Source organism: Lichenicoccus roseus, from assembly GCF_005844085.1.
Lineage (GTDB): Bacteria > Pseudomonadota > Alphaproteobacteria > Acetobacterales > Acetobacteraceae > Lichenicoccus > Lichenicoccus roseus.
Window position 1 is genome coordinate 57672 of sequence record NZ_VCDI01000001.1, and the last position, 57171, is coordinate 114842.

52 protein-coding genes (2 of these 52 running past the window's edge) are annotated in these 57171 nt (G+C 69.6%); 23 read left to right on the top strand and 29 right to left on the bottom strand.

The annotated features are described in order from the left end of the window. From FE263_RS00235 to FE263_RS00250, 4 genes are all read right to left on the bottom strand, one after another. Positions 1 to 12, bottom strand: partial view of an ATP-binding protein gene (locus tag FE263_RS00235; RefSeq protein ID WP_138323959.1) — the 5' end (the start) only. It extends 1821 nt beyond the left edge of the window; only the first 12 of its 1833 coding nucleotides appear in the window; it begins with the start codon at positions 10 to 12; the stop codon falls past the left edge of the window. Between the two features lie 26 nt (positions 13 to 38). Continuing rightward, positions 39 to 1850: an adenine deaminase C-terminal domain-containing protein gene (locus tag FE263_RS00240; protein WP_138323960.1), complete on the bottom strand. Its 1812-nt coding sequence runs from the start codon at positions 1848 to 1850 to the stop codon at positions 39 to 41. Between the two features lie 74 nt (positions 1851 to 1924). After that, positions 1925 to 3424 (bottom strand): aromatic amino acid lyase, encoded by a 1500-nt coding sequence (locus tag FE263_RS00245; RefSeq protein WP_138323961.1) that lies wholly within the window; start codon positions 3422 to 3424, stop codon positions 1925 to 1927. Further along, entirely contained in the window at positions 3424 to 4425 is a 1002-nt protein-coding gene (locus FE263_RS00250) for an ornithine cyclodeaminase family protein (RefSeq protein WP_138323962.1), read from the bottom strand. The genes FE263_RS00245 and FE263_RS00250 overlap by 1 nt, the downstream gene beginning before the upstream one ends. 83 nt (positions 4426 to 4508) lie before the next feature. Between FE263_RS00250 and FE263_RS00255 the strand changes: the two genes are divergently transcribed. The 4 genes from FE263_RS00255 (at position 4509) to FE263_RS00270 (ending at position 9512) form a co-directional block, all read left to right on the top strand. Then, complete coding sequence (locus tag FE263_RS00255; protein WP_138323963.1) at positions 4509 to 5750, top strand: MFS transporter; 1242 nt, start codon at positions 4509 to 4511, stop codon at positions 5748 to 5750. Positions 5751 to 5924: 174 nt separating this feature from the next. After that, positions 5925 to 6296, top strand: coding sequence for a hypothetical protein (locus FE263_RS00260; protein WP_138323964.1), 372 nt, complete (start codon positions 5925 to 5927; stop codon positions 6294 to 6296). A gap of 85 nt (positions 6297 to 6381) precedes the next feature. Beyond that, positions 6382 to 7950 carry a murein biosynthesis integral membrane protein MurJ gene (gene murJ / locus FE263_RS00265; protein WP_138323965.1) on the top strand — a complete coding sequence of 523 codons (1569 nt, stop codon included), beginning with the start codon at positions 6382 to 6384 and terminating at the stop codon, positions 7948 to 7950. 212 nt (positions 7951 to 8162) lie between these two features. Then, positions 8163 to 9512 carry an outer membrane beta-barrel protein gene (locus FE263_RS00270; protein WP_138323966.1) on the top strand — a complete coding sequence of 450 codons (1350 nt, stop codon included), beginning with the start codon at positions 8163 to 8165 and terminating at the stop codon, positions 9510 to 9512. Positions 9513 to 9702: 190 nt separating this feature from the next. Here FE263_RS00270 and FE263_RS00275 read toward each other — a convergent pair whose 3' ends face one another. Then, the gene (locus tag FE263_RS00275) at positions 9703 to 10407 is read right to left on the bottom strand and encodes an SDR family NAD(P)-dependent oxidoreductase (protein WP_138323967.1); all 705 of its coding nucleotides are present in this window, start codon (positions 10405 to 10407) and stop codon (positions 9703 to 9705) included. Positions 10408 to 10523: 116 nt separating this feature from the next. Here FE263_RS00275 and FE263_RS00280 point away from each other — a divergent pair, with 116 nt between their 5' ends. The 4 genes from FE263_RS00280 to FE263_RS00295 all read left to right on the top strand — a co-directional run bounded on the left by FE263_RS00280 (position 10524) and on the right by FE263_RS00295 (position 18253). Next, a complete protein-coding gene (locus FE263_RS00280) occupies positions 10524 to 11456 on the top strand; it encodes a LysR family transcriptional regulator (protein WP_138323968.1) in 933 nt (310 codons plus the stop codon). An 11-nt stretch (positions 11457 to 11467) separates the two neighbouring features. Next, positions 11468 to 14104 (top strand): DNA mismatch repair protein MutS, encoded by a 2637-nt coding sequence (gene mutS / locus FE263_RS00285; RefSeq protein WP_138323969.1) that lies wholly within the window; start codon positions 11468 to 11470, stop codon positions 14102 to 14104. 129 nt (positions 14105 to 14233) lie between these two features. Further along, complete coding sequence (locus tag FE263_RS00290; RefSeq protein WP_138323970.1) at positions 14234 to 17158, top strand: [protein-PII] uridylyltransferase; 2925 nt, start codon at positions 14234 to 14236, stop codon at positions 17156 to 17158. 54 nt (positions 17159 to 17212) lie between these two features. Then, on the top strand, positions 17213 to 18253 hold the full coding sequence (locus FE263_RS00295) for an alpha/beta fold hydrolase (RefSeq protein WP_138323971.1): 1041 nt from the start codon (positions 17213 to 17215) through the stop codon (positions 18251 to 18253). A 49-nt stretch (positions 18254 to 18302) separates the two neighbouring features. On the opposite strand, the gene FE263_RS00300 is transcribed toward FE263_RS00295, so the two are convergent. Together FE263_RS00300 and FE263_RS00305 are read right to left on the bottom strand one after the other, a co-directional pair. Continuing rightward, positions 18303 to 19286 carry an alpha/beta hydrolase gene (locus FE263_RS00300; protein ID WP_138323972.1) on the bottom strand — a complete coding sequence of 328 codons (984 nt, stop codon included), beginning with the start codon at positions 19284 to 19286 and terminating at the stop codon, positions 18303 to 18305. Then, on the bottom strand, positions 19286 to 20218 hold the full coding sequence (locus tag FE263_RS00305; RefSeq protein ID WP_138323973.1) for an MBL fold metallo-hydrolase: 933 nt from the start codon (positions 20216 to 20218) through the stop codon (positions 19286 to 19288). The genes FE263_RS00300 and FE263_RS00305 overlap by 1 nt, the downstream gene beginning before the upstream one ends. A gap of 125 nt (positions 20219 to 20343) precedes the next feature. Between FE263_RS00305 and FE263_RS00310 the strand changes: the two genes are divergently transcribed. Next, positions 20344 to 21276: a LysR family transcriptional regulator gene (locus FE263_RS00310; RefSeq protein WP_240758914.1), complete on the top strand. Its 933-nt coding sequence runs from the start codon at positions 20344 to 20346 to the stop codon at positions 21274 to 21276. 22 nt (positions 21277 to 21298) lie between these two features. Here FE263_RS00310 and FE263_RS00315 read toward each other — a convergent pair whose 3' ends face one another. From FE263_RS00315 to FE263_RS00330, 4 genes are all read right to left on the bottom strand, one after another. Beyond that, positions 21299 to 22573 (bottom strand): MFS transporter, encoded by a 1275-nt coding sequence (locus FE263_RS00315; RefSeq protein WP_138323975.1) that lies wholly within the window; start codon positions 22571 to 22573, stop codon positions 21299 to 21301. A gap of 73 nt (positions 22574 to 22646) precedes the next feature. Further along, complete coding sequence (locus tag FE263_RS00320; protein WP_138323976.1) at positions 22647 to 23030, bottom strand: TIGR03067 domain-containing protein; 384 nt, start codon at positions 23028 to 23030, stop codon at positions 22647 to 22649. Between the two features lie 10 nt (positions 23031 to 23040). Beyond that, positions 23041 to 23865, bottom strand: a complete 825-nt coding sequence (locus FE263_RS00325) for a TIGR04325 family methyltransferase (protein ID WP_138323977.1) — start codon at positions 23863 to 23865, stop codon at positions 23041 to 23043. A gap of 9 nt (positions 23866 to 23874) precedes the next feature. Further along, positions 23875 to 25809: a tetratricopeptide repeat protein gene (locus FE263_RS00330; RefSeq protein ID WP_138323978.1), complete on the bottom strand. Its 1935-nt coding sequence runs from the start codon at positions 25807 to 25809 to the stop codon at positions 23875 to 23877. 124 nt (positions 25810 to 25933) lie between these two features. Here FE263_RS00330 and FE263_RS00335 point away from each other — a divergent pair, with 124 nt between their 5' ends. The 6 genes from FE263_RS00335 (at position 25934) to FE263_RS00360 (ending at position 34009) form a co-directional block, all read left to right on the top strand. Continuing rightward, the gene (locus FE263_RS00335) at positions 25934 to 27430 is read left to right on the top strand and encodes a carboxypeptidase M32 (RefSeq protein ID WP_138323979.1); all 1497 of its coding nucleotides are present in this window, start codon (positions 25934 to 25936) and stop codon (positions 27428 to 27430) included. A 209-nt stretch (positions 27431 to 27639) separates the two neighbouring features. Next, a complete protein-coding gene (locus FE263_RS00340) occupies positions 27640 to 28827 on the top strand; it encodes an L-dopachrome tautomerase-related protein (protein ID WP_171033857.1) in 1188 nt (395 codons plus the stop codon). A gap of 63 nt (positions 28828 to 28890) precedes the next feature. Then, complete coding sequence (thrC, locus tag FE263_RS00345; RefSeq protein WP_138324845.1) at positions 28891 to 30291, top strand: threonine synthase; 1401 nt, start codon at positions 28891 to 28893, stop codon at positions 30289 to 30291. Positions 30292 to 30327: 36 nt separating this feature from the next. After that, a complete protein-coding gene (locus FE263_RS00350) occupies positions 30328 to 31593 on the top strand; it encodes a M16 family metallopeptidase (protein ID WP_138323981.1) in 1266 nt (421 codons plus the stop codon). Continuing rightward, a complete protein-coding gene (locus FE263_RS00355; RefSeq protein WP_138323982.1) occupies positions 31590 to 32939 on the top strand; it encodes a TldD/PmbA family protein in 1350 nt (449 codons plus the stop codon). The genes FE263_RS00350 and FE263_RS00355 overlap by 4 nt, the downstream gene beginning before the upstream one ends. A 23-nt stretch (positions 32940 to 32962) precedes the next feature. After that, entirely contained in the window at positions 32963 to 34009 is a 1047-nt protein-coding gene (locus tag FE263_RS00360; RefSeq protein ID WP_171033858.1) for an alpha/beta fold hydrolase, read from the top strand. A gap of 41 nt (positions 34010 to 34050) precedes the next feature. On the opposite strand, the gene FE263_RS00365 is transcribed toward FE263_RS00360, so the two are convergent. Beyond that, positions 34051 to 35157, bottom strand: coding sequence for an aldo/keto reductase (locus FE263_RS00365; RefSeq protein ID WP_138323983.1), 1107 nt, complete (start codon positions 35155 to 35157; stop codon positions 34051 to 34053). A 100-nt stretch (positions 35158 to 35257) separates the two neighbouring features. Between FE263_RS00365 and FE263_RS00370 the strand changes: the two genes are divergently transcribed. Next, the gene (locus tag FE263_RS00370) at positions 35258 to 35854 is read left to right on the top strand and encodes a TetR/AcrR family transcriptional regulator (protein WP_205880222.1); all 597 of its coding nucleotides are present in this window, start codon (positions 35258 to 35260) and stop codon (positions 35852 to 35854) included. 61 nt (positions 35855 to 35915) lie between these two features. Beyond that, complete coding sequence (locus FE263_RS00375) at positions 35916 to 36899, top strand: Tim44 domain-containing protein (protein WP_138323984.1); 984 nt, start codon at positions 35916 to 35918, stop codon at positions 36897 to 36899. Between the two features lie 310 nt (positions 36900 to 37209). Here FE263_RS00375 and FE263_RS00380 read toward each other — a convergent pair whose 3' ends face one another. Beyond that, positions 37210 to 38103, bottom strand: a complete 894-nt coding sequence (locus tag FE263_RS00380; protein WP_138323985.1) for an SDR family oxidoreductase — start codon at positions 38101 to 38103, stop codon at positions 37210 to 37212. Positions 38104 to 38202: 99 nt separating this feature from the next. Between FE263_RS00380 and FE263_RS00385 the strand changes: the two genes are divergently transcribed. Further along, a complete protein-coding gene (locus FE263_RS00385; protein ID WP_408886123.1) occupies positions 38203 to 39027 on the top strand; it encodes a helix-turn-helix transcriptional regulator in 825 nt (274 codons plus the stop codon). Here the strand turns inward: FE263_RS00385 and FE263_RS00390 are convergent. The 7 genes from FE263_RS00390 to FE263_RS00415 all read right to left on the bottom strand — a co-directional run bounded on the left by FE263_RS00390 (position 38993) and on the right by FE263_RS00415 (position 45147). After that, entirely contained in the window at positions 38993 to 39739 is a 747-nt protein-coding gene (locus FE263_RS00390) for an SURF1 family protein (RefSeq protein ID WP_171033859.1), read from the bottom strand. The genes FE263_RS00385 and FE263_RS00390 overlap by 35 nt on opposite strands. Continuing rightward, complete coding sequence (locus FE263_RS00395) at positions 39709 to 40557, bottom strand: cytochrome c oxidase subunit 3 (RefSeq protein ID WP_138323987.1); 849 nt, start codon at positions 40555 to 40557, stop codon at positions 39709 to 39711. The genes FE263_RS00390 and FE263_RS00395 overlap by 31 nt, the downstream gene beginning before the upstream one ends. A 17-nt stretch (positions 40558 to 40574) precedes the next feature. Then, on the bottom strand, positions 40575 to 40745 hold the full coding sequence (locus FE263_RS21945; RefSeq protein WP_171033851.1) for a hypothetical protein: 171 nt from the start codon (positions 40743 to 40745) through the stop codon (positions 40575 to 40577). A gap of 3 nt (positions 40746 to 40748) precedes the next feature. Beyond that, positions 40749 to 41690 carry a heme o synthase gene (locus FE263_RS00400; protein WP_138323988.1) on the bottom strand — a complete coding sequence of 314 codons (942 nt, stop codon included), beginning with the start codon at positions 41688 to 41690 and terminating at the stop codon, positions 40749 to 40751. A gap of 15 nt (positions 41691 to 41705) precedes the next feature. Beyond that, complete coding sequence (ctaD, locus tag FE263_RS00405) at positions 41706 to 43364, bottom strand: cytochrome c oxidase subunit I (protein ID WP_138323989.1); 1659 nt, start codon at positions 43362 to 43364, stop codon at positions 41706 to 41708. Positions 43365 to 43447: 83 nt separating this feature from the next. Beyond that, positions 43448 to 44326, bottom strand: a complete 879-nt coding sequence (gene coxB / locus FE263_RS00410; protein WP_240758915.1) for a cytochrome c oxidase subunit II — start codon at positions 44324 to 44326, stop codon at positions 43448 to 43450. Between the two features lie 113 nt (positions 44327 to 44439). Continuing rightward, positions 44440 to 45147, bottom strand: a complete 708-nt coding sequence (locus tag FE263_RS00415) for a class I SAM-dependent methyltransferase (protein ID WP_138323990.1) — start codon at positions 45145 to 45147, stop codon at positions 44440 to 44442. 139 nt (positions 45148 to 45286) lie between these two features. Here FE263_RS00415 and FE263_RS21950 point away from each other — a divergent pair, with 139 nt between their 5' ends. Further along, positions 45287 to 45451: a hypothetical protein gene (locus tag FE263_RS21950; protein ID WP_171033860.1), complete on the top strand. Its 165-nt coding sequence runs from the start codon at positions 45287 to 45289 to the stop codon at positions 45449 to 45451. On the opposite strand, the gene gshB is transcribed toward FE263_RS21950, so the two are convergent. The 4 genes from gshB to FE263_RS00435 all read right to left on the bottom strand — a co-directional run bounded on the left by gshB (position 45432) and on the right by FE263_RS00435 (position 48779). Next, the gene (gene gshB / locus FE263_RS00420; protein WP_138323991.1) at positions 45432 to 46466 is read right to left on the bottom strand and encodes a glutathione synthase; all 1035 of its coding nucleotides are present in this window, start codon (positions 46464 to 46466) and stop codon (positions 45432 to 45434) included. The genes FE263_RS21950 and gshB overlap by 20 nt on opposite strands. An 11-nt stretch (positions 46467 to 46477) precedes the next feature. Next, positions 46478 to 47017: a transcription elongation factor GreB gene (gene greB / locus FE263_RS00425; protein ID WP_205880264.1), complete on the bottom strand. Its 540-nt coding sequence runs from the start codon at positions 47015 to 47017 to the stop codon at positions 46478 to 46480. Between the two features lie 5 nt (positions 47018 to 47022). Next, on the bottom strand, positions 47023 to 47898 hold the full coding sequence (locus FE263_RS00430; RefSeq protein ID WP_138323993.1) for an aldose 1-epimerase: 876 nt from the start codon (positions 47896 to 47898) through the stop codon (positions 47023 to 47025). 170 nt (positions 47899 to 48068) lie between these two features. Next, positions 48069 to 48779, bottom strand: a complete 711-nt coding sequence (locus FE263_RS00435; RefSeq protein ID WP_138323994.1) for an SDR family NAD(P)-dependent oxidoreductase — start codon at positions 48777 to 48779, stop codon at positions 48069 to 48071. A gap of 79 nt (positions 48780 to 48858) precedes the next feature. Here FE263_RS00435 and FE263_RS00440 point away from each other — a divergent pair, with 79 nt between their 5' ends. Then, positions 48859 to 49743 (top strand): LysR family transcriptional regulator, encoded by an 885-nt coding sequence (locus FE263_RS00440; RefSeq protein ID WP_138323995.1) that lies wholly within the window; start codon positions 48859 to 48861, stop codon positions 49741 to 49743. A 32-nt stretch (positions 49744 to 49775) separates the two neighbouring features. Here FE263_RS00440 and uvrB read toward each other — a convergent pair whose 3' ends face one another. Next, positions 49776 to 52007, bottom strand: a complete 2232-nt coding sequence (uvrB, locus tag FE263_RS00445; protein WP_138323996.1) for an excinuclease ABC subunit UvrB — start codon at positions 52005 to 52007, stop codon at positions 49776 to 49778. Positions 52008 to 52145: 138 nt separating this feature from the next. Between uvrB and FE263_RS00450 the strand changes: the two genes are divergently transcribed. Continuing rightward, a complete protein-coding gene (locus FE263_RS00450) occupies positions 52146 to 52628 on the top strand; it encodes a flavin reductase (RefSeq protein WP_138323997.1) in 483 nt (160 codons plus the stop codon). 145 nt (positions 52629 to 52773) lie between these two features. On the opposite strand, the gene FE263_RS00455 is transcribed toward FE263_RS00450, so the two are convergent. Further along, positions 52774 to 53388, bottom strand: coding sequence for a LacI family DNA-binding transcriptional regulator (locus FE263_RS00455; RefSeq protein WP_205880223.1), 615 nt, complete (start codon positions 53386 to 53388; stop codon positions 52774 to 52776). A gap of 81 nt (positions 53389 to 53469) precedes the next feature. On the opposite strand from FE263_RS00455, the gene FE263_RS00460 reads away from it, so the two are divergent. Further along, entirely contained in the window at positions 53470 to 53778 is a 309-nt protein-coding gene (locus FE263_RS00460; RefSeq protein ID WP_205880224.1) for an ABC transporter permease subunit, read from the top strand. Positions 53779 to 53791: 13 nt separating this feature from the next. Beyond that, positions 53792 to 54625, top strand: coding sequence for an MBL fold metallo-hydrolase (locus FE263_RS00465; protein ID WP_138323998.1), 834 nt, complete (start codon positions 53792 to 53794; stop codon positions 54623 to 54625). A 32-nt stretch (positions 54626 to 54657) separates the two neighbouring features. Here FE263_RS00465 and FE263_RS00470 read toward each other — a convergent pair whose 3' ends face one another. From FE263_RS00470 to FE263_RS00480, 3 genes are all read right to left on the bottom strand, one after another. After that, complete coding sequence (locus tag FE263_RS00470) at positions 54658 to 55671, bottom strand: fatty acid desaturase family protein (RefSeq protein ID WP_138323999.1); 1014 nt, start codon at positions 55669 to 55671, stop codon at positions 54658 to 54660. 84 nt (positions 55672 to 55755) lie between these two features. Further along, the gene (locus tag FE263_RS00475) at positions 55756 to 56514 is read right to left on the bottom strand and encodes an SDR family oxidoreductase (protein ID WP_138324000.1); all 759 of its coding nucleotides are present in this window, start codon (positions 56512 to 56514) and stop codon (positions 55756 to 55758) included. A 26-nt stretch (positions 56515 to 56540) separates the two neighbouring features. Next, positions 56541 to 57171: the 3' portion of an aldo/keto reductase gene (locus tag FE263_RS00480; protein ID WP_138324001.1), read on the bottom strand. The gene runs 362 nt beyond the window's last position; only the last 631 of its 993 coding nucleotides appear in the window; its start codon lies off the right edge, out of view — the gene reads right to left on this strand; the stop codon is at positions 56541 to 56543.

The window sequence follows — 57171 nt, forward strand, 5'->3', positions numbered from 1 at the left end:
CGCGTGCATCATGCTTCCCCAAGGTAAGGAGGCGGCCCTCAGACCGCCTCGAAGAGGGGAAGGCTCTGCATCTGCGGCACCGTCACCAGCCCCTTGTCGGTGATGCGTATAGCAGGGATCACCGACAGCGGGATCAGGTTGAACCCCATGTACGGCAGCCGGCAGCCGGCCGCGATCCAGGCCTGCTTGAGCACCGACGCCTGCGCCGCGACCTCGGTGGCGCGCAGGTCGGACAACAGCCCGGCCACCGGCAGCGCCACCATCGCCACCACCGCGCCCGCCTGCACCACCACCACGCCGCCATTGGCGGCACGGATCGCCTCGACCGCGATCCGCATGTCGGCCTCGCCGGTGCCGGCAACCACGAGGTTGTGCGCATCGTGGCCGACACTGCTGGCGACCGCGCCGTTGCTGAGCCCGAAGCCGCGCAGCAGCCCATGCGCCACCTCCCCGGAGCGGCCGTGCCGTTCCAGCACCGACACGAAGCACAGGTCGTGGCTGTCGAGATGCTCCTGCCAGCCGGCGGCGGCGTGCAGCTCCAGCACCTCGTGATGGAGCGCGATGTCGGTCGGATCGCGCACCGCGATGACGTTGACGCGGCAGGGTGCTTCGGGAAGTGCCGGTGTCAGCGCCGCCTGCGCGGGCAGATGCACGGTCCGGTAGGCCGCCTGCGGATAGCGGTAGCGCATGGTCGAGAGCTGACGGTCGAGCTCGGGGGTCACCCGGCCGTCCTCGACCGCCAGTGCGCCGCCATACCAGGTGTTGCGCACCCGCATGTCGTCGTCGAGCAGCACCAGGTCGGCGCGCCGGCCGCCGCCGAGGCCGCCGATCTCGCCGTCCATGCCGAAGCGCGTCGCCGCATGCAGCGAGCCCATCGTCCAGGCGGTCTCGCGCGCGATGCCGGCGCCGATCGCCTGGCGCAGCACCCAGTCCTGGCCGAACAGGAACAGGTCGTCGGCATCTCGGTCGTCGGTGCACAGGCACACCCGCTGCGCGCTCACTCCGAGCTCGGTCACCGCACGGATCGCCGCCGGCAGGCTGTGCCAGGGCGTGCCGGGCGGGCCGCCGCGCAGGAAGATCCACACCCCGGCCTCGATCAGGTCGGCGGCGATCTCGCGCGTCACCGCCTCGTGGGTGTCGGTGACGCCGCTCGCCGCATAGGCCGCCACGAACTCGCGCCCATACACATGTCCGCTGACCGGACGGCCGCGGCGCAGCGCCTCGGCGACGATGGCGTGGCTGCGCACGTCGCCGTCGCAGAGCTGCACGAAATCCATCTTCTCGCCGAGCGCCACCGCCTCCGGCCAGCGGTCGAACAGGGCGCCTATCTTGGCGGGCGTCAGGTCGCCGCCGGCGGTCTCGAACACCGGCGAGGTCGCCGGCACCGTGCTCGGCACGGTCAGGAAGATGCTGAGCGGTGCGGCGCGCGCGTCCTCCAGCATCCACTCGACGCCGTCCGCGTCGCACACGTTGCCGATCTCGTGGCTGTCGCAGAAGATCGTGGTGGTGCCGTTCAGCAGCGCCGCTTCCGCGTATGCGCAGGCGGTCATCATGCTGCTCTCGATATGCAGGTGCGGGTCGATCAGCCCCGGGGCGACGATGCCGCCCTGCGCGTCATGGATCCGTCCCGCCTCGCGCGCCGATCCCTGCGGCTGCATCGCGGCGATCCGGCCATGGCTGATCCATAGCTCGCGCCCCTCCAGCATCCGGCCGGAATAGGTCGAGAGCAGCCTTGCGCCGCGTATCACCAGCTCCGGCGCCTGCCGCCCGGAGGCAACGGCGGCGAGGCTGCGCGTCACCTCGTGCAGGGGTGGAACCGAGAAGCGCGTCAGGCCGGGTGCTGCTGTCATGGCGTGGATGCTAGTGGAAGCGGCGCCGGACGACATAGCTTTCCGACCGCCGGCCGGCGGTCGCGGCGACCGATCTACAGGTCGGCGGACCCCAGCGCGCGGTGCAGCTCCTGAAGCTCATGCGCCAGGCTGCGATCCTCGGCGAGAGCCGGGACCAGCCGCCGGATCGCGGCATGATGACGGGCCGTCCCGAGGCCCAGCCGGTGCCCCGGCCGCAGGTCGATGGCCTGCGCGGCGGTGATCATCTCGGCCGCGGCGAGCAGGCCTAGCATCCCGCCGATCGATGCGGTCTTGCGCACCACCGGGACAGCCATCGTCGCGTAATCCTCCATCCCGTCGGCGACCGGCAGGATCGTGGCCGGCATCGGCTGCGACCGGTGCGCGATGTCGGCGACCAGGGCGGCCACCGTCTTCTGCAACGGCGCCAGCCCGCTGCTGCCATCCTGGTCGGGCGCCAGGAAGCGGGGCAGCCCGGTGGTGCCGGCCGACATCAGCTGCAGGATCCGCGCGCCGGCCAGGCTCGCCGCGCGCGCCATCGCCTGGCCGAGCATCTCGAACGCCAGCACCAGGTGCGTGGTATCGAAGCCGGCGGTGCCGACGATCGCGTCCGCTCCGGGCAGCACCGCCGGATTGTCGTCCGGGGTCCGCAGCGCAAGCGCCACCGCCGCGTCGGCCAGATCGATCGCATGCAGAAGCGCGCCCAGCACCGGCGCCACGCACCGGAAGCTCAGCGGATCGTGCAGGCGCCGTCCGGCCGCGGCGGCGGCCAGGTCGCCGCCCTCGAGCAACTGCCGGATCTCGCCGGCGATCCGCGCGGTCCCGGGGGTCGGACGAAGCGCCACGGCATCCGCCCGCAGCGGCGACAGGTTGGCCAGCTGCGCCTCGAAGGCCAGCGCCGCGGAGGCCGTCAGCCGCGACAACGCCGTGCGCGCGGCATCCAGGGCCAGCGCCCCCAGCGCCACCGACACCGCGTTCGACGAGACCAGGGCAAGGCCGTCCTTGGGTCCGAGCGCGGCCGGCTGCAGCCCGGCGCGACGCAGCGCCTCCGCGCCGGGCATGGCCTGCGCCCCGATCCGCGCGCTGCCCTCCCCGATCAGCACCAGGGCGACATGGGCGAGCGGGGCGAGGTCGGCTTCGCCGAGCGATCCACGCAGCGGCATCACCGGATAGATGCCGGCGGCGAGCATGGCCGCGTATGCCCGGACGGTCGCAGCCGATGCTCCGGAGACGCCGCACGCGAAACCCGCAAGCCGCGCGATCATCACCGCGCGCACCTCGACATCCGTGGCCTCCGCCCCCACGCCGACCGCACGCGCCCGGATCACCCGACGCTGCAGCCCGGCATCGTCGAAAGCGATCGCGGTATCCACCACGGCGCCGAGACCGGTCGACACGCCGTAGATCGCGGCACCGCCCGCCGCCTGCCGCACGACCGTCCGGTGCGCCGCCTCGATCCGGCCCAGCGCGTCCGGATGCAGTCGCACGGTATGGCTTTGCCGTGCTGCCTCGACCAGGCGACGGGGCGTGAGGGTCTCGCTGCCGCCGAGCTCGAGCACCCGATCCGCCGGCGCCATCAGGCGAAGCGCAGCTTCTGGCCGATGCACAGGCGGGCCGCCTTGGCCAGCATCGCATGGCCGAGCGCGATGTCGGACAGGGAGAGCCCGCGATGCCACAGCAGGATGGTCTCCGCATCCGACTCGCGACCGGGCCTGAGCCCTGCGACGATCTGGCCGAGCTCGGCATGCAGCGTCGCCTCCGACAGCAGCCCGGCCTCGACATGGGCGCGCAGGCTGCCGAACCTGCCGGCCCGGCACTGGCCCCAGTCATCGACCACCATCTTGTCCATGATCCCGCACAACGACAGCTCGACCGCGCTCATGGTGCCGTACGGGATGACCAGCGCTCCGGGCTTGATCCAGTCCGTGCGCAGCAGCGGCTCCGGCTGCGACAGGCGCGACGCCTCGACCACGATGTCGGCGCCCTCGACGCAGGAGCGCCAGTCCGCGGTGGCGATCACCGGCTTGCCGAGGTCTTCGCTCAGCCTCGCCGCGAACGCCTCGCGACTCTCCGGCCGCCGGGAATGGATGCGTATCTCGTCGAAGCCGAACAGGCGGTCGAGCAGCCGGACGTTCCAGTACGCCGTGCCGCGCGCCCCGACATGGCCGAGCACCTTCGAGTTCCGCCGTGCGAGATGCCTGGCGCCGATGGCGGTGACCGCGCCGGTACGCATGTCGGTGATGCCGCTCGCATCCAGGATGGCGCGCGGGATCCCGGTGGCGGGATCCATCAGCAGCAGGGTGGCGAGTTCCGACGGCAGCCCGAGCCTGTAGTTGTCCACGAAGTCGCCGACGACCTTGACGCCGGCAAGATCGATCGGCGCCCGCAACGCCCCGCGCAGCACGTTGAAGTGCCCGTTCGCAACGCCCGGCTCCAGATGCATGCGCGGCTCGATCACCGCCTCGCCGCGCCCCTGCGTCGCCAGGCTGGTCTCGATCGCGTGGAGGATCTCGTCGTCGGTGATCGCCAGCGCCTCGATGTCGAACCGGTTGAGGAAGTCGATGTAGATCGGCTGCATCGTCGGCGTGCTCCTGTCCGATTGGGACGGCGAATCTAGCAGGCCGCTAGCCGGGGCGGGGTCGCGCTGCTACGCCGCACCCCATGACCGCGCGCCAGCTCCGACGCATCCGGATCGTGACGCTAGGCCTGCTGATGATCGCCGGCTGCGTCAACTATCTCGACCGGTCTGCGGTGGCGATCGCCAATGCGCCGATCCGCCAGAGCCTCGGCCTGTCGCGCGCCCAAATGGGCGTGCTGCTGTCCGCCTTCTCCTGGAGCTACGGGCTCTCGCAGATCCCGGTCGGCGTGCTGATCGACCGCTACGGCCCGCGATGGCTGCTGACCCTTGGATTATGCGTCTGGTCGTGCGCGCAGGCCGCCGCCGGCTTCGCGGGCGGGCTGGGCAGCTTCGTCACCGCACGGCTGGCGCTCGGCGTCGGCGAATCGCCGCTCTATCTGGCCGGAACCAAGGCCTGCACCGCCTGGTGGGGTCCGGGCAGCCGCGCGCTGCCGATCGGCATCTTCAACGCCTCCTCGGCGCTCGGCCCGGCGATCGCCCCGCCCATCCTGACCGTGCTGATCCTCGGCCTGGGCTGGCGGGCCGCCTTCGTGGTGATCGGCGCGCTCGGACTGCTCGTGGCAGTGGCCTGGCATGCGCTGTACCGCGATCCGCACGCGGACCACCAGCCGGACCAGCCGCAGGACCGCATGCCGGAACGGACGGTCGCGACCACCGGCCCGGGAGACGGCTGGCGCGCCCTGCTGCGCACCCGGACCAGCTGGAGCATGGCGACCGGCTTCTTCGGCGTGATCTACCTGACCTGGCTCTACGGCGCCTGGCTACCGGACTACCTGCACAGCGTGCTGCATCTGTCGCTGCATCAGGTCGGCATCTGGGCGGCGGTGCCGCAGCTCTGCGGCTTCGGCGGCGCGCTGCTCGGCGGCGCGGTGTCGCACGCGCTCGGACGCAGGGGGGTGGCGCCGGTCGCCGCCTGCGTCCGTCCGCTGGTCGCCGGATTGCTGCTCGCCGCGGCGGCGACCGCGGCGCTCGCCCTGTGCCGTTCGGCATGGCCGGCGATCCTGCTGTCCAGCCTCGCCCTGTTCTGCGCCAACCTCGCCTCCTCCTGCGGCTGGGCGCTGGCGGCGGTGGCGACCGGGCCTGCCTCGGTGGCGACGCTGGAGGCGATCCAGAATGTCGGCGGCTCGCTCGGCGGCGCGCTGGCGCCGATGCTCACCGGCCTGTTGATCGACGAGACGCAATCGTTCTCGGCCGCCCTGTTCACCGGTGCCGCCGTCGCCGTTGCATCCGCCCTGATCTACGCAACCGGAATGCGCGCACGCTGACGACGGGACGGTCCGGTCAGGCCCGAACGCGTTTCAGCCTGTCCCCGAGACGGACCGCGGCAAAGTCGGGGACACCCGCACCTCCAAGGGCAATCCACCCCGGCTGGCATCGATGAGATCCACCGGCACCGGTTCGGGCTCGGATTGCGTCAGGATCAGGCGGAGCGAGCCTCTGTGGAGGGCATCGTCGCACTGGTAGTGGAGCACCCTGGTCACCCCGGTACCCCGGGATGCGGACCCGACCGCGGCCTTGGCAACCTCTCGGGGAACGACCGGGCGGCGCTGATCCTGATGGACTACCCGAACCGCAGCAGGATGAAGCTGTACGCCCGCGTCGGGACACGCGGCCTCGCTGCCGATCCGGAGCCCGCCGCGCGGCTTGCCACCCCGGGCTGCAAGGGGAAGGTGGAGCGCGGATTCCTGCTTCCCCTGGAGCATCTCGACTGGAACTGCCCGCAGCACGTCGTGCCGCGTTTCGCCGGGCGCGAGATCGCGGCCGCACCCCAGCCGATGCGGGCCCGGGCTCGATGCGCTGGAAGCGGATGATGCCGTCTTGCAAGCCGAGCTGGCGGCGTCCGCAGGCCGCCGCCACGTGTGACACCGCCACCCCGCTTCCTGCATAAGGCGGCGCATGATCAAGGGCATCCTCACTGTCGGCGGCTGGACCATGGCGAGCCGCATCCTCGGGCTGGTGCGCGACCGCCTGCTCGCCACCTACATGGGCGTGGGTCCGGCCCAGGATGCCTTCCAGGTCGCGGTGCGGCTGCCCAACATGTTCCGCCGGCTGTTCGGCGAGGGCGCCTTCAACGCCGCCTTCGTGCCGCTGTTCTCGTCGCTGCTGGCACGCGAGGGGCACGATACCGCGCGACGCTTCGCCCGCGAGGCGATGGCGGTGCTCGGCTTCTGGCTGCTCGGCATCACCGTGCTCGGCGAGATCTTCATGCCGCAACTGATGTACGTGATCGGCTCCGGCCTCGCCCGTAACCCGGCCACCTTCGCGCTCGCCGTCGAACTCGCCCGCATCACCTTCCCCTACCTGATGCTGATCTGCCTGGCCGCCCTGGTCTCCGGGGTGCTGAACGGGCTCGACCGTTTCGGCACCGCGTCGTTCGCCTACGTCGCCTTCAACCTGGTCGGCATCGCCTGCATCGTCTGGCTGACGCCGCACGTGCCGAGCGTCGCCATCGCCGCCGCCTGGGGCTTCACGCTGTCGGGCGTGGTGCAGCTCGGCATCCTGCTGGTGGGCAGCCACCGCGCCGGCATGGGGCTGGGGCTGCCGCGGCCACGGCTGACGCCGGACATGCGCGAACTGATGCGGCGCATGGTGCCCGGCCTGGTCGGCAGCGGCATCAGCCAGCTCAACCTCACCGTCGACACGCTGATCGCCACCTGGCTGCCGCCCGGCAGCCTGTCGCTGATGTATTTCGCCGACCGCCTCAACCAGCTGCCGCTCGGCGTGCTCGGCAACGCGGCGGGCACCACCATGCTGCCGGTGCTGACCCGCGAGGTGCAGACCGGCCAGGTCGAGGCTGCCCACCGCACCCAGAACCGCGCCATCGAATACGGCCTGATCCTGACCCTGCCGGCGGCGTTCGCACTGGCCTCGCTCGCGGTGCCGCTGATGGCGACCCTGTTCGAATCCGGTGCGTTTACCGCGCACGCCGCCGTGCTCTCCGCCCAATCCTTGTGCGGATATGCACTCGGTCTGCCGTTCTTCGTGCTGGTGAAGGTGCTGTCGCCAGCCTTCTTCGCGCGCGGCGACACCGGCACGCCGGTGCGGATCGGCATCAGCACGCTGGTGATCAACTTCGCGCTCAACCTCGCGCTGATGCGTCCCCTCGCCCATATCGGACCGCCACTGGCAAGTTCGCTGGCCGCCATCCTCAATACCGGCCTGCTTGGCGGTTTCCTGCTGCGCCGCGGCTGGCTGCGGCCGGACCGGGTGCTGCTCTGGCGGCTGGCACGCGTGCTGCTCGCTTCGATCGCCATGGCAGCGATCCTGCTCGTTGCGCAATCGATGCTCACCACGCCGGTGATCCACATGCACGGCGGCCGCCGTCTGCTGGTGCTCACCGGGCTGATCGCGCTTGGCCTGGCGAGCTACGCGGCGGCGCTGCAGATCCTCGGCATCAAAGTCGCCGATCAGGTCCGGCGGCAATTCCGGCGGCGCGTGCCGACGCGGCGGGCCGGACCGATCTGACGTAAAAGAGCAATATCTATTGCGGGGTGTTGTCAGAAAGAACTGGTAAGCCCGGACGCTGATTTCCTGTCATTTGTTCCATTTTGGTCTGTTTCCTGCATAGGCGGCTCCAGGCTCCGGATGGCAAGATGCTGCCGGAACCCGACGTCGATGCGCAGGTGTCGCCGCCCGGTGCCGCACAACAGGATGAAAGCAGAATGAAGCAAGTTCACTTGGCGTCATTCACGGCCGCACGCAGCAGCCGTTCGTTCCGCCGGGCATTGTATCTCGGTGTCGCCGTAGTCACCGCCGGACCGTTCGCGGCGTCGGCCCAGACGGTGCCCCAGGCCTCGCCCGCGACGACGGTACCGAACCCGGCCTCGAGCGCCGCGACACCACCCGCCGCCGGGCCTGCCCCTGCCACCGCGGCAGCGCCGGCTGGGCCGCCGGGAAGCTGGGCCAGCACGATCACCTGGGGCCTGCAGGCCGACGGCGGCATCCAGGGCAACGGCGACCGCCCCGCAGACGGCCTCAACTACGGCCGCCTGTTCGACGACAAGGCCAACACCGTGCTGCTCAACCAGATCCAGGCCACGGTGACCCGGCCAATCAATTCCGGCGCCACCGGCTACGATTTCGGCTTCACCCTGCAGGGCACCTTCGGCACCGACGTGCGCTACCTGCACTACGACGGCGAGTTCAACTACCTCACCACCAACAGCCGCTACCAGTTCACCGTGCTGCAGGCGAACGCGCTGATGCACGCACCATGGCTCACCGCGGGCGGCATCGATTTCAAGCTCGGCCAGTTTGTCACCCCGATCGGCTACGAGACGATCGATCCGAGCACCAATCCGTTCTACTCGCACTCCTACATCTTCAATTTCGGCCCGTTCCAGCACACCGGCCTGCTCGCCGAGTGGCACGTGAACCCGACGCTCGACATCTACGGCCAGGTCGATACCGGCGAGAGCACGACCTTCGGGGGCGGCGACAACAACGCAGAGCCAGCCGGCCTGTTCGGCGTCGGGCTGAACAACCTGCTCGGCGGCAAGCTTACCCTGCTCGAGCTGACCCATCTCGGACCCGAGAACTCGACCCTCGTGCTGCCGAGCGCCAACAGCGCGATGCGCTACGAGAGCGACTTCATCGCCACCTACAAGGCGACCAGCAAGCTCACCTTCGTCACCGAGCTGAACTACCAGCACGATGACGGCTACGGCGCCGACAGCTACGGCGCCGCGCAGTATATATCCTATGCGCTGACCCCGACCTGGACCGCCAACGGCCGCGCCGAGGTGTATCGCGACAATGCCGGCTTCTTCGTCTTCGCCTACCCGGGCGACCTCGATGCGATCCGTGCCCTGAAGGGGATCTCGAACACCTCGTTCACCGCAGGGCGCGCCACCTACAGCGAGTTCACCGCCGGCCTCACCTACAAGCCGTCGATCCCGCACGTGGCGCTGCTCGCCTTCCGCCCTGAGATCCGCTGGGACAAGACCTTCAGTGGCACACGCGCCTACGACGCCGGCACCCAGACCGGAAACTTCACCTTCGGAGGCGACGTCATCCTGGGCTTCTGAACCGCAGGAGCAACGCTGCCGTCGTTCCGGTTGTCAGCCTGGAACCGTTCGCGTCCCCGGTGGTCACCGCGCGTGATCCCTGGGGCAGTACGGCCATGGCGTCTGCGACCGGCATCGTCCGGCGTCGACCAGGGACGAATCAGGGCCCTGGCCACCCGGCGCGGCACCGCCGGCGATTTCCTGAAGCGGGCTACCAGGGAACGGTGCGGCCCAGGTAATCGACATAGCGCAGGCCTGGGCCGCCACGGAGGCCGGCGAGCACCTCGATCAGCTTCGGCACGCTGTCCTCGATGGCGAGCGGCGCATCCGGCCCGCCGAGATCGGTGCGCACCCAGCCCGGCGCCATCAGCACCATCGTCCTCGGGTCGCCAGCATGCCTTGCGGCGAAACTGCGCATGAAGCTGTTGAGCGCCGCCTTGCTGCCCCGATAGACCTCGCGACGCCCGACGGTGTTGTTGGCGACGCTGCCCTGCCCGGACGACATCACCCCGATCATGCCGTCGGCCGGCACGAGATCCTGCAACGCCTCGACGGCGCGCATCGGGCCGAGCGCATTGGTCAGCATGACCCGCACGAACTCCGCATCCGGCACCGTGCCCGCGGCGGCGTCCGGCTCCTCGTTGATGATGCCGGCGTTGACGAACAGGATGTCGAACCGGCGCTGCCCGAGGCGACCGCGCAAGGCCTCGATCTGGTCGGGTTCCGTGACGTCGGCGGTGTGGATCTCAAGCCGGCCCGCGTGCACCCCGAGCAGGCCGTGCAGCTTCGTCCGCTCGCCGCGCACCGTGCCGACCACCGTCCAGCCGCGCTGCAGATAGCGCTCCGCCATCGCAAGGCCGAGGCCGCGCGATGCTCCCACGAGCAGGATCGTTCCGGGTGATGATGGGTCTGGCATGGTCCTGTGTCCTGTCCGGTTCCTGGATCCCCGGAGCATCGGCCTGCGCCGGACCTTGCGGTAGACGCGTGCGCCGCAGTCGATTGTTGCACCGGGCGCCATGCTAGCGTCTGTCCATGCCGGACACCGACCTGAACCTCCTCACTGCCCTGGACGCGCTGCTGTCGGAAGGGTCCGTCGCGGGGGCGGCGCGCCGGCTGGGCCTGAGCGCATCGGCGATGAGTCGCACCCTCTCCCGGCTGCGAAGCGCCACCGGCGATCCGTTGCTGGTGCGTGCCGGACGCGGCCTGGTGGCGACGCCACACGCCGCCATGCTGCGCGAGCGCGTGCCGCAGGCGGCGCGGGAGGTCCGCTCGCTGCTGCGGCCGGCGCCCACCGCGCTCGATCTCGGCGGCCTGCAGCGCTGCTTCACCCTGCGCGTCGGCGAGGGCTTCGTGGAAGCCTTCGCGGCCCGGCTGGCGGCGGCGGCCACGGAGGCGGCGCCGGGGATCGGCCTGCATTTCGCCGCCAAGCCCGACAAGGATGTGCGCCCCTTGCGCGAGGGCCTGGTGGATCTGGAGATCGGCGTGCCCGGCGGCACCGGTCCGGAAGTGCGCGTGCAGGCGTTGTTCCAAGATCGCTTCGTCGGCGCGGTGCGCGAAGGCCATCCGCTGGCGGCCGGCGGGATCACCCCGGAGCGCTACGCCGCCTGGGGGCACGTGGTCGCCTCCCGCAGCGGGCGCCCGGACGGCCCGGTTGACGCAGCGCTGGCAGCCCTGGGCCTCGCGCGCCGCGTGGTGGTGGTGGTGCCGGGCTTTCCGGCCGCGCTGGCAATCGCCGCCGCCTCCGACCTGGTGGCGCTGGTCACCGCCTCGTATATCGCCCTCGCCCGCGCCGTGCGCCTGCCGGTGCTTGCCTTCCCGCTGCCGGTGCCCACCGCGCCGATCACGGTGTCGCAGATGTGGCATCCGCGCCTCGACGCCGACCCGGCGCATCGCTGGCTGCGCGGCCTGGTGCGCGAGGTCTGCCGCGTGCAGGGGCCGGTTCCGGACCGGACGGCCGCCTGCTAGAACCCCGCCGCATGACGCTTCCCTCGCCGGATGGCGCCTCGCCCGCCATCGCCCAGTGGTTCACCCTCAAGGCCGCGCATCCGGACGCGCTGCTGCTGTTCCGCATGGGCGACTTCTACGAGCTGTTCTTCGCCGACGCCGAGGCCGCCGCGAGCGCGCTCGACATCGCACTCACCGCGCGCGGGCAGCATGCGGGGGCCCCGATCCCGATGTGCGGGGTGCCGGTCGCCGCCGCCAGCGCCTATGTCTCGCGGCTGATCCGGCGCGGCTTCCGGCTGGCGGTGGCCGAGCAGACCGAGAAGCCCCGCCCCGGCCAGAAGGGTCCGCTGGCGCGCGCGGTGGTGCGGCTGATCACCGCCGGAACGCTGACCGAGGACGACCTGCTCGAGGCCGGCCGGCCCAACCTGCTGCTGGCGCTGGCATCCGCGGCGGTGCCCCGCGCGGCGTCCGGACGCACCATGCTGGGCGCAGCATGGATAGACATCTCCACCGGCCTGTTCGAGACCGCCTGCGTGACCCGCGGCACGCTCGCCGAGCTGCTCGGCCGGCTCGATCCGGCGGAGATCCTCGCCGCCCCGGACATCGTGCTCGACGAGTACGAGCCAAGACGCGCGCCGCCGGCGCCGCCTCCGCCGCCGCTCGCAGCCCGCGCCCGCCTCGCGGAAGCCTTCGGCGCGGCCAGCCTGGACGCCTTCGGCAGCTTCGACGACGCCGAGGCGATGGCCGCCGCCCTGGCGCTCGACTATGTCCGGCGCACCCAGGCCGGGTCGACACCCCGGCTGTCGCGTCCGGCACCGCAGGCCGACCGCGCCACGCTGGGCATGGACCCGGCCACCCGCGCCAGCCTCGACCTGCTGCGCGCCCGCGACGGCGGCGACAGGCACACCCTGTTCGCCGCCATCGATCACACGTTGACCGCTCCCGGCAGCCGGATGCTGGCGGGCTGGATCGCATCGCCGCTCACCGACCCGGCGGCGATCGCCGGACGACAGCAGGGCTGGGGCTGGCTCGCAGCCGAGCCGGGGGCCGCCACCGCATTGCGGGGCGCGCTGCGTGGCGCGCCGGACATCGCACGCGCGCTCGGAAGGCTGTCGCTGGGACGCGGCCAGCCACGCGACCTCGCCGCCATCAGGGACGGGCTGTTCGCCGCCCGCGAGGCCCTCGCGGCACTTGGAAACGGGGAGCAGGCGGCGCTGGTCGCACGCCTCGCCGGCCTGCTCGATCACGGTCGCGACCTGCAGGACCTGCTCGCCCGCGCGCTCGCCGCCGACCTGCCGGCACGGCTCGACGATGGCGGCGCGATCGCCGCCGGCCATGACGGTGAGCTGGACGCCGAGCGGGCGCTGCGCGACGACAGCCGGCGCGTGGTCGCTGGCCTGCAGAACGACTATGCGCAGCGCTTCGGCGTCGCCAGCCTGAAGATCCGCCATCACAGCCAGCTCGGCTACGTCATCGAGGTCGCCGCGTCGGCGGCGAAGGCGCTGGCGAACAAGCCCGGACTGGTGCTGCGCCAGGGCACCGCGAGCCTGGTGCGCTACGGCACCGACGAGCTTGCCGAACTCGACCGCCGCATCGGCGAGGCGGCCGGGCGCGCGGTGGCCCGCGAGCGGCTGGTGTTCGACACGCTGGTGCGACAGGCGCTCGCCGAGGCCGCGCTGCCGCCGATGGCCGACGCGCTGGCGCTGCTCGACGTGCTGCAATCGGCCGCCCGCCTCGCCGCCGGCGGCGACTGGTGCCGGGCGGAGGTCGACGATGGCGACGCCTTCCGGCTTCTCGCCTGCCGGCATCCGGTGGTGCAGGCGGCGCTGCCGCGGTCGCAGCGCTTCACGCCGAACGATTGCGACCTGTCGCCGGAGCGTCGCACCATGCTGCTGACCGGGCCGAACATGGCCGGCAAATCCACCTTCCTGCGGCAGACCGCGCTCGCGATCATCCTGGCGCAGGCCGGCCTGCCGGTGCCGGCGGCAAAGGCCGAGCTGGGGGTGGTCGACCGGCTGTTCAGCCGCGTCGGCGCCTCGGACGACCTGGCGCAGGGCCGCTCCACCTTCATGGTCGAGATGACCGAGACCGCCGCCATCCTCAACCTGGCCGGGCCGCGCTCGCTGGTGGTGGTGGACGAGATCGGCCGTGGCACCGCGACGCTGGACGGGCTCGCCATCGCCTGGGCGGTGCTGGAGGCGCTACATTCGAGCACACGCTGCCGCACCATCTTCGCGACCCATTTCCACGAACTGGCGCAGCTCGCAGAGAGCCTGCCAAGGCTCGCGCCGCACACCATGAGCGTGCGCGAATGGAAGGGCCAGGTGGTGTTCCAGCACGAGGTGGTGCGCGGCGCCGCGCGGCGCAGCTGGGGCGTGCACGTGGCGCGGCTGGCCGGGGTGCCGGAGGCGGTGGTCGGGCGCGCGGCCCGGCTGCTCGCCGATCTCGAGCGCGAGCATGCGCGCAACGCTGCGCCGCTGCCGCTGTTCGCCGGCCTCGCAACGGCGCCGGAAGCGGACCCGGTGGAGGCGCCGCCGGACCACGCGCTCGCCGAGGCCCTGGCGGCGATCGATCCGGACACCCTGACGCCACGCGAGGCGCTGGAGGCACTGTATCGCCTCCGCCACCAGGCCGGGATCCTGACCAACGGTTCATGCCGCACTGCATGATGCGCCTGTCCCGCGGGAGGCATCTGCGCTAGGGTCGAAGGGATGCCGACCTCAAACCCTAGCGCACGCAGCGATGCCGGGCGCCCCGCCCCCGGGCCGGACGCTGCGCGGATCGCGGAACCCGATACGATGAGGCACGGCAAGGCGTTGCGCGAGGCGCAGCTTGTATTGTCGGCGGCGCTGGCTCGTCCGGCTGATGCCACCGGCCCGGTGCCGCGCGACGTGGCGCTCGGCCTGTTCCGCCGCCATCTGTCGCGCATCCAGCAGTCCGTGCGCGACAGCTTCGAGAGCCAGTCGCTGTCCGGCGTCGAAGCGGCGAGCCAGCTCTCGGCCCTGACCGACGGGCTGATCGTCGCCCTTCACGAATACACCGTCTCCCGGCTTGCGGACGAAGCCGATCCTGCCGAGCCGCCGCAGGCGATCAGCATCGGCGCCACCGGCGGCTATGGCCGCGGCCTGCTGGCGCCGTTCAGCGACATCGACCTGCTGTTCCTGACCGAGGAGGCGCCCTCCCCGTCGGTTCTCGGCGCCATCGAGTTCATCCTGTATTTCCTGTGGGATCTCGGCCTCAAGGTCGGGCACGCCACCCGCACCGTCGCGCAATGCATCGAGGAGGCGGCGGTCGACACCACCGTCCGCACCACCCTGCTGGATGCCAGGCTGCTGAGCGGCGACGCCGCCTTGTTCGCGATGTTCCAGGCCCGCTACATCGTCGCCTGCATGGAGGCGGGGCCGGCCGGCTTCATCGCCGACAAGCAGCGCGAGCGCAGCCTGCGTCACGAGCGTTACGGCGAGAGCCCCTTCCTGGTCGAGCCCAATATCAAGGAAGGCCGCGGCGGACTGCGCGACATGCAGACGCTGTACTGGCTGTGCCGCTACGTGTTCGGCCGCGGCGAGCCGCGCCAGCTGGTCGGCATCGCGGCGCAGGGTGCGGACCAGGCAGGCGGCGGACTGCTGACCGAGCAGGAAGCCAAGCGCGCCCGCCGGTCGTGGGACTTCCTGTGGACGGTGCGCTTCCACCTGCACTACATCGCCGGCCGCGCCGAGGAGCGCCTCACCTTCGACATGCAGCCGGTGGTGGGCGCCCGCATGGGCTACACCCGCCATGGCCGCCAGGTCGGTGTCGAGCGCTTCATGCGGCACTATTTCCTCACCGCACGCGAGGTGATGCGCCTCACCCATGTGCTGGAGCCGGCGGTGCTGCGGCAGGCGCTGGGCACTCCGGCGCAGGCCGGCGAGACCGATGCCGCGATGCGCGCCGCCGGCTTCATGCTGTCCGATGGCCAGATCCTGCCGGCGCCGGAAACCGATTTCGACCGCGATCCGATCCGCATGCTGCGCCTGCTGGCGCTGGCCCGCGAGCGCAACCTGCCGCTGCATCCGATGGCGATGCACGAGCTGATCCGGTGCGAGCGCCGCGCCGCCACCCTGCGTGGCGATCCGGAGGCCGCCGCCCTGCTGCTGTCGTTGATCTGCGGCGACCGCCCGGCCCGCCGCGAGGCTGCCGCCGCCGCCGGCCGGGAGGCGCCCACGGTGCCGCCGCGCGACCGCAAGCAGCCCGCTCCGGTCGAGGTTCCGGGCCGTCCGCATGGCGCGCGCTGGCTGCATGTGCTGAACGAGACCGGCCTGCTCGGCCGGCTGATCCCGCCCTGGTCGCGCATCGTCGGCCAGATGCAGTTCGACACCTATCATGTGTTCACCGTCGACGAGCACACCATCGAGGCGGTGCGTATCCTCGGCACGCTGGAAGCCGGCGCGCTGGCCAACGAGACTCCGGTGGCCAACGGCCTGGTCGAGGACCTGCAGTCGCGCCGCGCGCTCTATGTCGCGGCGCTGCTGCACGACATCGCCAAGGGACGCGGCGGCGACCATTCCGAACTCGGCTCCGAGCTGGCGCTCGAGATCTGTCCACAGCTCGGCCTGACCGCCGAGGAAACCGAGACCGTCTCCTGGCTGGTGCTGCATCACCTGCTGCTCAGCCAGACCGCGTTCCGGCGCGACATCGACGATCCCAAGACCATCCTGGATCTCGCCGACACCATCCAGTCGCCGGAGCGGCTCAAGCTGCTGCTGCTGCTGACCATCGTCGACATGCGCGCGGTGTCCGGCAAGGTCTGGAACGCCTGGAAGGCGGCGTTGCTGCGCGAACTGTACACGCGCGTCGCCGAAGTGCTGGCCGGCGGCCTCGCCACCACCGAGCGCGACATAAGGGTTGCGCGCGCCAAGGACGAGGCCACCGCGCTGCTGCAGGAGGACGGCTTCTCGGAGGCCGAGACCGAGCGCTTCCTGTCGCTGGGCTATGGCGGCTATTGGCTCTCGTTCGACAGCGAGGCGCATCAGCGCCATGCCCGCATGATACGCGACAGCGAGCAGCGGGCGTCGGCGCTGACCGTCGAGACGCAGCCGCTGCCGGCCCGCGCCGTCACGGAAGTGACCGTCTACACCAACGACCATGCCGGCCTGTTCTCGCATATCGCCGGCGCGCTGGCGGTGGCGGGCGCCTCGATCGTCGATGCGCGCATCCACACCATGACCAACGGCATGGCGCTGGACACGTTCTGGATCCAGGACGCCACCGACGGCACCTTCGATGCACCGCATCGCCTCGCCCGGCTGTCGAGCCTGGTCGAGCAGGCGCTGGCCGGCCGGCTGGATCTCGCCGGCGAGATCTCGAAGGCGTCGCGCGGCGTGATGGCGCGGCGCATGCGGGCGATCCACGTGCCGCCGCGGGTGGTGATCGACAACCGTGCGTCGAACACCCACACCGTCATCGAGGTGAACGGCCGCGACCGCCCGGGCCTGCTGCACGACGTCACCAACGCGATGAGCCAGCAGGGCATGCAGATCGCCTCCGCCCACATCACCACCTACGGCGTGCGCGCGGTCGACGTGTTCTACGTCAAGGACGTGTTCGGCCTGAAGGTGTCCAACGAGCGCAAGCTGCACGACCTGCGCGAGGCGCTGCTGCTGGTGCTGACACGCGCCGAGGAAGCGGTGGTGCTGCCAGCTTCCGGCGCGGTGCGACGCAGCAAGAACGGCACCGAGGCGGCCTGACGCGTTCCATCGGATCCCGACCTTGACGATCCTGGTTGCACCGGCGTGGCTCCGATGACGATTCGCGCCGCTCTCCTGCTCACCCTCCTGGCCATCGTGCCGGCCGCGGCATCGCCAGCCGACAACGCCATCGGATATTCCCACCCGCAGCGGCGGATCAGCGTCGGGGGTGGGCGCCGCCTGAACCTCTTCTGCATCGGAGACGGTACCCCGACCGTCATCCTCGAGGCAGGATCCGGCGGCAGCACTGCCGACTGGTGGCGCATACAGCAGCGACTGGCCGGCAGGACACGAACCTGCGCGTACGATCGCGCGGGTTACGGGTACAGCGACCCGGCACGGCGGCCGTCCGATGCGGAAGCGGCCGTGGATGACCTGCATCGCCTGATCGCAAAGGCTGCGCTCGGACAGCATCCGGTCATCGTCGGCCATTCGAACGGCGGCCTGTACGCCACGCTCTACGCCGAACGCCATGCCGACGAGATCGGCGGTCTGGTGCTGGTGGACCCGGGCTTTCCCGGTCAACAGGACTACGCAGGATATGGTCTCGCATCCGCCACGACCGCCGCGCTCCAGCGTTGGGCATCCGGCTTGATCGATACCGGCAGACATTGCCTCGCGATGGCAGAGCAGGCCGGTCGAAGCACGATCGCCAAGGCTCCCGAATGCGTTTCGACGCCACCGGAGGATCCCTCGATACTCCGGCGGTCGCTGCGCAGGATCTACATGCAGAAGCCCTACGAAGCCGCGAACCTCTCCGAACTGGAATGTAGTTTCGGCATCGGCCGTGATGGCCTCACCCGGGACGACAGGGAGTTTCCCGCGCCGCTGCGTGCGCTTGGCGACCTTCCGCTCATCGTTCTCACGGCGGAGCACCACCCCGCGCCCGTGGGCGGCTTCACGCAGCTCGAGCAGGCCCGGTTCTGGCAGACGTGGAAGCAAGGACATGACCGGCTCGCACAACTGTCGAGCGCCGGCATAAGCATCGTCGTCTCCGGAAGCGGCCATTTCATCCAGAACGACAAGCCCGATGCAGTCGCGCAGGCTGTGCGGGACGTCGTTTCGGCTGCCAGGAGGAATGAGACCAGACCCTGAACTGCAATGCGCGGCCTCTCGATGACCGATTGCGCTCCCGGACCACCAGTCACCAGACCGCCATCGGCTCGTCCTCCAGGAGAAAGCTGCTGATCGCGTCGAACGCCTGCATGCGGTTGCGTTCGAGCAGCACCATGTGCGTGCCCTCGCCGATCTCGACCCAGCGCCGGTAGCGCGCGCCGCGCAGCATGCCGAAATAGGCGCGCGCGGCGTCGAGCGGCACATCGGCGTCCCATTCCGCATGCACCAGCAGGACCGGCACCACGATCGCACCGGGATCGTAGAACGGCCGGCCGGCGCTCCAGTAGTTCCGGATGTCGAGGATCGGGCCGTTCACCGCGCGCATGGTCCCGCTGGCGGCCCCCGACGGATCGCTGGCGAGCGACGCCGCCGCCCACGTCTCGAACCATCCTGGCGGGGTCAGGCTGCTCCTGTGATCTTCCGGCGCGGCACCCAGCCAGCGGGCCTGCATGTCTGCGACCACGACGTGCCGGTAAGCCTCCAGCGGACCGCCGGCGTCGAGGGTGCCCGGGCCGTGTCGCAGCCATTGCGGGGCGACCTGCGCGAGGCGCACGACGCTGTCGTTGTTGCGGCTCGCATAGGCGCCCGCGACCGAGCCACCCCAGGACATGGCGACGAGGTTGACCCGGTCGATCCGGTTGCGCGCGGTGACGAAGCCGACCGCGCTCGCCAGGTCCCGGACGCCGGTTTCGGTGACGCCGAGCGGCGGATGGTTCTGTGGCGGTTCGTCCATCTCCGGTGGCCGCGTCGAGCCGCCATAGCCGCGCACGTCGAGGCCGTAGACGTCGAAACCCTGCAGGGCGAGATGGTCCATGAACGAAAGCCCGCCGAGGCGCACGTCGAACAGGCTGCCGGAGGAGTAGGTGGCGCCGTGCACCAGGACCACGGTGCGCCCGGCGGCAAACGGGGCACTGGATGGTACGTGCTTGCGCCGGAGATGCAGTTCGATACCCGGCGTGTCGCTCGGGATCATCAGGTCGTCGATCGCGATGGCTGCGATTGCATCGGGCATCAGATGAAGCTCCAGCCGAAGCCGTCGGCTTCGCGACGTACGCGTCCGACCGAGGTTTCGGCAAAATGCGTGGTGAACAGCGGGATGTCGCGTGTGGCGACCTCGTCGAGCGCCCACTTGCGCGAGCGGGTGGCCGCCTCGGGAAACTCGCAATAGCAGGAGTTCAGGCCGGGTTCGTAGACCTGCAGCGGATGGTGCATGATATCCCCGCCGAACAGCGCCTCCTCGCCAGCCGAGACCAGGCGGATCGACGCATGATCGATGCTGTGCCCCGGCGTGGGCAGGTAGGACAGGCCGTCCACCACCTCATGCCCGTCGACCGCGATGAGATCGACCAGTCCCGCCTCGAGGACCGGAAGCACGCTGTCGGTGTAGACGCCCGGCGCGGGCCGGCTCCGCATCGCGCCGAGCCCCGGCGCGACCTTCCCGGGATCGGGCTGTTCGCCGCGCTCGAGCGAGGCGTTGTAGGCGTTTTCCATGGCCGAGACGACGTGCCGGGCGCGGCGGAAGGTCGGCTTCCATTCGCCGTTGCGCAGCACGGTGTTCCAGCCCACGTGATCGGAATGGATGTGGCTCAGCAGGACAAAGTCGACGTCGTCCGGCTGCACGCCGGCCGCTGCCAGCCGCTGCAGGAATGGCTCCTGCAGCCGGTGGAGCGCAGGTGCGGCGGGGCGCTCCTTGTCGTTGCCGGTGGCGCTGTCGATGAGGATGACGTGCCTCGGCGTGCGCAGCAGCCAGCAATGGGTGCTCTGCACCAGTGTTGCGCCGTTGCGGTCGAACGAGCCCGGGCCCAGCCGGTCCAGGTGATGCGCCCACGCTGCGGGCCCGGCGTCGGGATAGAGCCGCTCCGGTGGCGCGCCACGCAGCACCATCTCGTCGATGCGCGTGATGGAGACATCGCCGATGCGATAGACGGGGTTGGCAGCGGGCATGGATGGCCTTCTTCCGGATCATCGAGGGTGGGCTCGGGTTCGACGCGGAACGTATCGATGCGAGCTTGCGGATTGCACCCGGCCGGCGTCCATGGGACCGATCAATCAGGTGGATGCCTGCGCCGATGATGCCTGCGCCACCCGCACCGGCTACCCTGGCGGACGCCGACCTCGGCCTGCTGCTCGCCCTCGAGGCGCTGCTGCATGAGAACAACGTCACCCGGGCGGCGATCCGGCTCGGCCTCAGCCAGCCGGCCTTGTCGGCGCGGCTGAACCGGCTGCGTCATCTGTTCGACGATCCACTGTTCGTGCCGGCTTCGACCGGACGCGGCATGGTGCCGACGCCACGTGCCCTCGAGCTGCGGGACAGGCTAACGGACGCCCTCGGCCTGCTGCGCGGCATGCTGCAGACACCGGATGCCTTCGACCCGGCGGCCAGCCGACGCACCTTCGTGCTCGCCATGCAGGAGCAGCCGGCGGCGGTACTGGCACCCGGTCTGGCCGCTTCGGTGCTTGCCGAGGCCCCGTCGGTGCGTCTCGCCTTCGTCTATCCGAAGCCGGAGATCGTCGACCTGCTCGAGGACGGCTCGGTGGATCTGCTGGTGGCGCCATCGGAGCAGGGCAGCGGCACGCTGGTCGGTCGTGCCCTGTTCGAGAGCGAGTTCCTGACCGCGCAGCGCAAGGGCCATCCGCGCGGCAGCGGGCCGCTCGACCTGGACGCGTTCTGCGCCCTCGACCACCTGGTGGTCTCGACCGCCGGAGCGGGCTTCGGCAGCCTGGTCGACCGCACGCTGGCCGGCCTCGGCCGCTCGCGCCGCGTCGCCCTGTCGATCCAGAGCTACGGGCTGGCGCCGCTGATCGTGGCGCAGTCGGACTGCATCTGCACCCTGCCCAGCCGCCTGCTGCGCCGCCACGCTGGCGATCTCGAGCTGTTCGAGCCGCCGCTGCAACTGCCGCGATCGCAGCTGGTCGCCCTCTGGCACGCCCGCAACCAGGAGGAGCAGGGGCATGCATGGCTGCGCGACCTGCTCTACAGGATTGCCGGCGCCACCGCCTGATGTCCTGCCTGGCGGTGGGGGATCAGCCGGTGTCGTCGCCTTCCATGTGTGCACCGGGCAGCTCGGCCGGTTGCCGCGCCGCAACCAGTCCGACCACCAGCGAGCCTGCGATCACGCATACCTCCATGGCACGCGCGAGGCCGACGATCCCGCCGCCCCACGGGACCACGAAACCGGCGATGCCCTGGCCGCCCGCAGCGAAGGCGTAGCTGACGCCCATGCCGAGCGAACGGCTTTGCGATGGAAACCGCTGCGCAAGATAATGCGGCACCAGCGCGAACACGCTGTTGCCGAACATGCCCATGACGAAGGCGGCGCCGAGCAGCATCCACAAGGCGGTGCCGCCGGCGAACGGCACGATGGCCAGCACGGTGATCACCAGGTAGACGAACAGCGTGGTGCGCTCGCCGAACCTGGAGGCGGCCCAGCCGCACAGCGGCTTTCCGATCATCGAGCCGATGCAGTAGGCGGCGACCGCCGGAAACACGCTCTCCGGTGTGAAGCCGTGCACGGTGCGCAGCAGCGTCGGATAGAAGCTGTAGATCGCCGCATTCTGGAACTGCAGGAACGCCATGAAGGCCAGCGCCTGAAGGGCCGCGGGAGTAAGCCGGAACCAGGCTGGTTCCCGCTTCTGGCTGGTGGCGGCGCCGGACGCCATATCGCGGCGGAGCTTGAGCCAGACCGGGCTTTCCGGAACACCGATGCGTATGAAGATGGCAAGCAGGGCCGGCAGGATGCCGATGAAGAACAACATCCGCCAGCCATAGCGTGGCAGGATCACCGCCTGCGCGGCGGCGGCGGCGAAGAAGCCGACCTCGTAGCCCGACATCATGATTGCGGAGGCCAGCGGACGGGCGCGCGCCGGCACGCTTTCCATCAGCAGGGTCGCGGACGCCGTCCATTCGCCGCCGAAACCGATCCCGAACAGCAACTGGATCGCCACCATCGCGGCATAGCTCCAGGCGAGGCCGGACAATCCGGAGAACAACGCGAACCAGACAATGCCGATCATGAAGGTGAGCTTGCGGCCGTAGCGATCGGCGAGCCAGCCCCAGCCGGTATTGCCGAGCACCCGGCCGACGCTCTGCGCGGCGATGACCAGGCCCATGGCGGTGAGGCTGGCATGCAGGCTGCGGCCGATATCGGGAAGCGCCAGCAGCAGCACCACCTGGTCGAAGGCATCGAGAAACCAGCCCAGGAACGCCGCGAGGGTTACCCGCCAATACGGCATCAGCAGCTGCAACGGCGTCCGGGCATCATGCTGCACCGAGGCGCCTGGTCGTATTGCCTCTGCCATTCGACATTACTCCGCTGGTCGGGCGATAAGGCGTGCAGGCGGTGCGGGTTCGCCGGCAGGTTGGCGCGTGCGACTACCGGCGGCGGATGAAGGTCCGCATGACCTGGCCGCGAACGGTCTGGAACACGGTCGGACGGGGCGCGCAGGCGTCTGCGGCGATGAAGACGAAGCGGTCGGCCTCGAGCACGTAGCTGGCCGGCAGCGGACGACCGGCGTCCGCCCCGATCGCGTCGATCCAGGTGATCGACTTCGGCACCTTCGATGCATCGAGGATGAAGCGGCCTTCGAGCAGCACCACGCCGTCGGCGGTTCGCACGGTAAAGCGGTCGGCGCTGATGGTGGTGAGCGCGCCGTCCGCAGTGAAGCAATCCGCCGGGTTCGGGACGCCGTCGACCTGCAGATCGACCTGTTCCCAGTTACCCTGCAGGTCAGCCAGGTCGGTGTCATGGGGCTGCATCGTCACCGTATCAGCTGGCGGTGCGCTCGAAGCAGAACCCGGCGAATTCTGCCACCGTGTGCTCCGGGTAGAACGGGATATCGCAGGCCATGTCGTTGACGATCCAGCGGTCCCTGATGACGTAGCCGGCTTGCCGGAAATACTCGAGGAAGCAAGCTTCGTTGAAGATCCGGTAGGGCGCGATGCCCGGTCCATAATTCGACAGCGTGAAGAATTCCGGCTTCTGCGACAGTGCCACCTTGTTGACCAGGATGTATCGCGGCCGGGACCCGAGATCCTCCAGCACGCCGGGAATGGACCGCTCCATGTATTGCAGCGCGCCCGCCGCGAGCAGGATGTCGCATGCACCTGCCCTCGCCAGGTCGCTCTCGAAACTCAAGCCGGTCGCCGCTTCCCGGACCGCCACCTCGCGTCCCTGCGCCGAGATGTGCGGCACCTCGACCACCCGCCAGCTCAACCCTTCCGGAAGCGCATCGAATTTGCGATACGCGTAGTAGGTCAGTCCGATGCTGCCGCCGAGATCGACCAGCCGGACATCCGGCTGCAGCAGCATCCGCAGCCAGAACAGGATCGGGTAGGTGCTCGGACGCACAGGGGCGACGTAATCGACCCACATCCCGGCTGCCGCCTCATGATCCCAGCCACCCGGGCGGCGTTTCGGGATCGACGCGAATGCCTCGCCATAGGAGGAGTAGATCCCCCACTGCAGACCGGTGTTGTCACGCCGGTTGGCGGCGTGCCGGATGTAGACGGGTTCAACCAGCGGCAGGCGTCGCATCGCGGAACCGATCCTGGTGCGCGCCAGGGCGATCCGCGCCATCGACTGCAAACTCATGCTCTGCCCTCACGCAAATTCTTTCTCCAGCGCATCGTGGACGCGCGACACCACCGCGTCCCAGGCGCGGGCCGGCGGCGACCACTCGTCCGGGCCGAATCGGCGCAGGCCCGGGTACCAGGTCATACCATGGGCAAAACCGGCGCCCCATCTCCAATCGCCACCGAAACGATCGAGCAGCCAGGTCGCCCCGCCGAGAGCGCCCGCGAGATGCGCGATCGCGGTGTCGACGGTGATCACCAGGTCGAGCGCCGACACCAGCGCCGCCGTCTCCGCCCAGTCCTCGGGCAGTGCCGGCCGCAGCAGGGAGAGGCCAGTCGGCGCGGCCTGCGCGGCGGCGGCACCCGCCTGCAGCGAGACCAGGCGCACACCGGGAACGCTGCCGAGCGGCGCCAGCGAAGCGAGCTTCATCGAGCGCTGGCGATCGAACCGGTAGCCGGGCGAGCCGGCCCAGCACAACCCGACCAGCCGCGCCGACCGGCCCGCCGCCAGCCGCTCCCGCCAGTACGCCACCCGGGCCGGGTCGGCGCGAAGGCGGAACGGCGGTGGCGCCGGGCGCTGCAGCAGATGCGGCAGGCTCAGCAGCCCGGCCGCCGCCACCGGGGCATCGCCTTCATCAGGGCCGGCATCGTCCGGGGCTCTCAGCACGGCTCCCCGATCGAGGCCGGATTGCCGGACCAGATCGTGCATGCCGGCGGGAAGCTCCAGCAGCAGGGTTGCCCGCCCGGCTGCCAGCGGCACCCAGCGCAGGAACTGGATGGTGTCGCCCAGGCCCTGCTCGGCGCGGATCAGCACGGGGCCGGCGCACGGTTCGCCGTCCCATGGCGCAAGCGGCTCCAGTGGGTGCCGGCCGAGCTGCCGACGCGCCTCGAAGCCGGCCCAGCCCTCGGCGAGCGCGCCACGCGAGAGCAGCGCGGTGCCATGGTTGAAGCGTGCGGCGGGATGACCGGGCTCGCGCTCCAGCACATGGGCGAACACCGCCTCGGCCTCGCGGCGCAGTCCGAGGGCGGCCAGCGCGGTGCCGTGATTGACCGCGATGGCCGCATTGCCCTGCGCCATGCCGGAGGCGCGCGACAACACCGCCTCGGCTTCCACGGTTTCGCCGAGCCCCATGAGGACCAGCCCCAGGCCGCTCAGCGTGGCCGGCTCGTCGGGGGCCACCAGCAACGCGGCGCGGAACTGCTCCAGCGCCTGTTCCAGGCGATCCTGCGCCCACAGGGCGGTGGCGAGGTTGGCGCGTGCGGCGGCATCGTCGGGCAGCAGGAGCGAGACCTGCCGGAATGCCTGTCCGGCACCCTCGGCATCGCCGGCCTCGCCAAGCACGGTCGCCAGCGCATGCCATCCCAATGGATCGGCCGGCAACCGCCGGGTCACCTCGCGGAACGCCGTGGCCGCTTCGGCGAGCCGCCGCCCGGACTGCAGCACGCCGCCCAGGGACAGCCAGGCGCCGGCATCCTCCGGATCGAGCGCCAGGGCATGGCGCAGGCTTGCCTCTGCTTCCTGCATCCTCCCGAGACGGCGCAGCGCCTGGGCCAGCCCGCGCCAGGCGCGCGCATCGCGTGGCGCGCGCAGGCAGGCGATGTGCAGGGCGGCGCGCGCCTCCTCGACATGGCCCTGCTGCAGCAGCGCAAGCCCGAGCGAGATCGTGTAGTCGGCCTGCATAGGCTCGGCGGCAACGGCCTGCCCGATCAGCCCGATGGCAATGTCGAACCGGCCGCGTTGCTGCGCCACCAGCCCGAGCCCGTGCAGGCTGGCCGGATGCGACGGCAGTTGCGCCAGCGCCGCCTGCCAGAGACGTTCGGCATCCTGCAGCCGCGCGCCGCCCGGATCGGCGCGGTGCACCCGCATCGCCTGCGCCGCCAGACGGTCGGCCTCGCGTCGACGCCGGTGGTCGCTGCCGGCATGACCGTTCGTTCCACTACCCGACAAGCCGGCTTCCTTCACGTCGCCCGTCCTTCACGTCGCCCCAGCCTTCACGTCGCCCCAGCCTTCACGTCGCCCCAGCCTTCACGTCACCTGCACCGTCCTGTTATGGCTGGCCCGCACACTAGCGGCGAAGGCGGACAGGATGCAGGCCTACCGGACACTGGAGAAGCGCTTCGCCCGGATCAGCGACGTCGAGAGCGCCCTTGGCATCCTGAACTGGGACAACGACACCATCATGCCGGCCGGCGCCGCCGGGCAACGCGCCGGGCAGGTCGCCACGCTGTCGGTGATCGCGCACGAGCTGATGACCGGGCCGGACATGCCGGACCTGCTGCAGGACGCCTCCGCGGCAGGCGACGGGCTCGACGCCTGGCAGCGCGCCAACCTCGCCGAGATGCGCCGGCTGCACGCCCATTCCAGCGCGGTTCCGGCGGATCTGGTGGACGCCGCCTCCCGCGCCAACTCGGCCTGCGAGCGTGCCTGGCGGGAGGCACGTGCGAACAGCGACTTCAAGGCGCTGCTGCCGCTGCTGCAGGAGGTGCTGCTGCGCCAGCGCGACGTGGCGCAGGCCAAGGGCGCGGCGCTCGGGCTCGCCCCGTACGACGCGCTGCTCGACCTGTACGATCCCGGCAACCGCATGGCGCTGATCGATCCGGTCTTCCGTGACCTCGCCGCCGGGCTGCCGGCGCTGCTCGGGCAGGTGCTCGAACACCAGTCCGCGCTGCCGGCGCCGCTGCCGCTGCAGGGTCCGTTTCCGGTCGAACTGCAGACCCGGCTCGCCGCACGGCTGATGCGGGCGGTCGGCTTCGACACCGGGCGCGGCCGGCTCGACACCAGCACGCATCCCTTCTGCGGCGGCGGCAACGACGACGTTCGCATCACCACGCGCTACGACGAGGCCGATTTCGGCAGCAGCCTGATGGGCGTGCTGCACGAGACCGGTCATGCGCTCTACGAGCAGGGCCGCCCGCGCGAGTGGCTGGCGCAGCCGGCGGGCCGCGCGCGCGGCATGACGATGCACGAGAGCCAGTCGCTGCTGATCGAGATGCAGGCGTGCCGCTCCCGCGAGTTCGTCGAGTTCCTGGCGCCGCTGGTGCGCGAGGCGTTCGACAGGGAGGGGCCGGAGTGGCAGGCGGACAACCTGCATCGCCGGCTGACCCGTGTCTCGCCTGGCTTCATCCGCGTCGATGCAGACGAGGTGACGTATCCGGCGCATGTGCTGGTGCGCTATCGCCTGGAGACCGCACTGATCGCCGGCGACCTCGCCCTGGCGGACCTGCCCGGAGCCTTCGATGCCGGGATCCGCGACCTGCTCGGCATCGTCGTGCCGGACGACCGCCGCGGCTGCCTGCAGGACATCCATTGGCCGGCCGGCCTGTGGGGCTATTTTCCGACCTATACCCTCGGCGCCATCACCGCCGCCCAGTTGTTCGAAGCCGCGCGCAGGGCCAAGCCGGAAATACCGGCGCGGCTCGTCCAGGGTGACTTCCGGCCGCTGCTCGACTGGCTAAGGCCGAATGTGCACGAGCGCGGAAGCTCGGTCGGGACGGCGGAGATCGTGCGCGACGCCACCGGGTTCGATCTGACTGCCTCCATCTACCAGCGTCATCTGCGTCGCCGGTATCTGGACGCGGCCTGAACTCAGTCCGGCGCAAGCATCAGTGCGGTGCTGGCGGCGGCCCCGGTCTCGCCTACCAACACGGTGCCGACGGCAAAGGTAACCAGCATTCCGGTGATGAGAACCAGCTTCGCCACGGCCTTGGATCCTTGTGGATGAGTGCGCCTATGTGGTCGATAAGATGCCGGCACCGGTCGGGTTCATGTCGGAAGATGGACGTCCCGTCACGCTTGCATGAGGTTGCGGCGCTCGCGCTGGCGCTGGCGCTGGTCACAAATCCGGCACGTGCCGACCCGCCGCCGGTCTCGCCGCCGCCCACGCCGGCTCCGCAATCCCCGCCGCCCCCCGAAGCCGCTCCTGCCGACCGGCTGACCCTGCTCGGCAGCAGCGACAAGCTGTCCTGGAATGGCGTCGCGATCGCGCCCGACGGCCGCATCTTCGTCGAATTCCCGCGCATCACCGGCTCGCCCGGCCCGTCGCTCGCAATCCTGAACCACGACGAGGCCAACCACACCGACAGCCTGACCGCCTATCCCGGCAGCGGCTGGAACGACTGGAGCGCCACCGCGAAGACGGACCCGGCGCAGGGCTTCGTCGACCTGAACGCGGTGCATCTGGGCCCCGAAAACAGCCTGTGGGCAGTCGATACCGGCGCCCCCGGCTTCGGCAGGCAGCCGCTGCCGGGGGCCACCAAGCTGGTGCGCATCGACCTCGCCACCAACAAGGTCAGCCGTGTCTACGTCCTGCCGCCGGACGTGCTGGCGCCGAAGAGCATGATCGACGACGTGCGCTTCCACGGCTCGCTCGCCTACATCACCGATGCGGGCTCACCTGGCCTGATCGTGCTCGACCTCGCCACCGGGCATGCGCGGCGCGTGCTGGACCACGATCCGTCGACCACCGCCCAGCGGCCGATCGTGGTGGATGGCGAGACCCTGAAGGGCCCGGACAACAAGCCGGTCATGATCCACGCCGACCAGCTGGAGGTCACCCCGGACGGCGCCTACCTGTACTACCAGCCGCTCTGCGGCCCGCTGTACCGGATCGCCACCGCGCTGCTGGACGATCCGAAGGCGACCACGCAGGCGGTCGCGGCGGGCGTGGAGTTCTGGTACGACACGCCTGCGCTCGGCGGCACCGCCATCGGGCCGGACGGCACGCTCTACCTGGACGATGTCGAGAACGACAGCGTGCTCAGCCTCGATCCCGGGCGCCGGCTTGCCACCATCATCCGGGATCCGCGCCTGCACTGGGCGGATGCGCCGTTCCTGCAGGGCGGCGTGCTCACCCTGCCGGTGCCGCAGCTCGACCGCGCGGCGGTATTCCATCACAACCACTCGCAGATCCAGTATCCGGTGGGACTGTACGCCCTGCACCTGCCGCAACCGCAGCCGGCGCCAGCCCATCACGACCGATGATGCTGCCATGCACTTCGCTTTAGCCTGCACCGGGGCTATGTGTGACGGCGTATGACCGACACGATGCGCTACGTCTCCACCCGCGGACAGGCCCCGGTTCGCGATTTCGCGGGCGTGCTGCTGGCCGGCCTTGCCGAAGATGGCGGCCTCTATGTCCCCGAGACCTGGCCGACCCTGCGGCCCGACGACTGGCGCGCGCTGCGCGGCCTGCCGTATCAGGAGCTCGCCACCCGCATCCTGGCGCCGTTCGCCGCCGGCTCCATCGACGAGGCAACGCTGCGCCGCCTGTGCGGGCGCGCCTATGCCGGCTTCAACCACCCCGCCATCGTGCCTCTGGTGCAGCTCGATGGCGAGCTGTTCGTGCAGGAGCTGTTCCACGGGCCGACGCTGGCCTTCAAGGACATGGCAATGCAGCTGCTCGGCGGGCTGTTCGACCATGTGCTGGAACGCGAGGATGCGCGCGTCACCATCGTCGGCGCCACCTCGGGCGATACCGGCTCGGCCGCCATCGAGGCCTGCCGCGACCGCGAGCGCATCCAGGTGGTGATCCTGCATCCGGAGGGCCGCACCAGCGAGGTGCAGCGCCGGCAGATGACCACGGTGCTGTCGCGCAACATCGACAACCTCGCCATCGACGGCAGCTTCGACGACTGCCAGGACCTGGTGAAGGCGATGTTCGCCGACGCGCCGTTCCGCGCCGAGATGCAGCTGTCGGCGGTGAACTCGATCAACTGGGCCCGGGTGGCGGCGCAGATCCCGTACTATGTCGCCGCAGCCCTGGCCCTGGGCGCACCCGACCGCGAGGTCTGCTTCGCGGTGCCCACGGGGAATTTCGGCAACGTGCTGGCGGCCTGGGCGGCGCGTCGCATGGGCCTGCCGGTGCGCCACCTCGCCATCGGCTCGAACCACAACGACATCCTGGCGCGCTTCCTTGCCGGCAACGACATGAGCATGCGCGACGTGACGCCGAGCCTGTCGCCCTCGATGGACATCCAGGTCAGCTCGAACTTCGAGCGCCTGCTGTTCGAGCTGCTCGACCGCGACGCCGCGGCCTGCGCGCGCATCATGACCGGCTTTCGCGCGACCGGCCGCATGCAGGTGCCGGACGCCGCCTGGCGCAAGGCCAGCGCCCTGTTCCACGGTCTCAGCCTGGACGACGACGCGACCTCCGGGGCGATCCGCCGCCTGCATGACGAAGCAGGCTATCTCGCCGACCCGCACAGCATCATCGGCATCGAGGCCGGCCGGCGGCATGCGGTGGCGGGCATCCCCACCATCGCGATGGGCACCGCGCATCCCGCCAAGTTCCCCGAGGCGATCCGGCGCGCCACCGGCCTCGTTCCGGCTTTGCCGCCGCACCTCGCCGACCTGTATGAGCGTGAGGAACGTTACCGCCGCGTGCCGAACCGGCTCGACGCCGTCGAGGCGGCGGTTCGTGCCGCCCTGTTCAAGAACGCCGCCTGACCGTACGACTGCTCTCCGCTCCCCTCTAGGAACCCTATGAACGACCTCATCAACGTGACCCGCCTGCCCTCCGGCCTGCTCGTCGTCAGCGAGCGCATGGACCGGGTCGAGACCGTCTCCTTCGGCGCCTATGTCGCCAGCGGCACGCGCAACGAGGCGGCGGAAGAAAACGGCGTCTCGCACTTCCTCGAGCACATGGCCTTCAAGGGCACCGCGACCCGGTCGGCGGCGCAGATCGCCGAGGAGATCGAGAATGTCGGCGGCCACATCAACGCCTACACCGCACGCGAGCAGACCGCGTACTACGTGAAGCTGCTCAAGGAGGACCTGGCGCTGGGGGCCGACATCATCGGCGACATCCTGACCAACAGCAGCTTCGCGCCCGAGGAACTGGAGCGCGAGCGCGGCGTGATCCTGCAGGAGATCGGCCAGGCCAACGACACGCCCGACGACATCATCTTCGACCATTTCCAGGAAGCCGCCTTCCCGGGCCAGCCGATGGGCCGGCCGACGCTTGGCACCGACAGCCTGATACGCAACATGCAGCGCAGCTCGCTGACCGCTTACATGCGCCAGCACTACACCACCGGCAACGTCGTGGTGGCCGCCGCCGGCAACCTGCACCACGAGCAGGTGGTGACGCTCGCCGAGCGGCATTTCGCGGGGCTGACCACCAGCACGCCGGAGGCGCTGCTTCCCGGCACCTACAAGGGCGGTGAGTTCCGCGAGCAGCGCGAACTCGACCAGGTGCATATCGTGCTCGGCTTTCCGTCCGTCGGTTACGGCCATGCCGACTACTACCCGGTGCTGCTGCTCTCCACCCTGCTCGGCGGCGGCATGTCGTCGCGGCTGTTCCAGGAAGTGCGCGAGAAGCGCGGGCTGGTCTATTCGGTGTATTCGTTCAACTCGCCGTTCATGGATGGCGGCCTGTTCGGCATCTATGCCGGCACCGGCGAGGACGAGGCGCGCGACCTGCTGCCGGTCACCATCGAGGAGCTGCACAAGGTGCAGCACGCCATCCGCCAGGACGAGCTCGACCGCGCCCGCGCGCAGGTGAAGTCCAGCCTGCTGATGTCGCTGGAATCCACCGGTTCGCGCTGCGAGCAGCTTGCCCGCCAGCTGCAGATCTTCGGCCGGCTGATCCCGACCGCGGAGACGGTGGCGAAGCTGAACGCGGTGAGCATCGAGGACGTGCAGCGTGCCGCGGCGAGGCTGTTCCGCGGAACGCCGACGCTCGCCTCGATCGGCCCGGCCACGCACATCCCGACCCTGGGCGACATCGCTGACAAGCTCGCGGCATGAGCGGTGCAACGGACGCCGGCGAGGGCCTGATCGAACGCCTGGTTTCGCTCGCCAGGAGTGCCGGGGCTGATGCCGCGGATGCGGTGCTGATACGCAGCACTGCGGTTGGCGTGCAGGTGCGTCAGGGCAAGACCGAGGAGCTGGAGCGCTCCGAGAGCAGCGATGTCGGCCTGCGCGTGTTCGTGGGCGGGCGCAGCGCCATCGTCTCGGCCACCAGCCTGGATCCGTCGCGCTTCGAGGCGCTGGCGGAGCAGGCGATCGCGATGGCCCGGGTGGTGCCGGAGGATCGCTGGGCCGGCCTGTGCGACGCATCCGCGCCCGGGATCTTCGATGCCGCCGGGCTCGAGCTCGCGGATCCGACCGAGCCGGACATGGCTGCCCTGGTGACGCGCGCCGGCATCGCCGAGGCGGCGGCGCTGGCGGTCACGGGCGTCGCCAACTCGCTCGGCGCCTCCGCCAGCTTCGGCCGCACCGAGGTGGTGCTGGCGACCTCACGCGGCTTCACCGGCCGCTATGCACGCACCAGCCATTCGGTCTCGGCCGCGGTGCTGGCCGGGTCCGGCACCACCATGCAGCGCGACTACGATGGCCACAGCGTGGTGTTCCTGGAGGATCTCGACGATCCGGCGACGATCGGCCACAGCGCCGGCGAGCGTGCGGTGGCGCGCATGCATCCGACCAAGCCGAAGACCGGCCGGATGCCGGTGGTCTACGACCCGCGCGTATCGGGCAGCCTGCTCGGCCATCTCGCCGGAGCCATCAACGGCGCCGCGGTGGCGCGCGGAACCTCGTTCCTGAAGGACCGCATGGGCGCCCGCATCCTCCGCGAGGGGCTGCATGTGACCGACGATCCGCGTCGCCGGCGTGGCCTGCGTTCGCGCCCGTTCGACGGCGAAGGGGTTGCGACCAGTGCACTGGTGCTGGTCGAGGACGGCATCCTGCGGAGCTGGGTGCTCGACGGCCGCAGCGCCCGGCAGCTCGGCCTCGCCACCAACGGCCATGCCTCGCGCGGCCCGTCCTCGCCGCCCGGCCCGTCCATCACAAATCTCAGCCTGTCGCCGGGAGCGCTGACGCCGGCCGAGCTAATGGCCGACATACGCGAGGGGCTCTACATCACCGAGATGATGGGCTCGGCGGTGAACGGCATCACCGGCGACTACAGCCGCGGCGCCTCCGGCTTCATGATCCGCGACGGCGCGCTGGCCGAGCCGGTGGCCGAGATCACGGTTGCCGGGAACCTGCTGCCGATGCTGGCGGAAATGACGCCGGCGAACGACCTCACGTTCCGGCGCGGCACCGACGCGCCGACGATCCGGATCGACGGACTGACGGTGGCGGGGGCCTGAGGTCCGGCGCCGGAGCAACGCCGGTGAGGCGCCGTTCGCATCTGTTCGCCGGCGTCGTTCTCACAGTGCTCCTCGGTCTCTCCACCGGCCATGCCCGCGCCGGCGCGCAGGGCTTCGTTGCGGAGACCTATGGGCAGCCGCACCAGCTCGTAGCGGTACGGGGCACGCGACGGCTCAACCTCGTCTGTCTCGGGCAGGGCACGCCGACGGTGGTGTTCCTGTCCGGGCTCGGCAGCGGCACCTTCGACTGGCGCCGCGTGCAGCCGGCGGTCGGCAGGCTGACCCGGGCCTGCGCCTACGACCGCGCCGGCTACGGGTTCAGCGACCCGCTCGACGGACCGGCGGATGCGGATAATGCCCGCTCTGACCTGCATGCGCTGCTGCGCGCAACGATGCCCGGCCGGGTCATCCTGGTGGGCCACTCTCTGGGCGGCCTGTATGCGACGCTGTATGCCGAGGCCTACCCGAAGGACCTCGCCGGCCTGGTGCTGGTCGATCCGGCCTTCCCCGGCCAGACCCGGGCGATCGCACGAGCCGTGGGACCATCCGCCGCGCGCAAGCTCGCCGGCTGGCAGGCGGCGCAGATCGCCATGCAGGAAGAATGCGTCGTGCTGGCGCGGCGCGGCCTGTTGTCCACGCCGGCGGAGGCCGGGTCCGCTTGCCTCGACAATCCGGCGAATGCCGACTCTGACGTGCATCGGGATATCAACCGGGAAGCGATCACCGCCGCCTACGAGAGTGCGGTCGAGTCCGAGCTTCGGAACGCCAACCTGGCGGACGCCAGCGGACGGACGCGAGACGATCTCGAGGCGGCGCGCACGCGCGCTTCGCTTGGGTCGCTGCCGGTGGTGGTCCTTACGCACGGGGATGGCTCCGGGCTTCCAGGCCTCGACGCGGGCCAGCTGGCGCGCGAGGCGGCTGCCTGGAAGGCGGGCCACGATGCAATCGCAAGGCTCTCGAGCGATGGCGCCAGCATCGTCGTCCCGCAGGCTGGCCACTTCATCCAGCTCGACCAGCCCGGCATCGTGATCGAGCAGATCGCGCGTATTCTTGCGAAGGCACGTCGCTAGGGTGCCGAGTGGCCGCCACTCGCGGACCGGAGCTCCCCGACCTATCGCCACGGCGTGACGGCGCTGCCGCCGAAGACCAGGTGCCGGCGCGCTTCCGGAGTAGACAGGCCGTAGACCAGGCCGGCCTGCGGCGCACTGGCAGCTTCGAGCGCGGCACTCGCCGCGGCAGGCAGGCGCAGGCCGGCCGCGGCGATGTTGTCCCGCAGCTGCGACGGACGGCTGACGCCCAGCAGTGCCGTGTCCACGCCGGGCCGGGAGAGCACCCAGGCCAGCGCCACCCGCGCCGGGCTGGTCTCCAGGCTGCGGGCGACGTCGCGCACGGCTTCGACGATCTTCCAGTTGCGTTCGGTGAACAGCGTGTCGCCGAACGGGTTGGCACCGTCGAGCCGCCTGTCGCCCTCGGGCCGCGCCGCCCCATCGCCGGCATCGCTGGGCAGGCCGCCGGCACGCGGACCAGCCGCCGCCACCGCCGCCCGGTCGTACTTGCCGGTCAGCAACCCGTAGGCGAGCGGGCTCCAGGGCACCATGCCGAGGCCCATCGCGCGGGCAAGCGGCAGGTGTTCCGCCTCCACCTCGCGGTTCACCAGCGAATAGAAATACTGCAGGGCGATCGGCCCCGGACGCCCATGCGCGGTGGCCAGGGTGGCGACCTGCGCGACATACCAGGCCGGTGCGTTCGAGATGCCCCAGTATCGTATCTTGCCGGCGCGTACGAGGCCGGACATGGTCTCCAGCAACTCCCCGGCCGGCGTCACCGAATCCCAGACGTGCACCCAGTAGAGGTCGACATGTCCGGTGCGGAGCCGACGCAACGACCCGTCCAGGGCTGCGTGAACATGGACCGCGCCGTTGCCGCCGGCGTGCGGCCCACGCCCGGTCGCAAAGCCGGACTTGGTCGCGATGACCAGGCTGTCGCGCCGGCCGCGGTCGGCGATGATGGCGCCCAGCATCTCCTCGCCGGCACCGCCCGCATAGACATCGGCGGTGTCGACCAGGTTGCCGCCGGCTTCAACATAGGCGTCGAACACCGCCTCGGCCTCAGGGCGTCGCATGCCCCAGCGTCCGACCCCGAAGGTCATCGTGCCCAGGGCGAGCGGGCTGACCACCAGCCCGGAGCGGCCAAGCGTGCGGTAATCGGTCAATGACATCGAAGTGAATTCCATAGTGCTCGCTATGGAAGCTTGTCGGGTGGTTGCGGATGGTGGTCAAGCTTTCATATCGTTCGCTATGGAGAACTCCTTCCCCGCCATGCGGCGCTCAGGACGGCCGCTTTCGTTCGATCGCGAAGCGGCCCTCGCCGCCGCCATGCGGGTGTTCTGGCAGCACGGCTACGAGGCAAGCTCGGTCGCCGTGCTCACCGCGGCGATGGGCATCACCCCACCAAGCCTGTACGCGGCGTTCGGCGATAAGCAGCGGCTGTTCCTCGCGGCGGTCGATCGCTACCTGGGTGGCAGCGACCGGGTGACCGCAACCATCGCCGGCGCCGCGAATGCGCAGGACGCCGCGCGCGACCTGCTGACCGCCGCCGCCATCGGCGGGACCGGGGCGGACACGCCCGCGGGCTGCCTGCTGGCCAGCTCGATCGTCACCGGCTCGACCGCGGCAGCCGGAATACGCGAGGCGCTGGCCGCGATCCGGCGGCGCATCGAGACTGCATTGCGGTTGCGCATCGAAGGCGACATCGACGCCGGGCTGCTCCCAGCCGGCAGCGACGCCGAGATGCTCGCGGGCCATGTATTCGCCGTCGTGCAGGGCATGTCGACGCTTGCCAAGGACGGCGCCGGACGGGACAAGCTGCTGCGTGTCGCCGCCGGCGCCATGGCGGGCTGGCCGGGGCCGCGTTGATCCGCTTTCCCGGCCGGCGCACCGTTGCCGACGCATCGCACGCGCACCATCTGGAAGCATCATGAACAACTCGCCGGTCAGCCGCTCCCGCCGCCTTTCCCGCGCCCTGGCGGCGCTGCTGCTGCTCAGCGGCCTCGGCTTCGCGAGCCTGGGCGCCTCGGTGTCCGCCGATGCGCGTCCGGGCGGCGGCATGTCGATGGGCAGCCGGGGCAGCCGCACCTACAGCGCCCCGGCACCGACCCAGGTATTGCCCGGTGGCGCCTCGCCGTTCAGCCGCAGCATGACGCAGCGCCCCTACGGCGGCGGCTACGGCACGTCGATGGGCGGCGGCTTTGCCGGACGCGGTCACCCACTGGCGGCTGGCCTGCTGGGCGGCTTCATCGGCGCCGGCCTGGGCGGCCTGCTGCTCGGCCATGGCTTCTTCGGCGGCGGCATGGGCGGCGGCGGCCTGGGCGGTGGCGGCTTCCTCGGCCTGCTGCTGCAGCTCGCGCTGATCTTCTTCGTGGTGCGCTGGCTGCTGCGCCGCTTCACCGGTGTCAACGCACGCAGCATGAGTTCCGCCGCCGGCGCCGCTCCGGGCATGATGCCAAGCCCCGGCTATGGCGCGGCTCCGCAGGCGACGGGCTTCGGGGGCAACGCACCGCTGGCAATCGGGCCCGGCGACTACCAGCAGTTCGAGCAGACCCTGCGCAACATACAGGCGACGTGGACGCGGGCGGACCTCAACGGGATGCAGCGCCTCGCGACGCCGGAGATGGTCAGCTATTTCAACCAGCAGCTGCAGGACTACGCGCAGCGCGGCACTCGCAACGCCGTCTCGGACGTGCGGCTGGACCGCGGCGACCTTTCGGAGGCCTGGAGCGAAGGCAATGCCGACTACGCGACGGTGGCGATGCGCTACTCGATGATCGACGTCACCACCGACATGAGCGGCCGGGTTGTCGATGGCAGCCCGAACGAGCGCATCATGGCGAACGAATTCTGGACCTTCGTGCGCCCACGTGGTGGCAACTGGATGCTGTCGGCGATCCAGCAGGGCCGCTGAACGCGGCCGTGCCTCCCTGTATCGCCCGAACGTCGAGCCGGTGACCAGACGGGTCGCCATGCGGTAAGCCAGGTGCATCTGCGTCGCTTCCGGCGAATCGCGGCGACCAACGGTCTCCACGCTGCGGGAAGCTGTGATCCTGCCGCCCCCGGAGCACGCAGCCTCCAGACCGGCGAGCACGGCGGCGGAAAGGCAGCCGGCACCACCGAGAGGATGCTGCTGCGGGCATTATCGCCGCGCCCTCCGGACACCGCCGCCGTCGCCCGCGGAATGGCGTCAGGAGGCAGGACCAGGGCGAAGTCGTTCCGGTTCACACGGCGTCGTAGCGCATGTTCTGCAGGTCGGTGATCAGGTCCGGACCGGTAGGGTGCCATCCGAGCCGCTGCCGGGTCAGTGCGCCAGAGGCCGGCAGGTCCATGGTGGCAAACATCGCGAACCAGCCGAAATGGTCTGCAGCCGCTTCCGGCAACAGGCTGACCACCGGCACGCCGAGACCCTCCCCGACGATCTCGGCGATACGCCGGGCCTCGACGCCTTCCTCGGCCACCGCGTTGTAGCGCGTCCCCGCCGTCCCCTTCTCCAGCGCGAGCCTGTAGAGCCGCGCCACATCGCGCACATGCGCCGCTGCCCAGCGGTTGCGGCCGTCGCCCACATAGGCCGACACGCCCTTCTCGCGCGCCAGGGCGATCGCGTAGGTGATCAGGCCCTGCTTCACGGTGTCATGCACCTGCGGCAGGCGGACCACCGAGACGTTGACGCCGGCCGCGGATTGCTCGGCGCCGGCCAGTTCGGAGCCGATGCGCGGGTTCGGATGGTCGGTGTTGAACCCCTCCTCGGTCGCTGGCTGGCCCGGGACCATGCTGCCGATGCCGACCCCCGACGTGATCACCAGCGGCCGGTGCGAGCCGGCCAGGGCGCCCCCGAGTGCGGCGATGGCGCGCCGGTCCTTCTCGCAGTTCGCCTGGAAGTTCGAGAAATCATGGTCGAAGGCCAGGTGGATGACGCCATCCGCGCCGGCGGCAGCACCGCGCATGCTGTCCGGATCCTCCAGGGTGCCGTGATGCACCTCGGCGCCGGCCTCGACCAGCGCCCGCGCTCCGCTTTCGGAGCGGGTCAGGCCCACGACCCGATGTCCGGCCGCGATGAGGTCGGCAACCACGGCGGAGCCGATGAAGCCGGTGGCGCCGGTGACGAATACACGCATGATGAAAGTCTCCAGGGTGGTGGAGACGATTTCGGCGCGATCGCTATGCTGTTAAAGTAGTGATCTTATACAGGTAAAGCGATTACCAGGATGACCGTCTTGTCGGATGGCAGCTCGCTCGGCGCCTACCTCCGGAACCGGCGCACCAAGCTCGACCCGGCGTCTTTCGGGATCACCGGCAGCCGGCGGCGGACCGCCGGGCTGCGTCGCGAGGAGGTGGCCCAGCGCGCCAACATCAGCGCCACCTGGTACACCTGGCTCGAGCAGGGCCGTGGCGGCCGCCCCTCGGGAGACGTGCTCGACCGCATCGCCCGCGCGCTGACGCTGACCGAGATAGAGCGCGAGCACCTGTTCCTGGTCGGGCTCGGGCGTCCACCGGGGAACCGCTATCGCGGCTCCGATCCGATCACGCCTCGCCTGCAGCGACTGCTCGACGCGTTGACCAGCAGCCCCGCCATCATCCGGACGGCGACCTGGGACATCGTCGCCTGGAACCGCGCCGCCGCCGTCGTGCTGACCGACTACGGCGCCCTGCCGCCGGACCAGCGCAACATCCTGCGCATGATCTTCTGCGATCCCCGGATACGCTCCGCCAACCCGGAATGGGAGGCGGTTGCCCGCTTCGTGGTGGCCACCTTCCGGATCGATGCCGCTCGCAGCGGCGCCGAAGCCGAGGTGGCGCCGCTGGTGGAGGAACTGTGCCGGGCCAGTCCGGACTTCGAGGCGATGTGGCGAGAAAAGGACGTGCAGACGCACGGCGACGGCGTGAAGCACCTGAGCCATCCGAAGGTCGGCGCGCTGGCGCTGGAATACAGCGCCTTCGCCGTGGATGGCCGGCCCGATCTGGGCATGCTGGTCTACAACCCGGCGACGCCGGCGGATCGTGCGCTCATCGAGACGCTGCTGGCTTCCGCCCCGGCCTGACCGGTCCCGCCTCGAGCACCGGCCGCCGCGCCCACACCGCGAACATCACGATCCCGACCAGCGACAGGCTGAACCAGGTGATGGCGTATTGCAGGTGATCGTTCGGCGGCCGCGGCAGTGTCCGCTGCGGGTCCGGCAGCGCAGCCGAGCCCAGCGCGATCAGCGTGAAGGGCTCGGGCGCCGGCAGTCCGAGCGATGCCGCGATCTCGGGCGGATCGAGTGTGTAGTAGCGCCGGTGGCCCGGATCGTCCCTGGCGGACAGCCAGGTCGGGTGCTCGACAGGCCGGATGAACCCGGTGATTGTGGCCCGGCCATCTTCCGGCTTCGGCGGGAACGGCTCCCAGCCTAGATCGACCAGGATCGGCGGAGCACCGGGGCGCAGCAGCGGCTCGACCAGGTGGGTGCCCATCACCGCGTTGCCGTGCACATCGTCGCGCACATCGTCGGCATATGCGATCGCGTGACTGGCATCGAGCGTCCCGGACACCACGATCTTCTGGAACGGCGAAGGATGCGGCGGCAACGCCACCGGGGGCGACCGCTCGGCCTGGTCGATGCTCGCCAGCAGGGCCTGCTTCCAGGCCAGCCGGTGCACCTGCCAAACCCCGAGCGAGGTCGTCAGGCCGACCAGCAGGAGCGTGCAGGCAAACGGGACCGCCAGCCTGCGCAGGGACGGGAGGATTACTCGTGCACCGGGGGACCGGCGCCCCACCAGTAGATGCAGATGAACAGGAACAGCCACACCACGTCGACGAAGTGCCAATACCAGGCCGCCGCCTCGAAGCCGAAATGCCGTACCGGATTGAACTGGTTGGCGCGTGCCCGGAAGAAGCAGACGATCAGGAAGCAGGTGCCGATGATCACGTGCGCGCCGTGGAAGCCGGTGGCGATGAAGAAGATCGCCGGATACACGCCGCCGCCGCTGAAATGGAACGGCGCCTCCGAATACTCCATCGCCTGGCAGCAGGTGAACAGCATCCCGAGGATCACCGTCAGCCCGAGCCCCGCCACCAGTCCCTTCTTGTCGCCATCGATCAGGCTGTGATGCGCCCAGGTGATGGTGAAGCCGGACAGCAGCAGGATCATGGTGTTCATGATCGGCAGGCTGAACGGGTCGAAGGTGTGCACGCCGAGCGGCGGCCAGAGCGGCGCGTTGGACCCGGAGACGTTCTCCGGGAAGATCGCGAAGTTGAAGAAGGTCCAGAAGAAGGCGACGAACAGCATCACCTCGGACGAGATGAACAAGGTCATGCCGTAGCGCAGACCGAGCCTGGTCACCGGGGTCAGCAGCTTGCCGCCGACGCTCTCGGCGATCACCGTGCGCCACCAGAACACCATCACCGTGCCGACCATCAGGAAGCCGAGCACGAGGAGCCAGTAGTGGCCGAAATGCGCGGCGATCACGATGCCTGCCAGCGTCACCGCGCCGCCGAAGGCGCCGAACAACGGCCACGGGCTGGGTGGCGGCACGTAGTAGGGACGCGTGGCACCGTCGTCGGCAGCCGGAACGGCCTGGGTCTCAGTGCTCATGTTGCGCCCCTACCCCGTCAATGCGCCGCGGCCAACTTGACCATCGAGAGACCGTAGAAGATCAGGCAGAGCGCCACCAGGGCAACCAGCAGCGCCACGTTGCGTCCGCGCCGGCGGCGGACGAACTCGCGCGCCTCCGCCGGTGGCATCGGCGGCGGAAAGTCGGGGTCGTGCGGAAGCGGTGCCAACGCTCAGCCGACCAGGTGGTCGATCATCACGGCCAGGAACAGCAAGGCCAGGTAGGCCAGCGAATAGCGGAAGGTCTGCCGCGCTGGCTTGTCGTTGGTGAGGCTGACACCCTCCGCATCCTGGCGGTCGCGCAGCACGCGCCAGGAAAACACCAGGAAGCCGATATCGAGCAGCACCGCCGATACATCGTAGACCGGGCCGGTGAGCCGCAGCGCCACCGGCAGCAGCGTCGCCGCCGACAGCAGCACGGTGTAGAGCACGATCTGCCGGCGGGTATGGGCGGCGCCGTGCGTCACCGGCAGCATCGGCACGCCGGCGCGGGCGTAGTCCTTGCAGGCGTACAGCGACAGTGCCCAGAAATGCGGCGGGGTCCACAGGAAGACGATGGCAAACAGCACCAGCGGCATTACGCCGATGTCGCCGGTGACCGCCGCCCAGCCGATGATCGGCGGAAACGCTCCGGCGGCGCCGCCGATGACGATGTTCTGCGGGGTCGAGCGCTTCAGCCACATGGTGTAGATGAACACGTAGAAGGCGATCGAGAGCGCCAGCACGGCGGCGGCGACGGCATTGGTCGCCAGCCACATCAGGATCACCGAGGCGAACGACAGTACGATGCCGAAGCCGAGCGCATCGGCCGGCGCGATGCGCCCGTTGACGATCGGCCGCTTGGCGGTACGCCGCATCAGTGCGTCGATATCGCGGTCGTACCACATGTTGATGGCACCCGCCGCCCCCGCCGCCACCGCGATGCACAGGATGGCGATGAAGGCGACGAACGGATGGATACGCCCCGGCGCGATGAACAATCCGGCGGCGCCGGTGAACACCACCAGCGAGACCACCCGCGGCTTCAGCAGGTTGAGCCAATCGCGCGCCTCGGCACCGAGGGTGCCGGGCAGGGCGAGATCGGCCTCGGTAGGCCGGGATGCGATGCTATTCATGTCCAGCGAGCCCCATCAGCGCAGACGGGGCAACTCCTCGAAGGTGTGGTGGGGCGCCGGCGACGGGACCGACCACTCCAGGGTGGTGGCTCCCTCGCCCCAGTAGTTGGCGCCGAGTGTCGGCTTGCGGCTGAAGGTGATGGCGATCACCAGCAGGAAGACCAGCACCGAGGCGCCGGAGATGAAAGCGCCGATCGAGGAGACATAGTTCCAGCCGGCGAAGGCGTCCGGGTAGTCCGGGTAGCGGCGTGGCATGCCGGCGGCGCCGAGGAAATGCTGCGGGAAGAAGGTCAGGTTGACGCCGATGAAGGTCATCCAGAAATGGATCTTCCCAAGTGTCTCCGGATACTCCTTCCCGGTCATCTTGCCGATCCAGTAGTAGAAGCCGGCGAACATCGAGAACACCGCGCCCAGCGACAGCACGTAGTGGAAGTGCGCGATCACGTAGTAGGTGTTGTGCAGGTACTGGTCGAGCGAGGCATTGGCCAGCACCACGCCGGTGACGCCACCCACCGTGAACAGGAAGATGAACCCCACCGCCCACAGCATCGGCGTCTTGAACTCGATCGAGCCGCCCCACATGGTCGCGATCCAGGAGAACACCTTGATGCCGGTGGGCACCGCGATCACCAGCGTCGCCGCCATGAAGTAGGCCCGGCTGTCCACCGAGATACCCGAGATGAACATGTGGTGCGCCCACACCACGAAGCCGACTACGCCGATGGCGATCATCGCGTAGACCATGCCCAGGTAGCCGAAGATCGGCTTCTTGCTGAAGGTCGAGACCACGTGGCTGATGATCCCGAAGCCGGGCAGGATCATGATGTAGACCTCGGGATGACCGAAGAACCAGAACAGGTGCTGGAACAGCACCGGGTCGCCACCGCCCTGCGGGTCGAAGAAGGCGGTGCCGAAGTTGCGGTCGCAGATCAGCATGGTGATGGCGCCGGCCAGTACCGGGATGGCCAGCACCAGCAGGAAGGCGGTGACCAGCTGCGCCCACACGAACAGCGGCATCTTGTGCAGCGTCATGCCCGGAGCGCGCATGTTGAAGATGGTGGTGATGAAGTTGATGGCGCCGAGCAGCGACGAGATGCCGGACAGGTGCAGCGAGAACAGGGTGAAGTCCATCGCCGGGCCGGATTGGTAGGTGCCGTTCGACAGCGGCGGGTAGAGGGTCCAGCCGGAACCCGAGCCGGTGCCCCACAGCAGCCCCATCATCGTCATGAAGAAGCCGGCGACCGCCATCCAGAGCGACATGTTGTTCAGGCGCGGGAACGCCATGTCGGGCGCGCCGATCATCAGCGGGATGAACCAGTTGCCGAAGCCGCCGATCAAGGCGGGCATCACCGAGAAGAAGATCATGATCAGCCCGTGCTGGGTCACGATCGCATTCCAGACCTGGCCGTTCGGCACGATATGCGAGCCCGGATGCAGCAGCTGGGCGCGCATGATCATCGACAGCGAGCCGCCCGTGATCCCGGCGACGATCGCCAGGATGATGTACATCGTCCCGATGTCCTTGTGGTTGGTCGAGCAGAACCAGCGCACGAAGAAGTTGGCCGGGGTGTGGCTATGGTCCGCATGACCATGTTCGGCACCATGCCCCCGTTCGAAGGCGACGTGCCCCGAACCCGGAACCGGCTGATGCCCGTCATGCGTGGTTACCGACATCCCAAGCCTCCTGCGTCCGCCGGTCGATCCGGCGGCGCCTCACCCGATGTATAGATCGTAATGCGCGGCAACAGGAGGCCGCGTTATCGCGATGCCGCGAGTTGCACCCGCGCCGTCCGCCGCGGAAGGGTCTCGCTGAACCGCGCCTTGGCGTCCTTCAGCCACTGCGCGTAGTCAGCCTGGCTGACCGCGTGCACCTGGATCGACATGCCGTCGTGGTTGATGCCGCAGATCTGGTTGCACTCGCCGTAATAGTCGCCGGGTTTGTCGACATCGAACCAGGTCTCGATCATCCGGCCTGGGATGGCATAGCGCTGCACCCCGAGCGACGGGATGAAGAAGCTGTGCAACACGTCGCCGCTGGTCAGCAGGATGCGCACGCTCTTGCCGACCGGCACCACCAGCGGATTATCCACCGCGAGCTGGCGCAGGGCTCGCTGCTCTGGCTTGAGCTGCTTTTCCGGGATCATGTAGCTCTGGAAGTCGAGCCCGTCCTGGTCGGGGTAGTTGTACTCCCAGTACCACTGGTGCGCGGTGACCTTGACGGTCAGGTCCGGATGGGTCGCCCGGTCCTGGTAGTAGACCAGCCGGAAGGACGGAATGGCGATCACGATCAGGATCAAGACCGGCACCGTGGTCCACAGGATCTCGATGACGGTGTTGTGGCTGGTCCGGCTCGGCACCGGATTCCGCTTATGGTTGAAGCGGAAGATCACGTAGAGCAGCAGGCCGGCCACGAAGGCCGCAATCGCGATGATGATCCAGAGCACGAAGGTGTTCAGCGACTGCATCTCGGACTGCACCGAGCTGTGCGGCGCCTGCAGGCCCATCTGCCAGGGATGCGGCACCTGCGCCTGGGCCGCTGCCGAAAGGCCCATTGCCAGGGCGGGCACGGCCGACAGCGCGGCAAGATGCGAGCGCACGTCCCGCCGGGCGGGAGATACATCGCGCGCGCCACGCATCCTCGGCCTCGCTTTCTGCAACACGGTGCAGGAGGTATCCGAGACGGGCCTTCTTATCAAGCGGCGCGACCGTATCCGGGGACGCAGGCCGTCCGGGCTGCCACGCAGTCGGTTCAGGCGCTACGCAGCAGCACCGGCGCCGGATCGCCGTTGGTCAGCGTCACCAGGGTGAACAGCCCCGCCGGGGGCACCGGCTCGATCCGCGCCCGCGCCCGGTCCGCCGGCGGCAGCAGGCTCTCGATGGCGAAATCCGGATGCCAGCCCAGCGAGCGGGACGCGCGCGCCATGCCCCGCTCCACCGCCAGCCGGATGCCGCCATCGGCGAGAAAGTGGTTCACGAACAGGATATGGCCGCCGGGACGTACCACCCGCCGTAGCTCTCCATAGAGCCGGCGCGGGTTGGGCACCACCGACGCCACGAACATCGCCACCGCGATGTCGAAGCTGCCATCGGCGAACTGGGTCTCCTCGGCATCCATCTCGAGCAGGGCGTCGACATGATCAAGGCGCTGGCGCGACACCCGCATGCGCGCCCGGTCCAGCATGTCGCCAGACAGGTCGATGCCGGTGATGCGCTTGCCACCGGCATAGCGCGGCAACGCGAGACCGGTGCCGACTCCAACCTCGAGCACGCGCTCGCCGGGCAAAGCGTTGACCGCGGCGACCGCGCGACGCCGGCCGAAGGCGGATATTCCGCCGAAAACGTTGTCGTAGACGCCCGCCCAGCGACGATAGGCTGCCTTCACCGCCTCCGCATCGAGGGCGGAGCGCGGCACCGGACCGTCCGGGCCACGAGGCTGATCTTGTATGGCGTGGCTCATCGGACGCCCTCTCTGCCCTGACCGCGCCCAGTGTTCAAGTGGGTGTTCAAGGATGGCCTGCCGAACCGGGCAGGCGATTGCAGGTGAATGCCGGCTGCCACAGGCGTTATGGTGGTCCGGCAGCAAGGCCCGCGCACACATGACGAGGCTGACCCTCTCCCTGGCGCTGCTCACCTTCCTGTTCTGGGGCGGGCATCTGCTGTACTATTTTCGTGTCCAGATCTACGAGTGGGTCGACAACCGGGTTTCCTACGAACCGGCGGTGGAGCGCCTGCGTGCCTGGTTCAGGCAGGGGCGGAGATAGTCTCCGGCGCGGCAGAACGGCCTGCGGCACGCCTGGCCTCGATAGAGTCCCACAGCAGTCCGGCGCTGTTGATGCCGTCGAAGCGGTCGATCTCCTGCAGCCCGGTCGGCGAGGTCACGTTGATCTCGGTCAGCCAGTCGCCGATGACGTCGATCCCCACGAAGATCAGCCCGTGGTCGCGCAGGTGCGGACCGATCCGGCGGCAGATCTCCTCGTCGCGCGCGGTAAGCGCCACCCGCTGCGCCACCCCGCCGACATGCATGTTCGAGCGCGCCTCGCCCTCCGGCGGCACCCGGTTGATGGCGCCGACCGGGTGTCCGTCGACCAGGATGATGCGCTTGTCGCCGGCCCGCACCGCCGGCTCGTAGCGCTGCACCATCAGCGGCTCGCGCGAGGCGGCGAAGAACATCTCCAGCAGCGAGGAGAAGTTCTCGTCGCCCTCGCGCAAGCGGAACACCCCGGCGCCGCCGTTGCCGAACAGCGGCTTGACGATGATGTCGCGGTGCTCGGCGCGGAAGGCGCGTATCGCCTGGACGTCCCAGCTCACCAGCGTCGGCGGCATCAGGTCCGGGAAATGGGTGACCAGCAGCTTCTCCGGCGCGTCGCGCACGGCGCGCGGATCGTTGACCACCAGGGTGTGCGGGTGGATGTGCTCCAGCATGTGGGTGGCGGTGATGTAGGCCATGTCGAACGGCGGGTCCTGGCGCATCAGCACCACGTCCATCGTCGAGAGGTCGAGCACCGTCTCCTCGCCGAGCGTCGCATGCGCGCCGAGGGTACGCTCGACCCGCACCGGCCGCGCCCGTGCGGTCAGCCGGTCGAGGCGCGGCGCATTGCGGTCGCCCCTGCCCTCGCGCAGGCTCATCTGCTTCACCTGGTAGACCCACAGGGAGTGGCCGCGCGCCTGCGCCTCGAGCATCATCGCGAAGGTGGAGTCCGCGTGGATCGCGACGCTCTCGATCGGGTCCATCTGGACGGCGACCTTAAGGGCGGGTCGCGGCGTGGTGTCGGGCATCGCTGTCTCCATCACGCAGGCGGATAGCGTATCGCCGTGACCTCGACCAGCACCGGCCCGCGCGGGGTGTCCATGCGCACCTCGTCGCCGACCCGGCGCTGCATGAGCGCCCGCGCCAGCGGCGACGCCAGGCTGACCTGCCCCGCCGCAAGCTCCGCCTCGTCGATGCCGACGATGGTGACCGTGCGCTCCTCGTCCTCCTCGGTCAGGTAGGTCACGGTGGCGCCGAAGAAAACCTGATCGCGCCGGATCTGCGCCGCCGGATCCACCACCTGGGCGCGGTCGATGCGCTTGCCGAGAAAGCGTGCCCTGCGGTCGATCTCGCGCAGCCGCTTCTTGCCGTAGAGATAGTCGCCATTCTCCGAGCGGTCGCCGTTGCCGGCCGCCCACGAGACGATCTCGACGATGCGCGGCCGCTCGTCGCGCATCAGCTGGTTGAGCTCCGCCTGCATCCGGGCAAGGCCCTCCGGCGTGATGTAGCGGGCAAGACCGGGCGCTGCGGCCGGTGCGTCGTCGTCCGCATCGTCATCGTCCGGGTCGCGCCCGGGCACGGCGTTCAAAGCGAGAGCAGTTCCAGCGTCACCGAGGCTTCGAGCGTTCCGCCCGGCTCCAGCACGACGAGGCCGTTATCCGGGATCTGCATGCGGTTGATGGCGTCGGTCATGTTGCTGGCCGGCTCGACGGCCAGGTAGCCGCGACCGGGCGGGGTGAATACCACGAGGTGGCCGAACGGCTGCGAGCCGGCGATGCGCAGGCCGTGCCCACGCGACGGCCAACGCAGTTCCGCCTCGTGACCCCAGCCGGTGAAGCAGTTGTCCAGGTCGGCGTCCGCCACCGGCCGGATCGGATCGAACCGCCAGTCGCCCTCGACCGCGAGCAGCGTCTCGGGCAGCGCGTCGGCGCCCGCCTTCCAGACCCCGGCGGCACTGAAGCCGAGCTCGACATCCGCATCGCGCGGAAAGAACGGATGGAAACCGAGACCGACCGGCTGCGCCCGCGCATCGGTGTTGCGGTAGCGCATGGCGACCAGCAGGCGGTGATCCTCGATGGCGTAGGTGATCGCGGCTGCATAGTGGAACGGCCACTGCTGCGCCGGCCCGACATGGTCGAGCGTCAGCGTCGCCAGCCCTTCGCGCTGCTCGGCGATCGTCCATTCGCGCATCCAGCCGTTGCCATGGATGGTGTGCGGCTCGCCGCCGAAATTCTCCGCCAGCTGGTAGTGCTCGCCACCGAACTCGAACCGCCCATGGCCGATTCGGTTGGAGAACGGCAGTAGCGGATACGCTCCCACGGGCACCTCGTGCTGGGCGGCGAGCTTGGGATCGCTGACCGGATGCAGGATGTCGATGCCGTCCCGGGTCCAGCTTGCCACCGCCGCCCCCAGCTCGGGCAGCAGGCGCAGGGTCGAGGCGCCGTTGCGTAACTCGATCATGGTGTTCAGCTCCTTTCGCGCGACCTGACGGGGGTAGGCAGCCGGCGTCAACCTCGCGGTGCAGCCCGGGTGGCCCGAAAGATCCGCATCGGCGGATTCTACCAGATCAAGGTCAGTATCCGTGCTCCTTCAGTCGCTCTGCATTCCGGATGGGCCACTGCTTCGAAAGCTCAGCGTCCGGCGATGAGGCCGCCATCCACGTGCAGGATCTCGCCGGTCGAGAAGGCCGCGTCCTCGAGGTAGAGCACGGCCCGCGCGATGTCCTCGATCTCACCCAGGCGGTTCATCGGATGAGTAGCGGCCAGGAGCTCGTACTTCTCGGGGGCATGCATCGGCGTCTTGATGACGCCCGGCGCTACGGCATTCACGCGCACGCCGCGCCTGGCATACTCGATCGCGAGGGCGCGCGTGGCCGAGTTCAGGCCGCCCTTGGTCAGCATCGCCAGGACAGCGGGCGCATGCGAGCTGGCGAACTCCGCTGTCGAGGCCGTGATCTGGACGATGTGGCCGCTGCCTTGGGCGAGCAAGACCGGGATGACCTGCCGGGTCGTGAAGAAGAAGCCGTCGAGGTTGGTCCTCAGCTTCAGCCGGTAATCTTCCTCGGTGTAGTCGGTGAACGGCTTGCCGATGAAGATGCCGGCATTATTCACCAGCGTATCGATCCGGCCGAACCTCTCGAGCGCTGCTGCGACGACGCGCTTGCCGGTGTCCGGATCGCCGATGTCGCCGGCTACCGTTACCAGGTCCGGATCGGTCGAAGGCCGGATCGAGCGCGACGTGGCGACGACGCCGTAGCCGCGAGCCCGGAACGCCCGGACGATCCCCTCGCCAAGCCCCTGGGAGGCGCCGGTGACGACCGCAATCCTCTTCGTGGAAACCATCGCTGAACATCCTTCTGTCTGACTTGCGGTCAGCATCTGGGGCGCTGTCGCTTACGGTAGAATTCGCTATTGCTGATCAGTGACTGAGAGAAAACGCACAGACATCGACTGGGAAGATGCTCGTATCTTCCTGGCGCTCGCCCGGCATGGCAGCCTGTCGGCCGCGGCCCGGGTGCTCTGCGTCAACCACGCGACGATCTCGCGCCGCCTGCATTCCCTGGAGGCGAGCCTCGGGCACAAGCTCGTCGAGCGCAGGCCCGGAGGCTATGTCCTGACGCCGGCCGGGTCGCATGCGGCGGATGTGGCAGGCGACATGGAACGGGCGGCCCGGAGCCTGACCCGCGGCCCGTCGGATGGCTCACCCGGCGGCCTGGTGCGGGTCGCTGCGTCGCCCGGCCTGTCAGCGGGCTTCCTCACCTCGCGCCTGGCAACACTGGCCATGCGCTACCCGAGGCTCGACATCGACCTTGCACCCGACCTTCGCGCCGTCAGCCTGGAGCGTCACGAGGCGGACATCGCCATCCGCTTCGACCAGCCAGAAGACGGCGACGTGCTGGCGCGTCCGCTGGCGACCGTCGGCTACGGGTTCTATGGGATCGAAGACGTCTGCCGGCTCGCCGAAGCGGGGGCCGATCCGGTCCTCGTCGGGTTCAACGAGGCGGACTCCACCCTGTCCCGCGCGACATGGCTGGCAAGACATTTCCCGCGCGCGCGGATGGCTTTTCGCGCCAAGGACCACGTTGCTCATGCGATCGCCGCGCGATCCGGCGCCGGTCTGGCGCTGCTTCCACACTATATCGGCCGCACCAGCCCGCTGCTTCGGCTCTGCGATCTCGGCCTGGTCCCGCCGAGCCGGGACGTGTTCCTCCTGGTCCGCAGGCGCGACAGGGAGCATCCCGCGATCCGGGTCGTGGCGGACGAGGTGATCGGCATGTTCGGGCAGGCGGGCGACCTGTTCGTCTAATCGCGCCGAAGCGCCGCGGTGGCGTGCTGTCGCTACCCTCGCCGCCTGCCGCGCCGCTTGTCCGGATCGTAACCACCGCCACCCGGCCCGAACGGCTCCGGCGTGCGATCCTTCTTGCCGCGCGCCTTCTGGTCGCGCGCACCGCCGCCGGTCGCCTGCGGTGGCGGTTCCAGCCCCAGGTCGAGCGCCTCCAGCCGCTTGATCTCGTCGCGCAGCCGTCCGGCGGTCTCGAACTCGAGGTCCGCCGCCGCCGCGCGCATGCGCTTCTCGAGCTCGGCGATCGACGACTTCAGGTCGCGCCCGACCAGCTCGATGGTGCCGGCATCCTTCACCGGCGCCACCGTCACGTAGTCCTGCTCGAACACCGAACGCATCGCCTCGCCGATATGCGTGCGTACCGACTGCGGGGTGATGCCGTTGGCCACATTCCAGGCAGTCTGCTTCTCGCGCCGGCGCGACGTCTCCTCGATGGCGAAGCGCAGGCTGTCGGTCATCTTGTCGGCATACAGCAGCACGCGCCCGTCCACATTGCGGGCCGCCCGGCCGATGGTCTGCACCAGCGAGGTCTTGCTGCGCAGGAAGCCCTCCTTGTCGGCATCCAGGATGGCAACCAGCATGCACTCAGGAATGTCGAGCCCCTCGCGCAGCAGGTTGATGCCGATCAGCACGTCGAACACGCCGAGCCGCAGGTCGCGGATGATCTCGATGCGCTCGAGTGTGTCCACGTCGGAGTGCAGGTAGCGCACCTTGATGCCGGCCTCGGTCATGTAGTCGGTGAGGTCCTCGGCCATTCGCTTGGTCAGCGTGGTGACCAGGATGCGGCCGCCCTGCCCGACCACGATGCGGCACTCCGCCAGCAGGTCGTCGACCTGGTGCTCGACAGGCCGGATCTCGGTCACCGGGTCGATCAGCCCGGTGGGTCGGATCACCTGCTCGGCGAACACGCCCGCGGTGCGATCCAGCTCCCACGGCCCCGGCGTCGCACTGACGAACACAGTCTGCGGCCTGAACTTCTCCCACTCGTCGAACCGCAGCGGCCGGTTGTCCAGGCAGGACGGCAGCCGGAAGCCGAACTCCGAGAGGATGGACTTGCGCGCGTTGTCGCCCCGCTCCATGCCGCCGATCTGCGGCACGGTGACATGGCTCTCGTCCACCACCAGCAGTGCGTCCTCGGGCAGGTACTCGAACAGCGTCGGCGGCGGCTCGCCGGGCAGGCGCCCGGACAGGTAGCGCGAGTAGTTCTCGATGCCCTTGCACACCCCGGTGGTCTCGATCATCTCGAGATCGAAGGTGGTGCGCTGCTGCAGCCGCTCCGCTTCCAGCAGCTTGCCCCCCGCCGTGAACTCGACCAGCCGGTCGCGCAGCTCGTTCTTGATCGAGATGGTGGCCTGGTTCAGCGTCGGGCGTGGCGTCACGTAGTGGCTGTTGGCGTAGATGTTGACTTCCTGCAGATCGGCGGTCTTCTCGCCGGTCAGCGGATCGAACTCGGTCAGGCTCTCGATCTCGTCGCCGAACAGCCCGACCCGCCACGCGCGGTCCTCGTTCTGCACCGGAAACACGTCGATGGTCTCACCACGCACCCGGAAGGCGCCGCGCTGGAACGCCGCGTCGTTGCGCCGGTACTGCTGCTCGACCAGGGCGCGTATCATGGTGTCGCGATCGATGGCGCCGCCAACCTCTAGCCGCACCACCATGCGCGAGTAGGTCTCGACCGAGCCGATGCCGTAGATGCAGGACACCGAGGCCACGATGATGACGTCGTTGCGCTCCAGCAGGGCCTGCGTCGCCGCGTGGCGCATGCGGTCGATCTGCTCGTTGATCTGGCTGTCCTTCTCGATGTAGGTGTCCGAGCGCGGCACGTACGCCTCGGGCTGGTAGTAGTCGTAGTAGCTGACGAAGTATTCGACCGCGTTGTCCGGAAAGAACTGCTTCATCTCGCCGTACAGCTGCGCCGCCAGCGTCTTGTTCGGCGCCAGGATCAGCGTCGGACGCTGCACCGCCTCGATCACCTTCGCCATGGTGAAGGTCTTGCCCGACCCGGTGACGCCGAGCAGCACCTGGTCGCGCTCGCCGGCCTGCAGCCCCGACACCAGCTCGCGGATCGCCGCCGGCTGGTCGCCGGCCGGCTCGTATGGCGAGACCACCGTCAGGGTACGGGCCTTGGCCTTGGCGGCCTGCTTCTCGGGCACGAACTGGTCGCCCTGGCGAGGACGGGCGTCGGCCTCGGCACGACGGGCTTTCTTTAGGGCGGCGGCGCTGGGCATGGGTGCAGAATTGGCCCCGAGGCCGGGGCGAGGCAAGCCCGGCGGCCGTGCGAACTCGACAGCAGGCCAAAGCGGCGCTACCCGCTAGCTCTCGTCGTCACTTCCGCAATCCACGCCCCACCCAGGACAATCACGCGCATGGCGGTCAGTCAGACACTCTACCGGGACGGCATGGCACGGCTGGGCGCTGCGGTGAACATCATCACCACCACCAGCCGGGAGGGCCATCACGGCCTGACCGCCTCCGCCGTCTGCTCGGTCACCGACACGCCGCCGACCCTGCTGGTCTGCATCAACCGCAGTTCGCGCTCGCACGACCATTTCATCATCGGCGGCTCGCTCTGCGTCAACGTGCTGACGCCGGACCATAAGGCGATCTCGACGGTGTTCGCCGGCCGGGACGAGATGCAGGTGAAGTTCTCGTCGGGCGAGTGGCACACCCTGGAGACCGGCGCGCCGGTGCTGAAGGGCGCCGCCGCATCGTTCGACTGCCGCATCACCCAGAGCATGCAGATCGGCACCCACAGCGTGCTGTTCTGCGAGGTGCAGACGGTGGCGCTCGATGGGCGCAACGAAGGCCTGATCTATTTCAACCGCGACTATCACGAGGTCGGCGGCTAGGTCTCCCCTGCTGGAGCCGGGACGACCCGGTTGCGCGCCCTGCAGGTCCCGCCGATGATGAAGGAGGGCCGGAAGACGAGGTGGCGCAGCTGCGCTCCGGTCGGACGCTCGATCCGGTCGAACAGCAACCATAGCGCCTCGTGCGTCATGTCGCCTGCAGGACGTGGTCCGGCGCTGCGGCCTGACCGCGCCCGGCCATCGCGGCCCTGGAGCCCTCGAGCCGATCACGGCCGGTGGTCACATGCAGCGGCCCGGTGATCGCGGCGACGCGGCGATGGCCGAGATCGAGCAGGTAGTCGGTGACCTGCCATCCCGCGGTGAAGTTGCCCAGAGTCACGCTGTCGTAGCGGTGGGCAGGCAGTTCCCGCCCGGACAGGACCGTCGGCGGCCCGGCGCCGGGAGCTCGCGGCGGGGGCGGCATCGTGGCCGCGACCGGCACGGGCATCACGCCGTCGCAGGACAGGGTGCGAACCCGCGCCAGGATCCGGCGCTCCTGCTCGGGCTGCTCGTCGCTGTTGAAGACCACCATCGTCGAGCCCCGGAACGCGATCGCCGCCTCGGCCGGGCAGACGATGCGGGCCACGGATATCGGATGGCAGTCGAGCTCGCAGATCGCCGCGGCTACCCGGCCCTTGAGCTCCGCGTTGACGAAAGCGGTCTCGTTCATCACCGCGGAGACGGTCGCGATCGAGACGCGAGCCGCGCGCGCGACATCCTCGATGGCTGCCAGTTCCGGCTCCGGCTGATCGGCCCGCTGCATTCGATCGTGATCCGCGGGGAAGGTCCAGCCTGCGGCGCACCAAACATCGGCTCCGGGCTTGTCATTGCAGAACCGGGTTTCGTGATTTCCGGGATCTGCGCCGCGCTGACCGGCATCCTGCTCGCCTCGAGGCTCGGCAGCGGCACTACGGGGGCCGGCGATCGTTATCTGCCAACTGCGCTCGCCGCGGTTTTCCTCGGGTCGGCCACCCTGCGCGACGGCGAGTTCCACGTGTCCGGACCGCTGGTGAGCGCACTGATCATCGCCTTCGGCTTCAACGGACTGAATATCTTCGGAGCCCCGACCTGGTCGCAATACATGCTGCAGGGCGCGATCCTGATCGTGGCGGTCGGACTGTCGAGCCTGGGACGGGCCATTGCCGAACAGTGACGGGAGGACATCGATGAGCAAGACCGACTGGACCATCCACGTGATCGAGTATGCACGGTCGAAAGACCAGCGCATGGGCGGCCTGATCCAGGGCGCGCCGCCCGACGAGGTGGTGGATCTGCCGTTCTCGTTCGTGCTCGCGCGGTCGAGCGCACACGTCGTGCTGGTCGATTGCGGCTTCATGCGCGACGGCAGCGGCGAGGCGATGAGCGTGAAGTTCGGCATTCCATACTGGATCTCGCCGCTGCGCATGCTGGCGGAGCTCGGCATCCAGGCCGACGACGTCACCGACATCGTGCTCAGCCACGCGCATTTCGACCACATGGGCTCGATCGACCGTTTTCCGAAGGCGCGGCTGCATATCCAGAAACGCGAAATCCTGAGCTGGCACGAGGCGATGGCGCTGCCACCGGCGTTCGGGTTCCTGACCGCGATCGTCAACCCCGACGATCTGCGTCATGCCTTCGACGCGGCTGTCGAGCACCGCCTGAACCTGGTGGATGGCGACCTGGACGATCTGTTGCCGGGCCTGCATGTCCGGCTTGGCATCGGGCACACCATGGGACAGCAGTTCGTGCTGATCGAGACGGCCCGCGGCACCCTGGTCGTCTCCGGCGACTGCGTCTACACGCGGAGCAACCTCTGCGGTCACAACAACGACGGCGTCTACGTGCCGCTGGTCAACGCCGTCGGCGCCGCATGGGACCAGCTCAAGACGATCGACCGCATCAACAAGGCGATCGACGGCGATCTGTCCCGGCTGGTCATCCTGCACGATGCCGCGCGCTGGGAGAATTTCCCGGTCGTGAAGGAGATCGAGGGCTTCCGGATCGTCAAAATCGCCTGAGCGGTCCGGGCACGATCCCGGCGTGCGTTACTTCAGGTGCTGGTTTTCGCCGGAACCCGCGGTATCGGCGTCATCCGGCTGCGGTCCTCGTCCCATAGTGCAAAGCTCGGCGCCCGCAGGGCATCGTGCAGGGTCAGGATCGTCGCCTGTCCGGTGATCTCGCCGCATGCATCGTGGCAGGCCTGCAGCCGGTAGTTTGGGATACCCGGACGCAGATGATGCACATGGTGCAGGCCGATATTGCCGCTGAACCATTGCAGCACGCGTGGCAGCTTCAGGTATGATGCCCCGTGCAGCGAGGCCTGCCGGTAGTTCCACTCACCGGACCGCGACCATTGCGAATCCTCGAACCGGTGCTGCACCGAGAACAGCCAGATCCCGATGATGGCGGCGAGCGCCACGGCCGGCCCATGCACCAGCGCCACCGCGACCCAGCCCATCCGCGCCACCAGGCCGGCGAACACGCAGAGCAGGGCGACATTGAGCAGGACGACGCTCAGGCGCTCGCGGCGGCAGGAAGCCGGGGTGTCGAACGGCACCCGGTACAGCAGGACGAACACCACCGGAGGCAGCAGGAGATGCAGCAGCGCCGGATGATGGGTGACCCGGTAGCTCCAGCGCGCCATGCGTCCGAGCCGGTGATATTCGGCCACGGTTAGGCAGTCGGAGAAGAAATCCGCCGGCACGCCGCGGCCGTCGAGATTGTTCCAGCTCGCATGATGGCGCGCATGCAGACGGCGCCAGTAGGCGAACGGCGTCAGGGTGACGAGGCTGCAGGCGAAGCCGACCACGTTGTTAAGACGCGCCGTGCGGAACAGCGAGCCGTGGCCGCAATCGTGCTGCAGCATGAAGATGCGCACGATCAGGCCACTGGCCGGCAGCGCCAGCAGCAGCGTCAGCCAGATGCTCACATGGAGGGCGGCATACATCGCAACGACCAGTGCGACGTAGAGGCCGAACGACGATGCGGTCTGCCATGCGGCGCGGCCGGCCAGCGCGCCCTGGTAGGATTTCAGATCGGCCGTGTCGGGCGTGGTGGGGCGCATGCGTACCGGTGTATGCGCCCCCGGGACCATCCGCCATCGCTGTAGGCCGGTTTTCCGCTTGCGGAATCTACCTATCGCGACCGTCTACTGCGCCGTGAAGCCGCCATCGACCGGCAGCGCCACGCCGAGCACCAGGCTGGCGGCCGGGCTGCACAGCCACAGCACGGCGGCGGCGACCTCTTCCGGGCGACCCATCCGGCCGATCGGTTGCCGCCCCAGGAACTCCTTCATCGAGGCGCAATCGATGCTATCGCCCATCGGGGTGTCGATGCAGCCGGGGCAGACCGCATTCACCCGGATGCCATGCGCGGCATAGTCCAGCGCCGCCGCCCTGGTGAGGCCGATCACGCCGTGCTTGCTGCCGTGATAGGCGGCACGTCCGGCCAGCCCGACCAGGCCGCCGAGCGACGAGCAGTTGACGATCGCGCCGCTGCCCTGGCCGCGCATCTGCAGCAGCTCGTGCTTCATGCAGGTCCAGACACCGCGCAGGTTGACGGCATTCACCCGATCGAACGCCTCGCCGGTCTCGTCGGTGATGTCGCCCATCGGCCCGAGGATGCCGGCATTGTTGTAGGCCATGTCGAGCCGGCCGAACTCGGCGACGGCGCACGCCACCATGGCGGCCGCCTGCGCCTCGTCGGTGACGTCCACGACCATGCCTGTCACCTGGCGCCCGGCGCCGCGCAGCCGGTCGGTCGCGTCGTGCAGCGCCTGCCGGTCGAGGTCGGTCATCAGCACGGCGGCGCCGGAGGCCGCGAAGGCCCCCGCGGTGGCCAGCCCCAGGCCGGAAGCGGCACCGGTCACCAGGGCCACCTGGCCCGTGAAATCGTAGGTCGGGTTCATCGTCGGGTTCCTGTGATGGTCGCGTGTCAGAGGCCGGTCATCGCCTCGACCGCCTCCGGATAGCGGTTGCCCTGGATGGCGATGCCCGCCGCCGCAGTCTCCAGCTCCTCCAGGTCGGCGGCGTCGAGGGCGACCTGCGCCGCGCCGAGGTTCTCTTCCAGGCGGGACAACCTGGTGGTGCCGGGGATCGGCACGATCCACGGGCGCTTCGCCAGCAGCCAGGCCAGCGCGATCTGTGCCGGGGTCGCACCCTGGCGTCGTCCGAGCTGTTCAAGCAGATCGACCAGTGCGCGGTTGGCGCGGCGGGCCTCCGGCGTGAAGCGCGGCAGGGTCGCCCGGTTGTCGCCGTCGGCGAACACGGTGGTCCCGTCGATGCTGCCGGTGAGGTAGCCGCGGCCGAGCGGGCTGTACGGCACGAAGCCGATGCCGAGCTCGTCGCACAGCGGCAGGATCTGCTGCTCCGGCCGGCGCCACCATGGCGAATACTCGTTCTGGATGGCGGCAACCGGCTGCACCGCGTGTGCGCGGCGGATGGTCCCGGCGCCGGCCTCGGACAGTCCGAAATGCCGCACCTTGCCTTCCGCGATCAGGTCGCGGACGGCGCCGGCGACCTCCTCGATCGGGACCGCGGGGTCGACCCGGTGCTGGTAGAACAGG

What these genes read in the sequence shown, in the direction of transcription:
- FE263_RS00240 (WP_138323960.1), bottom strand. Translation starts at nt 1,850, where the DNA reads ATGACAGCAGCACCCGGCCTGACGCGCTTCTCGGTTCCACCCCTGCAC.
- FE263_RS00245 (WP_138323961.1), bottom strand. Translation starts at nt 3,424, where the DNA reads ATGGCGCCGGCGGATCGGGTGCTCGAGCTCGGCGGCAGCGAGACCCTC.
- FE263_RS00250 (WP_138323962.1), bottom strand. Translation starts at nt 4,425, where the DNA reads ATGCAGCCGATCTACATCGACTTCCTCAACCGGTTCGACATCGAGGCG.
- FE263_RS00255 (WP_138323963.1), top strand. Translation starts at nt 4,509, where the DNA reads ATGACCGCGCGCCAGCTCCGACGCATCCGGATCGTGACGCTAGGCCTG.
- murJ (WP_138323965.1), top strand. Translation starts at nt 6,382, where the DNA reads ATGATCAAGGGCATCCTCACTGTCGGCGGCTGGACCATGGCGAGCCGC.
- FE263_RS00275 (WP_138323967.1), bottom strand. Translation starts at nt 10,407, where the DNA reads ATGCCAGACCCATCATCACCCGGAACGATCCTGCTCGTGGGAGCATCG.
- FE263_RS00280 (WP_138323968.1), top strand. Translation starts at nt 10,524, where the DNA reads ATGCCGGACACCGACCTGAACCTCCTCACTGCCCTGGACGCGCTGCTG.
- mutS (WP_138323969.1), top strand. Translation starts at nt 11,468, where the DNA reads ATGACGCTTCCCTCGCCGGATGGCGCCTCGCCCGCCATCGCCCAGTGG.
- FE263_RS00290 (WP_138323970.1), top strand. Translation starts at nt 14,234, where the DNA reads ATGAGGCACGGCAAGGCGTTGCGCGAGGCGCAGCTTGTATTGTCGGCG.
- FE263_RS00295 (WP_138323971.1), top strand. Translation starts at nt 17,213, where the DNA reads ATGACGATTCGCGCCGCTCTCCTGCTCACCCTCCTGGCCATCGTGCCG.
- FE263_RS00300 (WP_138323972.1), bottom strand. Translation starts at nt 19,286, where the DNA reads ATGCCCGATGCAATCGCAGCCATCGCGATCGACGACCTGATGATCCCG.
- FE263_RS00305 (WP_138323973.1), bottom strand. Translation starts at nt 20,218, where the DNA reads ATGCCCGCTGCCAACCCCGTCTATCGCATCGGCGATGTCTCCATCACG.
- FE263_RS00310 (WP_240758914.1), top strand. Translation starts at nt 20,344, where the DNA reads ATGATGCCTGCGCCACCCGCACCGGCTACCCTGGCGGACGCCGACCTC.
- FE263_RS00315 (WP_138323975.1), bottom strand. Translation starts at nt 22,573, where the DNA reads ATGGCAGAGGCAATACGACCAGGCGCCTCGGTGCAGCATGATGCCCGG.
- FE263_RS00320 (WP_138323976.1), bottom strand. Translation starts at nt 23,030, where the DNA reads ATGCAGCCCCATGACACCGACCTGGCTGACCTGCAGGGTAACTGGGAA.
- FE263_RS00325 (WP_138323977.1), bottom strand. Translation starts at nt 23,865, where the DNA reads ATGAGTTTGCAGTCGATGGCGCGGATCGCCCTGGCGCGCACCAGGATC.
- FE263_RS00335 (WP_138323979.1), top strand. Translation starts at nt 25,934, where the DNA reads ATGCAGGCCTACCGGACACTGGAGAAGCGCTTCGCCCGGATCAGCGAC.
- thrC (WP_138324845.1), top strand. Translation starts at nt 28,891, where the DNA reads ATGCGCTACGTCTCCACCCGCGGACAGGCCCCGGTTCGCGATTTCGCG.
- FE263_RS00350 (WP_138323981.1), top strand. Translation starts at nt 30,328, where the DNA reads ATGAACGACCTCATCAACGTGACCCGCCTGCCCTCCGGCCTGCTCGTC.
- FE263_RS00355 (WP_138323982.1), top strand. Translation starts at nt 31,590, where the DNA reads ATGAGCGGTGCAACGGACGCCGGCGAGGGCCTGATCGAACGCCTGGTT.
- FE263_RS00365 (WP_138323983.1), bottom strand. Translation starts at nt 35,157, where the DNA reads ATGTCATTGACCGATTACCGCACGCTTGGCCGCTCCGGGCTGGTGGTC.
- FE263_RS00370 (WP_205880222.1), top strand. Translation starts at nt 35,258, where the DNA reads ATGCGGCGCTCAGGACGGCCGCTTTCGTTCGATCGCGAAGCGGCCCTC.
- FE263_RS00375 (WP_138323984.1), top strand. Translation starts at nt 35,916, where the DNA reads ATGAACAACTCGCCGGTCAGCCGCTCCCGCCGCCTTTCCCGCGCCCTG.
- FE263_RS00380 (WP_138323985.1), bottom strand. Translation starts at nt 38,103, where the DNA reads ATGCGTGTATTCGTCACCGGCGCCACCGGCTTCATCGGCTCCGCCGTG.
- FE263_RS00395 (WP_138323987.1), bottom strand. Translation starts at nt 40,557, where the DNA reads ATGAGCACTGAGACCCAGGCCGTTCCGGCTGCCGACGACGGTGCCACG.
- FE263_RS00400 (WP_138323988.1), bottom strand. Translation starts at nt 41,690, where the DNA reads ATGAATAGCATCGCATCCCGGCCTACCGAGGCCGATCTCGCCCTGCCC.
- ctaD (WP_138323989.1), bottom strand. Translation starts at nt 43,364, where the DNA reads ATGTCGGTAACCACGCATGACGGGCATCAGCCGGTTCCGGGTTCGGGG.
- coxB (WP_240758915.1), bottom strand. Translation starts at nt 44,326, where the DNA reads ATGCGTGGCGCGCGCGATGTATCTCCCGCCCGGCGGGACGTGCGCTCG.
- FE263_RS00415 (WP_138323990.1), bottom strand. Translation starts at nt 45,147, where the DNA reads ATGAGCCACGCCATACAAGATCAGCCTCGTGGCCCGGACGGTCCGGTG.
- FE263_RS21950 (WP_171033860.1), top strand. Translation starts at nt 45,287, where the DNA reads ATGACGAGGCTGACCCTCTCCCTGGCGCTGCTCACCTTCCTGTTCTGG.
- gshB (WP_138323991.1), bottom strand. Translation starts at nt 46,466, where the DNA reads ATGCCCGACACCACGCCGCGACCCGCCCTTAAGGTCGCCGTCCAGATG.
- FE263_RS00430 (WP_138323993.1), bottom strand. Translation starts at nt 47,898, where the DNA reads ATGATCGAGTTACGCAACGGCGCCTCGACCCTGCGCCTGCTGCCCGAG.
- FE263_RS00435 (WP_138323994.1), bottom strand. Translation starts at nt 48,779, where the DNA reads ATGGTTTCCACGAAGAGGATTGCGGTCGTCACCGGCGCCTCCCAGGGG.
- uvrB (WP_138323996.1), bottom strand. Translation starts at nt 52,007, where the DNA reads ATGCCCAGCGCCGCCGCCCTAAAGAAAGCCCGTCGTGCCGAGGCCGAC.
- FE263_RS00450 (WP_138323997.1), top strand. Translation starts at nt 52,146, where the DNA reads ATGGCGGTCAGTCAGACACTCTACCGGGACGGCATGGCACGGCTGGGC.
- FE263_RS00455 (WP_205880223.1), bottom strand. Translation starts at nt 53,388, where the DNA reads ATGCAGCGGGCCGATCAGCCGGAGCCGGAACTGGCAGCCATCGAGGAT.
- FE263_RS00465 (WP_138323998.1), top strand. Translation starts at nt 53,792, where the DNA reads ATGAGCAAGACCGACTGGACCATCCACGTGATCGAGTATGCACGGTCG.
- FE263_RS00470 (WP_138323999.1), bottom strand. Translation starts at nt 55,671, where the DNA reads ATGCGCCCCACCACGCCCGACACGGCCGATCTGAAATCCTACCAGGGC.
- FE263_RS00475 (WP_138324000.1), bottom strand. Translation starts at nt 56,514, where the DNA reads ATGAACCCGACCTACGATTTCACGGGCCAGGTGGCCCTGGTGACCGGT.